The sequence below is a fragment of the Burkholderia sp. Bp9099 genome (assembly GCF_003857805.1).
GTDB lineage: Bacteria > Pseudomonadota > Gammaproteobacteria > Burkholderiales > Burkholderiaceae > Burkholderia.
In genome coordinates this window covers 1-57,671 of sequence record NZ_QTPU01000041.1, presented here as the reverse complement: position 1 = coordinate 57,671, position 57,671 = coordinate 1, and the positions used below count along the sequence as shown (strand labels likewise).

At 65.3% G+C, this 57,671-nt stretch carries 47 protein-coding genes, 2 tRNA genes and 2 pseudogenes (1 of these 51 running past the window's edge); 33 read left to right on the top strand and 18 right to left on the bottom strand.

Annotated elements, in window-relative coordinates:
- Window positions 1–288 carry the end of a CoA transferase subunit B gene (locus tag DIE17_RS33105; protein WP_124488883.1) on the top strand. The gene continues 354 nt to the left of window position 1, outside the view, so the window shows 288 of its 642 coding nt (coding positions 355–642); its start codon lies beyond the left edge, outside the window; it ends in the stop codon at window positions 286–288.
- A 96-nt stretch (window positions 289–384) separates the two neighbouring features.
- Here DIE17_RS33105 and DIE17_RS33100 read toward each other — a convergent pair whose 3' ends face one another.
- The 3 genes from DIE17_RS33100 to DIE17_RS33090 are packed head-to-tail and all read right to left on the bottom strand — an operon-like array spanning window position 385 to window position 2,724.
- Window positions 385–1,098 (bottom strand): SDR family oxidoreductase, encoded by a 714-nt coding sequence (locus DIE17_RS33100; RefSeq protein ID WP_124522521.1) that lies wholly within the window; start codon window positions 1,096–1,098, stop codon window positions 385–387.
- Window positions 1,099–1,144: 46 nt separating this feature from the next.
- Entirely contained in the window at window positions 1,145–2,158 is a 1,014-nt protein-coding gene (locus DIE17_RS33095; RefSeq protein ID WP_124522523.1) for a polysaccharide deacetylase family protein, read from the bottom strand.
- An 11-nt stretch (window positions 2,159–2,169) separates the two neighbouring features.
- The gene (locus DIE17_RS33090; protein WP_124522525.1) at window positions 2,170–2,724 is read right to left on the bottom strand and encodes an ester cyclase; all 555 of its coding nucleotides are present in this window, start codon (window positions 2,722–2,724) and stop codon (window positions 2,170–2,172) included.
- A gap of 138 nt (window positions 2,725–2,862) precedes the next feature.
- Here DIE17_RS33090 and DIE17_RS33085 point away from each other — a divergent pair, with 138 nt between their 5' ends.
- From DIE17_RS33085 to DIE17_RS33020, 13 genes are all read left to right on the top strand, one after another.
- Window positions 2,863–3,768: a LysR family transcriptional regulator gene (locus tag DIE17_RS33085; protein ID WP_124488887.1), complete on the top strand. Its 906-nt coding sequence runs from the start codon at window positions 2,863–2,865 to the stop codon at window positions 3,766–3,768.
- 132 nt (window positions 3,769–3,900) lie between these two features.
- Window positions 3,901–4,797, top strand: a complete 897-nt coding sequence (locus DIE17_RS33080; RefSeq protein ID WP_124488888.1) for an alpha/beta fold hydrolase — start codon at window positions 3,901–3,903, stop codon at window positions 4,795–4,797.
- 81 nt (window positions 4,798–4,878) lie between these two features.
- The gene (locus DIE17_RS33075; RefSeq protein WP_006758848.1) at window positions 4,879–5,232 is read left to right on the top strand and encodes a RidA family protein; all 354 of its coding nucleotides are present in this window, start codon (window positions 4,879–4,881) and stop codon (window positions 5,230–5,232) included.
- 39 nt (window positions 5,233–5,271) lie between these two features.
- Window positions 5,272–7,506 carry a RelA/SpoT family protein gene (locus DIE17_RS33070; RefSeq protein WP_044846048.1) on the top strand — a complete coding sequence of 745 codons (2,235 nt, stop codon included), beginning with the start codon at window positions 5,272–5,274 and terminating at the stop codon, window positions 7,504–7,506.
- A 96-nt stretch (window positions 7,507–7,602) separates the two neighbouring features.
- Window positions 7,603–7,679: transfer RNA gene (locus tag DIE17_RS33065), tRNA-Val, on the top strand.
- Between the two features lie 272 nt (window positions 7,680–7,951).
- Complete coding sequence (thrS, locus tag DIE17_RS33055) at window positions 7,952–9,859, top strand: threonine--tRNA ligase (protein WP_124522527.1); 1,908 nt, start codon at window positions 7,952–7,954, stop codon at window positions 9,857–9,859.
- A 49-nt stretch (window positions 9,860–9,908) separates the two neighbouring features.
- Window positions 9,909–10,433, top strand: a complete 525-nt coding sequence (gene infC, locus DIE17_RS33050) for a translation initiation factor IF-3 (protein ID WP_071734130.1) — start codon at window positions 9,909–9,911, stop codon at window positions 10,431–10,433.
- A gap of 190 nt (window positions 10,434–10,623) precedes the next feature.
- On the top strand, window positions 10,624–10,821 hold the full coding sequence (rpmI, locus tag DIE17_RS33045) for a 50S ribosomal protein L35 (protein ID WP_004191477.1): 198 nt from the start codon (window positions 10,624–10,626) through the stop codon (window positions 10,819–10,821).
- 30 nt (window positions 10,822–10,851) lie between these two features.
- Window positions 10,852–11,211, top strand: coding sequence for a 50S ribosomal protein L20 (gene rplT / locus DIE17_RS33040; RefSeq protein WP_004192938.1), 360 nt, complete (start codon window positions 10,852–10,854; stop codon window positions 11,209–11,211).
- Window positions 11,212–11,360: 149 nt separating this feature from the next.
- Window positions 11,361–12,374: a phenylalanine--tRNA ligase subunit alpha gene (gene pheS, locus DIE17_RS33035; protein ID WP_006753318.1), complete on the top strand. Its 1,014-nt coding sequence runs from the start codon at window positions 11,361–11,363 to the stop codon at window positions 12,372–12,374.
- 96 nt (window positions 12,375–12,470) lie between these two features.
- The gene (gene pheT / locus DIE17_RS33030) at window positions 12,471–14,900 is read left to right on the top strand and encodes a phenylalanine--tRNA ligase subunit beta (protein ID WP_124921678.1); all 2,430 of its coding nucleotides are present in this window, start codon (window positions 12,471–12,473) and stop codon (window positions 14,898–14,900) included.
- A 72-nt stretch (window positions 14,901–14,972) separates the two neighbouring features.
- Window positions 14,973–15,359, top strand: a complete 387-nt coding sequence (locus tag DIE17_RS33025) for an integration host factor subunit alpha (RefSeq protein WP_006486093.1) — start codon at window positions 14,973–14,975, stop codon at window positions 15,357–15,359.
- A 61-nt stretch (window positions 15,360–15,420) separates the two neighbouring features.
- Complete coding sequence (locus tag DIE17_RS33020; protein ID WP_124488891.1) at window positions 15,421–15,834, top strand: MerR family transcriptional regulator; 414 nt, start codon at window positions 15,421–15,423, stop codon at window positions 15,832–15,834.
- Between the two features lie 82 nt (window positions 15,835–15,916).
- Here DIE17_RS33020 and DIE17_RS33015 read toward each other — a convergent pair whose 3' ends face one another.
- A complete protein-coding gene (locus DIE17_RS33015) occupies window positions 15,917–18,127 on the bottom strand; it encodes a hypothetical protein (protein ID WP_124522529.1) in 2,211 nt (736 codons plus the stop codon).
- Window positions 18,128–18,482: 355 nt separating this feature from the next.
- Window positions 18,483–19,244, bottom strand: a complete 762-nt coding sequence (locus tag DIE17_RS33010) for a tyrosine-protein phosphatase (RefSeq protein ID WP_260427341.1) — start codon at window positions 19,242–19,244, stop codon at window positions 18,483–18,485.
- A 446-nt stretch (window positions 19,245–19,690) separates the two neighbouring features.
- Between DIE17_RS33010 and DIE17_RS33005 the strand changes: the two genes are divergently transcribed.
- The 3 genes from DIE17_RS33005 (at window position 19,691) to bamC (ending at window position 22,003) form a co-directional block, all read left to right on the top strand.
- The gene (locus tag DIE17_RS33005) at window positions 19,691–20,404 is read left to right on the top strand and encodes a methyltransferase domain-containing protein (RefSeq protein ID WP_124488894.1); all 714 of its coding nucleotides are present in this window, start codon (window positions 19,691–19,693) and stop codon (window positions 20,402–20,404) included.
- A gap of 173 nt (window positions 20,405–20,577) precedes the next feature.
- Window positions 20,578–20,654, top strand: a tRNA-Pro gene (locus tag DIE17_RS33000).
- A gap of 140 nt (window positions 20,655–20,794) precedes the next feature.
- Window positions 20,795–22,003 (top strand): outer membrane protein assembly factor BamC, encoded by a 1,209-nt coding sequence (bamC, locus tag DIE17_RS32995; protein ID WP_124522548.1) that lies wholly within the window; start codon window positions 20,795–20,797, stop codon window positions 22,001–22,003.
- 712 nt (window positions 22,004–22,715) lie between these two features.
- On the opposite strand, the gene DIE17_RS32990 is transcribed toward bamC, so the two are convergent.
- The 3 genes from DIE17_RS32990 to DIE17_RS32980 form a co-directional block, all read right to left on the bottom strand.
- Window positions 22,716–22,973, bottom strand: a complete 258-nt coding sequence (locus tag DIE17_RS32990; protein ID WP_006486090.1) for a hypothetical protein — start codon at window positions 22,971–22,973, stop codon at window positions 22,716–22,718.
- Between the two features lie 136 nt (window positions 22,974–23,109).
- A complete protein-coding gene (locus DIE17_RS32985; RefSeq protein WP_059608570.1) occupies window positions 23,110–23,388 on the bottom strand; it encodes a hypothetical protein in 279 nt (92 codons plus the stop codon).
- 223 nt (window positions 23,389–23,611) lie between these two features.
- Window positions 23,612–24,328 carry a YdcF family protein gene (locus DIE17_RS32980; RefSeq protein WP_124522596.1) on the bottom strand — a complete coding sequence of 239 codons (717 nt, stop codon included), beginning with the start codon at window positions 24,326–24,328 and terminating at the stop codon, window positions 23,612–23,614.
- A 157-nt stretch (window positions 24,329–24,485) separates the two neighbouring features.
- Between DIE17_RS32980 and DIE17_RS32975 the strand changes: the two genes are divergently transcribed.
- On the top strand, window positions 24,486–24,803 hold the full coding sequence (locus DIE17_RS32975) for a hypothetical protein (protein ID WP_044846039.1): 318 nt from the start codon (window positions 24,486–24,488) through the stop codon (window positions 24,801–24,803).
- Between the two features lie 181 nt (window positions 24,804–24,984).
- Here DIE17_RS32975 and DIE17_RS32970 read toward each other — a convergent pair whose 3' ends face one another.
- Together DIE17_RS32970 and DIE17_RS32965 are read right to left on the bottom strand one after the other, a co-directional pair.
- On the bottom strand, window positions 24,985–25,236 hold the full coding sequence (locus tag DIE17_RS32970; RefSeq protein ID WP_124488897.1) for a hypothetical protein: 252 nt from the start codon (window positions 25,234–25,236) through the stop codon (window positions 24,985–24,987).
- Window positions 25,237–25,438: 202 nt separating this feature from the next.
- Window positions 25,439–25,834: pseudogene (locus DIE17_RS32965) on the bottom strand (transposase); the annotation flags it as partial.
- A 431-nt stretch (window positions 25,835–26,265) separates the two neighbouring features.
- Between DIE17_RS32965 and DIE17_RS32960 the strand changes: the two are divergent.
- The 9 genes from DIE17_RS32960 to truB all read left to right on the top strand — a co-directional run bounded on the left by DIE17_RS32960 (window position 26,266) and on the right by truB (window position 38,325).
- Window positions 26,266–27,168 carry a LysR family transcriptional regulator gene (locus DIE17_RS32960; RefSeq protein WP_124488898.1) on the top strand — a complete coding sequence of 301 codons (903 nt, stop codon included), beginning with the start codon at window positions 26,266–26,268 and terminating at the stop codon, window positions 27,166–27,168.
- 66 nt (window positions 27,169–27,234) lie between these two features.
- Window positions 27,235–28,437, top strand: a complete 1,203-nt coding sequence (locus tag DIE17_RS32955) for a pyridoxal phosphate-dependent aminotransferase (protein WP_124522552.1) — start codon at window positions 27,235–27,237, stop codon at window positions 28,435–28,437.
- A gap of 272 nt (window positions 28,438–28,709) precedes the next feature.
- Entirely contained in the window at window positions 28,710–29,732 is a 1,023-nt protein-coding gene (scpB, locus tag DIE17_RS32950) for an SMC-Scp complex subunit ScpB (protein WP_124488900.1), read from the top strand.
- A gap of 60 nt (window positions 29,733–29,792) precedes the next feature.
- A complete protein-coding gene (rluB, locus tag DIE17_RS32945) occupies window positions 29,793–31,502 on the top strand; it encodes a 23S rRNA pseudouridine(2605) synthase RluB (protein WP_124522554.1) in 1,710 nt (569 codons plus the stop codon).
- A 418-nt stretch (window positions 31,503–31,920) separates the two neighbouring features.
- A complete protein-coding gene (gene rimP, locus DIE17_RS32940; protein WP_014897219.1) occupies window positions 31,921–32,379 on the top strand; it encodes a ribosome maturation factor RimP in 459 nt (152 codons plus the stop codon).
- Window positions 32,379–33,854: a transcription termination factor NusA gene (gene nusA, locus DIE17_RS32935; RefSeq protein ID WP_044846033.1), complete on the top strand. Its 1,476-nt coding sequence runs from the start codon at window positions 32,379–32,381 to the stop codon at window positions 33,852–33,854. Before rimP ends, nusA begins: the two co-directional genes overlap by 1 nt.
- A gap of 91 nt (window positions 33,855–33,945) precedes the next feature.
- Window positions 33,946–36,867: a translation initiation factor IF-2 gene (gene infB / locus DIE17_RS32930; RefSeq protein ID WP_124522556.1), complete on the top strand. Its 2,922-nt coding sequence runs from the start codon at window positions 33,946–33,948 to the stop codon at window positions 36,865–36,867.
- A gap of 113 nt (window positions 36,868–36,980) precedes the next feature.
- Complete coding sequence (gene rbfA, locus DIE17_RS32925; protein WP_006495346.1) at window positions 36,981–37,379, top strand: 30S ribosome-binding factor RbfA; 399 nt, start codon at window positions 36,981–36,983, stop codon at window positions 37,377–37,379.
- Window positions 37,380–37,392: 13 nt separating this feature from the next.
- On the top strand, window positions 37,393–38,325 hold the full coding sequence (gene truB, locus DIE17_RS32920; protein WP_124522558.1) for a tRNA pseudouridine(55) synthase TruB: 933 nt from the start codon (window positions 37,393–37,395) through the stop codon (window positions 38,323–38,325).
- A gap of 92 nt (window positions 38,326–38,417) precedes the next feature.
- Here the strand turns inward: truB and DIE17_RS32915 are convergent, their stop codons facing one another.
- The 4 genes from DIE17_RS32915 to DIE17_RS32900 all read right to left on the bottom strand — a co-directional run bounded on the left by DIE17_RS32915 (window position 38,418) and on the right by DIE17_RS32900 (window position 43,350).
- Window positions 38,418–39,977 carry a DHA2 family efflux MFS transporter permease subunit gene (locus tag DIE17_RS32915; RefSeq protein ID WP_124488903.1) on the bottom strand — a complete coding sequence of 520 codons (1,560 nt, stop codon included), beginning with the start codon at window positions 39,975–39,977 and terminating at the stop codon, window positions 38,418–38,420.
- A 27-nt stretch (window positions 39,978–40,004) separates the two neighbouring features.
- Window positions 40,005–41,222: an efflux RND transporter periplasmic adaptor subunit gene (locus DIE17_RS32910; RefSeq protein WP_044846029.1), complete on the bottom strand. Its 1,218-nt coding sequence runs from the start codon at window positions 41,220–41,222 to the stop codon at window positions 40,005–40,007.
- A gap of 52 nt (window positions 41,223–41,274) precedes the next feature.
- Complete coding sequence (locus DIE17_RS32905) at window positions 41,275–42,771, bottom strand: efflux transporter outer membrane subunit (protein ID WP_124522560.1); 1,497 nt, start codon at window positions 42,769–42,771, stop codon at window positions 41,275–41,277.
- Between the two features lie 87 nt (window positions 42,772–42,858).
- Complete coding sequence (locus tag DIE17_RS32900; protein WP_014897211.1) at window positions 42,859–43,350, bottom strand: MarR family winged helix-turn-helix transcriptional regulator; 492 nt, start codon at window positions 43,348–43,350, stop codon at window positions 42,859–42,861.
- Window positions 43,351–43,684: 334 nt separating this feature from the next.
- On the opposite strand from DIE17_RS32900, the gene typA reads away from it, so the two are divergent.
- The 6 genes from typA to DIE17_RS32870 all read left to right on the top strand — a co-directional run bounded on the left by typA (window position 43,685) and on the right by DIE17_RS32870 (window position 53,369).
- Complete coding sequence (gene typA, locus DIE17_RS32895) at window positions 43,685–45,511, top strand: translational GTPase TypA (RefSeq protein WP_044846027.1); 1,827 nt, start codon at window positions 43,685–43,687, stop codon at window positions 45,509–45,511.
- 316 nt (window positions 45,512–45,827) lie between these two features.
- A complete protein-coding gene (locus tag DIE17_RS32890) occupies window positions 45,828–48,692 on the top strand; it encodes a 2-oxoglutarate dehydrogenase E1 component (protein WP_044846026.1) in 2,865 nt (954 codons plus the stop codon).
- Between the two features lie 136 nt (window positions 48,693–48,828).
- Complete coding sequence (gene odhB, locus DIE17_RS32885; RefSeq protein WP_044846025.1) at window positions 48,829–50,106, top strand: 2-oxoglutarate dehydrogenase complex dihydrolipoyllysine-residue succinyltransferase; 1,278 nt, start codon at window positions 48,829–48,831, stop codon at window positions 50,104–50,106.
- A gap of 81 nt (window positions 50,107–50,187) precedes the next feature.
- Window positions 50,188–51,618, top strand: coding sequence for a dihydrolipoyl dehydrogenase (gene lpdA, locus DIE17_RS32880; protein ID WP_044846024.1), 1,431 nt, complete (start codon window positions 50,188–50,190; stop codon window positions 51,616–51,618).
- Between the two features lie 98 nt (window positions 51,619–51,716).
- A complete protein-coding gene (zapE, locus tag DIE17_RS32875) occupies window positions 51,717–52,814 on the top strand; it encodes a cell division protein ZapE (protein WP_124488906.1) in 1,098 nt (365 codons plus the stop codon).
- Between the two features lie 144 nt (window positions 52,815–52,958).
- Entirely contained in the window at window positions 52,959–53,369 is a 411-nt protein-coding gene (locus DIE17_RS32870) for a transposase (protein ID WP_124572950.1), read from the top strand.
- A 103-nt stretch (window positions 53,370–53,472) separates the two neighbouring features.
- Here the strand turns inward: DIE17_RS32870 and DIE17_RS32865 are convergent, their stop codons facing one another.
- The 4 genes and pseudogenes from DIE17_RS32865 to DIE17_RS32850 all read right to left on the bottom strand — a co-directional run.
- A complete protein-coding gene (locus DIE17_RS32865) occupies window positions 53,473–53,934 on the bottom strand; it encodes a DUF2147 domain-containing protein (RefSeq protein WP_124488928.1) in 462 nt (153 codons plus the stop codon).
- A gap of 166 nt (window positions 53,935–54,100) precedes the next feature.
- The gene (locus DIE17_RS32860; RefSeq protein ID WP_044846020.1) at window positions 54,101–55,786 is read right to left on the bottom strand and encodes a ShlB/FhaC/HecB family hemolysin secretion/activation protein; all 1,686 of its coding nucleotides are present in this window, start codon (window positions 55,784–55,786) and stop codon (window positions 54,101–54,103) included.
- 144 nt (window positions 55,787–55,930) lie between these two features.
- Window positions 55,931–57,271: a collagen-like triple helix repeat-containing protein gene (locus DIE17_RS32855; RefSeq protein WP_124522564.1), complete on the bottom strand. Its 1,341-nt coding sequence runs from the start codon at window positions 57,269–57,271 to the stop codon at window positions 55,931–55,933.
- 40 nt (window positions 57,272–57,311) lie between these two features.
- Window positions 57,312–57,671: pseudogene (locus tag DIE17_RS32850) on the bottom strand (collagen-like triple helix repeat-containing lipoprotein); the annotation flags it as partial.

The window sequence follows — 57,671 nt, the reverse complement described above, 5'->3', positions numbered from 1 at the left end:
CCGGGCAAGATGATCAAGGGGATGGGCGGCGCGATGGACCTCGTCGCGGGCGTGAAGCGCGTCGTCGTGCTGATGGAGCATGTCGCGAAGGGCGACCAGCACAAGATCCTCGACGAATGCAACCTGCCGCTGACGGGTGTCGGCGTGGTCGACCTGATCATCACCGATCTCGGCGTGATCGAAGTGACGCCGGCCGGCCTGAAGGTGCTCGAACTCGCCGACGGCGTAAGCGCGGAAGAGATCCAGGCAAAGACGGGCGCGCCGCTCGACGTGAGCGCGGTCGCGTAAGCGCCGGCCTTTCGTCTCGACGCTCGACGCCCCGCGTTCCCCTGTGGAACGCGGGGCGTTTTGTCATGACCGCATACGTCACCCGAATCACGCTAATCACGCGATCGCGCCGCCGCCGTCGATCAGCACCGTCGAGCCGGTTGCATAAGGCGTTGCCGCCAGATACACGATCGCATTCGCGACGTCCTCCGGCTGGCCCACGCGGCGTGCCGGGAGGCGCTGCGCGGCGCCCGCGTACATCGCGTCGCGCGCATCGGGGGCGAGCTTGTCCCACAGCGGCGTCGCGATCAGGCCCGGTGATACGGTATTCACCCGCACGGGCGACAGCTCGAGCGCAAGGCCGCGGGCGAGCGCCTCGAGTGCCGCGTTGATGGCCCCCTGCAGTACCGACGACGCGTTCGGTCGCACGCTTAGGTAGCCCGACACGAACGTCAGCGAACCGCCGGGTGCGATATCGATCGAGCGTGCGACGCGGTATGCGCCCCAGAACTTGCTGTCCATCGCGGCCTGCGCGTCGGCAAGCGGCAGCGCGCGGATCGGGCCTGTCGCTGTCTTCGCGGCCGAAATCACGACGTGGTCGAACTGGCCGGCGCGCGCGCAGAACGCATCGACGGCCGCCGTATCCGTGATGTCGAGCGCTTCGGTGCGTACTTGCGCGCCCGGCGCGGCATCTGCATCGACCCTGTCCGGGTTGCGCGATGCGATCGTCACGACAGCGCCGAGTCGTGCGAATGCGGTCGCGGCGGCGGCACCGATGCCGGAGCTGCCGCCGACGACGAGTACCTTCTTTCCGTGGAGTGAATCGTTCATGGTGGTCCTTCCGAGGTGAGGAGGTGAGCAGGTGAGCGCAATCCGGTCAGATCGTTTCGGCTTCGCGCAACGTCGACGGGCTGCGCAGGGCAAAGCGGGCGATGTCGTCCTTGCGCATGAAGGCAACGCCCGGATGCGATCGAGCGTAGTGCAGGAACGCGTCCCAGGCGCGGACCATCTGCGGCGTGCCGCTGATCCGGTCGTGCGCGCTGATCGACATCAATCGTCGCCGCTGGCCGGCTTCCGCGTACAACTGGTCGAAATCGAGCTTGATCTGCTCGAGAAACATCGTCGGCGAGTAATTGCGGCCTTCGATCAGCAGGATGTCGTTGTTGCGCAACGTGTATGGAACGACCGCGAAATCGCGGCCGTCGACGGTTTCGATGAAGGGCTCGTCGCGGCTGACGTCGTCGATGTGATACACGTAGCCGAGTTCCTGCAGCAGCGGCAGCGTGTGCGGTCCGCGCCGCAGCCAGTTGCAGTTGTAGCCGATCGGGCGCCGTCCCGTCGCCGCTTCGACCATGTCGCGGGCTTCGGTGAGGAAGCGGCGCTCGTCGTCGCGGCTCATCGCGAATTGCGACCGCCAGGTCGGGCCGTGCGCGGCCGCTTCGTGGCCGCGCGACACGATCTCGCGTGCCAGTTCGGGATGCCGGCGCACGGCTTCCCCGATCATGTGCGACGTGACCTTCACGCCATGCCGGTCCCACAGGTCGAGAAGACGCGGGATCCCTTCACGGTAGCCATATGCGAACCACGTGGCCGACGCGAGGTCGACCGGGACCGACGGTGGAAACTCGACGGACGGGAACGGGCTGTCCGCGCCCTTGGGCGGTTGTCCGCCGGCCTCGAACTGCATCGAGATCGAGATGGCGAGCCGCGTGTTGTCCGGCCAGAACCCGCTGGCGTTCGTCCCGGCAGCATCCGATATCGGCGCGGCAGTTGCCGACCGGGAGGCGCCCGCGGCCATCGCGATGCCGGCGGCCGCCCCGGCGCCTGCTTGTGCAAGAAACTTGCGGCGCGCCGGACGCATCGCCGAAGAATCGTAGTCGCTGTCAGTCATCGTCCCCTCCGTCAGCCGACGAGCCCGAGCTGACGCATCAGCGTCAGGTTGTCCTCGATGTGCCAGTTTTCCGCTATCCGACCTTGGACGATGCGGTAGATGTCGGTCGCGATGAAGTCGATCGCCTGTCCGCTTCCGGTCGTTCCGTTGAACGTGCCGGTGAAATGGCCGCGAAAGTGCAGGTGCACGACGACACGGTCGCCCGCCACGATCATCTGTTCGATGTCGCAATGCAGGTCCGGGATGGCCGTGCGCATCGTCCTGGACGCCGCGAGTGGCCCCGCTACGCCTTGTTCACGGCCGGCCGGCAACGTCCGGTCGACGAAATCGGCCGCGAGTGCAGCGCGGGCGAGGGTCGCATCACCGGTATCCCAGAACGTGCCGTAGCGACGCGCGGCGAGGATCTGCGCGCGCGCCTGCGTAGCCGGCACGTCGGTCGCGACGGTCAGGCCGTGTGGGTCGAGAAGGTCGGCGGCGCGGGCCGCGACAGGCGACAGCGCGGCGACGCAGGCCGCCGCGGCGATGACGCGGGTGATCGGGCGCACGTTCGAAGGAAGGATCGACATGGTTTCGGATGTCCTGTGAATGGCGTCGCGGGACGACGCGGAACAGGTATGGTAGGTTTCCGTTCTGAACACAAATACGGTCTAAAAGCGAATGGATTATTCGAAAAAAAGAAAGGGCGAGGCGAAGCGGGTGCCGCGATGCTGATCGACGATCTCCCGGCGCTCGATACCTTCGCGAGAATCGTGTCGGCCGGTAGCCTGTCCGCGGCGGCGCGCGAGCTGGACTTGTCGCTGTCCGTCGTCAGCAAGCGGCTCGCGCATCTCGAGTCGCAGCTCGGCGTGCGTCTGCTGCACCGGACGACGCGACAGCAGACGCTGACCGACGACGGTGCGCAGTTCCATGCGCAGGTGCTGCGCATCCTGGCCGAGGTCGATCGCGCCGAAACGCTGATGAGCGATCGTCGCGGCACGGTCAGCGGCGTGCTGCGCCTGACGGCGCCCGGCGAACTCGGCCGGCTGCGGATCGCGCCGCTCGTCGCCGCGTTTCAACGGCAACATCCGGAGTTGACCGTGCACCTGATGCTGACCGACGCGATCGTGGATCTGCTCGCGCAGGACATCGACGTTGCCGTGCGGATCGGCAGCCTCGCCGATTCGACGATGATCGCGCGCGAGCTGGCGCCGAATCATCGCGTGCTGTGCGCGTCGTCGAGCTATCTCGCCGTGCACGGGCTGCCGGCCCATCCCGCCGAGCTTCGCATGCACCGATGCATCGTGATGGGCGACCAGCCGCGTGCGGAGTGGCGGTTCGACGGTGTACAGGGCGCGGTTGCGGTCGAAGTGACGGCCGCGCTGCTGACGAACGACGGCGGTGCGGCTCGTACGTTGGCGCTGGAGGGCGCGGGCATCGCGCTGAAGTCGATCTGGGATGTCGGTGCCGACCTCGACGCGGGCCGGCTCGTCCGCGTGCTGCCGGCATTCGCCGCACCCGCGGCGCCGCTTCATGCAGTCTATCCCGGCGGGCGTCACGTGCCGTTGCGCGTGCGGGCGTTCATCGACTTCCTGCGCGAGCAGTTGCGCGCCTCGTGGCGCCGCGGCGCGTGAGCCGGTGCGAACGATGCGCCGGATGACCGCAGGCGCGTGACGACCCGCCGTTAAGAAGCGGTTTACAATCGTTTGCATCGGGTGGTGCAAGCATTGCCCGCCGCACCGTCCACGTTCGACAGGATGCCAACGATGCCAACAACCTCAGCGAATCCTCCGGTTCCCCGTCAGCGACGGGTGCAGTGTGCGAGCGCCGCAGGCCTTCACCACGTCGCCTATACCGAATGGGGCGACCCCGCCAATCCGCGCGTGCTGCTCTGCGTGCACGGCCTGACCCGTTCGGGGCGCGACTTCGACCGGCTCGCCGCCGCGCTGTCCGATACGTATCGCGTCGTCTGCCCCGACGTCGTCGGGCGCGGGCGCTCCGACTGGCTCGCCGATCCGCGGCTTTATGCGATTCCGCAGTACGTGGCCGACATGGTGACGCTGATCGCGCGGCTCGACGTCGAGTCGGTCGACTGGTTCGGCACGTCGATGGGCGGGCTGATCGGCATGGCGCTCGCGGGGCTGCCCGGTTCGCCGCTGCGCCGGATGATCGTCAACGACGTCGGCCCGCGCATCGAACCCGATTCGCTGACGCGCATCGGCGAATACCTCGGCGTGCAGCCGCGCTTCGCGACGGAGCAGGAGGGCATCGACTATCTGACGTCGCTGTCGCTGCCGTTCGGCGCATTGAGCGGCGACGAGTGGCGCGAGATCAACGGGCCGTTGCTGCGCGAGTTGCCCGACGGCGGCTGGACGATGCGCTACGATCCGCGCATCGCGGAGCCGTTCAAGGCGACGACGCCCGAACTGGCCGCGCTCGGCGAGGCCGCGCTGTGGCGCGCGATCGAGACCACCGATGCGTCGCTGCTGGTCGTGCGCGGCGAGCGTTCCGACCTGCTGTCGCGCGACACGGCGGCCGAGATGGTGCGGCGCGGCCGGCACGTGACGCAAGCCGAGATCCAGGACGCGGGCCATGCGCCGGCGTTCATCAGTGCCGACCAGATTGCGCTCGCCCGCCGGTTTTTCGTCGAAGGCGGCGCATAAACGCGTCATAATATGCGGTTCGGCGGCACGCGGGCCGTGTCGTCGCCGATACTTCACCTACTCACACGACCGGAACATTCCATGGCAGTCATTCGTCACCACGTCGGGGCCCGTCTCTCCGAAACCGCGATCCACAACGGTACCGTGTATCTGGCCGGCCAGATTGCCGAAGACACCACCCAGGACATCAAGGGCCAGACGCGCGAAGTGCTCGGCCACATCGACCGCCTGCTCGCCGAAGCGAACAGCGACAAGGCGCATCTGCTGTCGGTGCAGATCTACATTTCGGATCTCGCGAACTTCGAAGGCATGAATGCGGAGTGGGACGCGTGGGTCGCGCCCGGCAATACGCCGCCGCGCGCGACCGTCGAGGCGAAGCTCGCGGATCCGGCGCTGCTCGTCGAGATCGTTGTCGTCGCCGCGCAGCGGAGCTGAGCGAAGCATCACGATGACCGCAATACGCCAGGCCGTGCAATGACCGAGTCCGTTTCCGCTTCTTCCGTCGCGGCGCCGTCGTTCGACGACGTGCTCGCGTTCGTGCGCGAGCGGGCCGGCGACGCGCGCCTGTCGACGGGCGAGTTGCTCGCCGATCATTCGGCGGGCACGGCGTCGATCATGCGCACGCTGAACGTCGACCCGCACGCGATGCAGGCGGCTGCGCTGTTCGTGCTGACGCCGCACCTGAACGACCCGGAGCGGGAGTTGACCGAACGCTTCGGCGAAGAGGTTGCGCGGCTCGTATCCGACGTGCGCAAGCTGCTGCGGCTCGGCACCGTGAGCCTGCGCGCCGCGCAGAACGCGATGCCCGACGCCGGGCGCGACGCCGCGGAAGAGCGGCGCACGCAGATCGAGGCGCTGCGCAAGATGCTGCTCGCGTTCGCGCAGGACATCCGCGTGGTGCTGATCCGGCTGGCGTCGCGGCTGCAGTCGCTGCGCTACTACGCGGCGGCGAAGATCGACCCGCCCCCCGACGTCGCGCGCGAGACGCTCGAGATCTATGCGCCGCTCGCGAACCGTCTCGGTATCTGGCAACTGAAGTGGGAGCTCGAGGACCTCGCGTTCCGCTTCGAGGATCCGGTCACCTACAAGCGCATCGCCAAGCTGCTCGACGAAAAGCGCATCGAACGCGAGGCGTACGTCGCGCAGGCGATCGAGCGGCTGCAGCACGAACTGGCGGAAGCGCACATCCCGGCCGACGTGAGCGGTCGGCCGAAGCACATCTACAGCATCTGGCGCAAGATGCGCGGCAAGGAGCTCGACTTCTCCGAGCTGTACGACGTGCGCGCATTCCGCGTGATCGTGCCGGACATCAAGGATTGCTACGCGGTGCTCGGCATCGTGCATCACCTGTGGCAGCCGGTGCCGAAGGAATTCGACGATTACATCTCGCGTCCCAAGCCGAACGGCTACAAGTCGCTGCATACGGTCGTGATCGGCGACGACGGTCGCGCGTTCGAAGTACAGATCCGCACGCAGGAAATGCACCGCTTCGCGGAGTACGGCGTCGCCGCGCACTGGCGCTACAAGGAAGCGGGCGCGCGCGGCTATGGCGGCCAGTTCTCGGCGAGCGACAAGTACGACGAGAAGATCGCGTGGCTGCGCCAGCTGCTCGCATGGAAGGACGACGTCGAGGACGGCACCGAAGTCTCGGGCGACAAGGCGTGGGCGCAACTGCGCGAGACATCGCTCGACGACGACCATATCTACGTGCTGACGCCGCAGGCGCGCGTGATCGCGCTGCCGCAGGGCGCGACGCCGGTCGATTTCGCGTATCACCTGCACAGCGAGCTTGGCCATCGCTGCCGCGGCGCGCGCGTCGACGGCGTGATGGTGCCGCTGAACACGTCGCTCGCCAACGGCCAGACGGTCGAGATCGTCGCGGTGAAGGAGGGCGGGCCGTCGCGCGACTGGCTGAACCTGCAGCTCGGCTACCTGAAGAGCCCGCGCGCGCGACAGAAGGTGCGTGCGTGGTTCAACTCGATCGAGCAGGAAGAGAACATCGCGCATGGTCGCGCGCTCGTCGAAAAGACGCTGCAGCGCGAGGGCAAGACGTCGGTCAACCTCGACAATTTGGCCGCGAAGCTCGGCTTCAAGTCGCCCGATGAGTTGTTCTCGGTCGTCGGCAAGGAGGAATTCAGCCTGCGCAACGTCGAGCACGCGCTGTCCGATGCGCCGCCGCCCGACCATGCGCCCGAGGCGCCCGCCGATTTCGAGAAGCGCAGCAGCGGGGCGAGCGTCGCGCACGGCGCGTCGACCGGCGTGCTGGTGGTCGGTGTCGATGCGTTGCTGACGCAGCTTGCGCGCTGCTGCCGTCCGGCGCCGCCCGACCCGATCAGTGGTTTCGTGACGCGCGGCAAGGGGATGTCGATCCACCGCAGCGACTGCCCGACGTTCCGGCGGATGGCCGAGCGGGCGCCGGAGCGCGTACTGCAGACGACCTGGTCGGCCGACGTGCTGGGCGGCCGTGGTGTGTCCGTCTATCCGGTCGACCTGATGATCGAGGCGAGCGACAGGCAAGGCCTGCTGCGCGATATCTCTGAAGTGTTCGCGCGCGAGAAGATGAACGTGGTGGGCGTGAAGACGCAGAGCCGCCGCAACGCGGCATTCATGCAGTTCACGGTCGAGGTGTCGAATTCCGCGCAGGTGCAGCGGGCGTGCACGCTGCTCGGCGAAGTGCCGGGCGTCGTGCGGGCGGGGCGCAAGGCTTGATGTCCCTGTAATGGGGTTGGAGCCCGATCATTTTGCTGCGGCCGCATAAAAACGCTTGCCAAGTCTGCGTTGGCTCCATATAATCTTAGCTTCTCTAGGCTCGTAGCTCAGCTGGTTAGAGCACCACCTTGACATGGTGGGGGTCGTTGGTTCGAGTCCAATCGAGCCTACCAACGAATTGAGAATGCCCGGTTTTTCGGGTGTTCGATGAAGTAAATAACTCAACGCGAACAAGGCGAATACGGTTATGACACCGCGAACGTTGACCGAAACCTTTTCGGAGCGACGCTAGTCGAGGAACGTTTTCGCCCTTTCAGTTTGAGTGAAGTATCGAATGCGGCCCCTCGAAAGCGGGGCCGCATTTTTTTTGTCGCGAAATTTTCGCGCGTGACTTTGATATCGCGTGCTTGGTTTGCCGCCCACTGTCGGCATCACGGAGATTGCTATGGTTTCGATACGCTTGCCTGACGGCTCAGTTCGACAATACGAGCATCCGGTGACAGTTGCCGAGGTTGCGGCCTCGATCGGTCCCGGCCTTGCGAAGGCTGCGCTTGGTGGCAAGCTCGATGGCGAGCTGGTCGATACGTCCACGGTCATCGATCGCGACGCATCGCTCGCGATCGTCACGGACAAGGATGCCGACGGTCTCGACATCATTCGTCACTCGACCGCGCACTTGCTCGCCTATGCGGTGAAGGATCTGTATCCGGATGCGCAGGTGACGATCGGTCCGGTGATCGACAACGGCTTCTATTACGACTTCTCGTACAACCGCCCGTTTACGCCTGAAGATCTGGAAAAGATCGAAAAGCGCATGCAGGAACTCGCGAAGAAGGACGAGCCGGTGACGCGCCGCGTCGTATCGCGCGACGAGGCGGCCGGCTATTTCCGCAGCCTCGGCGAGAAGTACAAGGCCGAGATCATCGAATCGATTCCGCAAAGTGACGAAATCAAGCTGTACTCGCACGGCGGCTTCACCGACCTCTGCCGCGGCCCGCACGTGCCGTCGACCGGCAAGCTGAAGGTCTTCAAGCTGATGAAGGTCGCGGGCGCGTACTGGCGCGGCGACTCGAAGAACGAGCAGCTGCAGCGCATCTACGGGACGGCCTGGACGAAGAAGGAAGACCAGGATCAATACCTGCACATGCTCGAGGAAGCGGAAAAGCGCGACCACCGCAAGCTCGGCAAGCAACTCGACCTGTTCCACATGCAGGAAGAGTCGCCGGGCATGGTGTTCTGGCATCCGAAGGGCTGGGCGCTGTGGCAGCAGGTCGAGCAGTACATGCGCCGCCGCGTGAACGAAGCCGGCTACCTCGAGATCAAGACGCCGATGATCATGGACCGCTCGCTGTGGGAAGCGTCGGGCCACTGGCAGAACTACCGCGAGAACATGTTCACGACGGAGTCGGAGAAGCGCGACTACGCGATCAAGCCGATGAACTGTCCGGGGCACGTCCAGGTGTTCAAGCACGGCCTGCGCTCGTACCGCGACCTGCCGCTGCGCTACGCGGAATTCGGTTCGTGCCATCGCAACGAGGCGTCGGGCGCGCTGCATGGCCTGATGCGCGTGCGCGGCTTCGTGCAGGACGATGCGCACATCTTCTGTACGGAAGACCAGTTCATTTCGGAATCGATCGCGTTCAACACGCTGGCCATGAGCGTGTACAAGGACTTCGGTTTCGATCACATCGACATCAAGCTGTCGCTGCGTCCCGAGCAGCGTGCGGGCACGGACGAGACGTGGGATCGCGCGGAGCAGGGCCTGCGCGACGCGCTGACGGCCTGCGGCCTCACGTGGGAAGAGTTGCCGGGTGAAGGCGCGTTCTACGGCCCGAAGATCGAGTACCACATCAAGGATGCACTCGGCCGTTCGTGGCAGTGCGGCACGCTGCAGCTCGACATGGTCCTGCCGGAGCGCCTCGGCGCCGAGTACGTTGCGGAAGACAACAGCCGCCGCCGGCCGGTGATGTTGCACCGCGCGATCGTCGGTTCGATGGAGCGTTTCCTCGGCATTTTGATCGAGCACCATGCTGGTGCAATGCCCGTCTGGCTCGCGCCGTTCCAGGCAATTGTGCTCAATATCGCCGAAAGTCAGGCCGAATATGCGCAGTCCCTGGCCCAATCGTTGCAAAAACAAGGGGTTAGAGTGGCGGCCGATTTGCGCAACGAGAAGATTAGCTATAAAATACGCGAGCACACGCTGGAAAAGGTGCCTTATCTCCTCGTCGTGGGCGATAAGGAGCGTGATGCGCAAACGGTAGCCGTGCGTGCCCGTGGCGGCGTCGATCTTGGCGTTATGCCGATCGAAGCCTTCGTTGAGCGTCTGCAGGAAGACCTGCGCTCGTTCAAGTAACCGCCCTGGCAGCGCGGCTCGTTTTTTTAATTTTTAGAGGAAACGTAACATCGCTACTGATAAGTCGTCGCACCGCATCAACGGTGAAATCACTGCGCCGGAAGTGCGTCTGGTCGGGATCGAGAACGAACCGCTCGGTATCGTAAAACTCGCTGATGCTTTCCGTAAATCGGAAGAACTGGATGTTGACCTGGTGGAAATCGCGCCGCAAGCGGTTCCGCCGGTTTGCCGTCTGATGGATTACGGCAAGTTCAAGTACCAGGAATCGAAGAAGCAGCACGAAGCGAAGCTGAAGCAAAAGGTCATCCAGGTGAAGGAAGTCAAATTCCGCCCGGGTACCGATGACGGTGACTACAACGTCAAGCTTCGCAATCTCGTGCGCTTCCTCGAAGAGGGCGACAAGACGAAGATCACGTTGCGTTTCCGCGGCCGCGAAATGGCTCACCAGGAGATCGGCATGCGGATGCTTGAGCGTCTGCGCACGGATCTCGAGGAAGTCGGCCAGGTCGAGCAGATGCCGAAGATGGAAGGGCGCCAGATGATCATGGTGCTCTCGCCGAAGAAAAAGAAGTAACGGGCCTGCGCGCCACGCGCGCAGGTTCGAAAGTGGTTCGGTGCGTGGCCCGGTCAGGGCGGCGCACCAACAATGACGGCGGCTGCGCAAGCGGTTCGCCGTACACAAGTGGACTGGGTTTCGAAGGGCGGGTCAAGGGCGCAAGCCAACCGCACACCCATCGCCATCAAATAAACTGGAGTTGTTCGTCATGCCTAAGATGAAGACCAAGAAGAGTGCTGCAAAGCGCTTCGTGGTGCGTCCGGGCGGTACCGTCAAGCGCGGTCAAGCCTTCAAGCGTCACATCCTGACCAAGAAAACCACGAAGAACAAGCGTCACCTGCGCGGCGCAACGGCAGTTCATGATTCCGATCTGAACTCCGTCCGCGCAATGCTGCCGTTCGCGTAACCCCTCAACTGATACTCCAAGGAGAGAAACATGCCTCGAGTCAAACGTGGGGTAACCGCACGGGCCCGCCACAAGAAGATCATCAACCTGGCCAAGGGTTATCGCGGCCGTCGCAATAACGTCTACCGCATCGCCAAGCAGGCGGTGATGCGCGCTGGTCAGTACGCGTACCGCGATCGCCGCAACAAGAAGCGTGTGTTCCGCGCACTGTGGATCACGCGTATCAACGCGGCAGTTCGCCAGCACGACATGACCTACAGCGTGTTCATCAACGGCCTGAAGAAGGCGTCGATCGAACTCGACCGTAAGGTTCTGGCCGACATGGCGGTGTTCGACAAGGCTGCTTTTGCTGCGATCGTCAAGCAGGTGAAAGCCGCCGTTGCAGCCTAATTGCGAAATTAGCACTGCGTGGTTAGTTGCAGCGACGTTCCGGTAGTCTCGGCCGCTGCAGCGAAAACGGGGCTCTTCCGAGCCCCTTTTTTGTTTGGTGGAGCAGTTTCGCTCGCCAAGACCGAATGACGTTGGAAATGATGGGATCTATGGATCTGGACCAGATTGTCGCCGACGCGCAGCAGTCCTTCGAACAGGCTGCCGACATCACCACGCTCGAAAACGAGAAAGCACGCTTTCTCGGCAAGTCGGGTGCGCTGACCGAGTTGCTCAAGGGCCTCGGCAAGCTCGATCCCGAAGCACGCAAGACCGAAGGCGCACGCATCAACGTCGCGAAGCAGCAGGTTGAAGCCGCGCTGACCGCACGCCGCCAGGCGCTCGCCGACGCGCTGTTGAACCAGCGCCTCGCCGCCGAGGCGATCGACGTGACGCTGCCGGGCCGCGGCGCCGGCGCAGGCAGCCTGCACCCCGTGATGCGCACGTGGGAGCGCGTCGAACAGATTTTCCGCTCGATCGGCTTCGACGTGGCCGACGGTCCCGAAATCGAGACCGACTGGTACAACTTCACGTCGCTGAACAGCCCGGAGAACCATCCGGCGCGTTCGATGCAGGACACCTTCTACGTCGAAGGCAAGGATGCCGACGGCCGCCAGCTGCTGCTGCGCACGCACACGAGCCCGATGCAGGTGCGTTACGCGCGCATGAACCGCCCGCCGATCAAGGTGATCGCGCCGGGCCGCACGTATCGCGTCGACAGCGATGCGACCCACTCGCCGATGTTCAATCAGGTCGAGGGGCTGTGGATCGACGAGAACATCAGCTTCGCCGACCTCAAGGGCGTCTATACCGACTTCCTGAAGAAATTCTTCGAGCGCGACGACATCCTCGTGCGCTTCCGCCCGTCGTATTTCCCGTTTACGGAACCGTCGGCCGAGATCGACATGATGTTCGAGCACGGCAAGAACGCCGGCAAATGGCTCGAGATCTCGGGCTCGGGGCAGGTGCATCCGACCGTGATCCGCAACATGGGCCTCGATCCCGAGCGCTACATCGGCTTTGCGTTCGGCAGCGGCCTCGAGCGCCTGACGATGCTGCGCTACGGCGTGCAGGATCTCCGGCTGTTCTTCGAGAACGACCTGCGTTTCCTGCGCCAGTTCGCATAACGCACGCGCCGCGCCGACATGTGCCCGCGCATGCCCCGCCGGACGTTTCCGATGGGGGCCGGGCGCCGATCTAACCTGTTTCGAACGTAGACATCCATGCAATTCCCTGAATCCTGGTTGAGAACCTTTGTCGACCCGCAGCTGACGACCGACGAACTGTCGCACGCGCTGACGATGGCGGGGCTCGAAGTCGAATCGCTGAGCAAGGCTGCGCCGCCGACATCGAAGATCGTCGTCGGCCGCGTGCTCGAAGTCGTCAAGCATCCGGATGCGGACAAGCTCAATGTCTGCCAGGTCGACGCCGGCACCGGCGCGACGCTGAATATCGTGTGCGGCGCACCGAACGTGGCGCCCGGCATCAAGGTGCCGGTCGCGCTGGTCGGCGCGGAACTGCCGCCGGCAGAAGAGGGCGGCAAGCCGTTCGCGATCAAGCTGTCGAAGCTGCGCGGCGTGGAGAGCCAGGGGATGCTGTGCTCGGCGCGCGAGCTGAAGCTGTCCGAGGACCACAGCGGCCTGCTGATCCTGCCGGAAGACACGCCGGTCGGCCAGGACATCCGCGATACGCTCAATCTCGACGACACGATCTTCGAAATCAAGCTGACGCCGAACAAGGCCGATTGCCTGTCGGTGTTCGGCATCGCGCGCGAGACGGGCGCGATCACCGGCGCGCCGCTGACGCCGGTCGATATCCGTCCGGTGCGCGTCGAGCTCGACGAAACGCTGCCCGTGCGCATCGCTGCGCCCGATCTGTGCGGCCGCTTCTCGGGTCGCGTGATCCGCGGCGTGAACGCGCATGCGAAGACGCCGCAATGGATGGTCGAGCGCCTCGAGCGTTCGGGCCAGCGCAGCGTGTCGGCGCTCGTCGACATCTCGAACTACGTGATGTTCGAGCTCGGCCGTCCGTCGCACGTGTTCGATCTGGACAAGATCCACGGCGGCATCGAAGTGCGCTGGGGCAAGCGCGGCGAGTCGCTGAAGCTGCTGAACGGCAACACGGTCGAGCTCGACGAAACGGTCGGCGTGATTGCGGACGACCGTCAGGTCGAAAGCCTCGCGGGCATCATGGGCGGCGACAGCACGGCCGTCACGCTCGATACGACCAACATCTACCTGGAAGCCGCGTTCTGGTGGCCGGACAGCATCCGTGGCCGCGCGCGCAAGTACAACTTCTCGACCGATGCGGCCCATCGGTTCGAGCGCGGCGTCGACTACGCGACGACCGTCGAACACGTCGAGCGCATCACGCAGCTGATTCTCGAGATCTGCGGCGGCAAGGCCGGCCCGGTCGACGACCAGGCAGTGAACCTGCCGCAGCGTGCGCCGGTGAAGATGCGCGTATCGCGCGCGAACCGCATCATCGGCGTGAAGATCGACGCCGACGAGATCGCGAACATCTTCACGCGCCTGCGCCTGCCGTTCGAGCGTGACGACGACGCGTTCCTGGTCACGCCGCCGTCGCACCGCTTCGACATCGAGATCGAGGAAGACCTGATCGAGGAAGTGGCGCGCATTTACGGTTTCGAGAAGATTCCCGCGCGTCCGCCGGTCGCGACGAGCGAGATGCGCGCGACCAACGAGACGCGGCGCTCGATCCACGATATCCGTCACGCGCTCGCGGCGCGCGACTATGCGGAAACGGTCAACTTCAGCTTCGTCGATGCGGAGTGGGAGCACGACTTCGCCGGCAACGACAATCCGATCCGCCTGCTGAACCCGATCGCGAGCCAGCTGTCGGTGATGCGCACGACGCTGTTCGGCAGCCTGATCTCCGTGCTGCGCCACAACCTGAACCGTCGCGCGGATCGCGTGCGCGTGTTCGAGACGGGGCGCGTGTTCCTCGCGGATTCGTCGGTGAAGGCCGGCGAGTTGACCGTCGAAGGCTACACGCAACCGAAGCGTGTCGGCGCGCTCGCGTACGGCCCGGCAGTCGACGAGCAGTGGGGCGTCGCGACCCGCGCGGTCGATTTCTTCGACGTGAAGGGTGACCTCGAGGCACTGCTCGCGCCGGCCGCCGCGCGCTTCGTGAAGGCCGAGCATCCGGCCCTCCATCCGGGCCGCAGCGCACGCATCGAAGTGGATGGCCGCGCGGTCGGCTGGATCGGCGAGCTGCATCCGCGCCTGATGCAGAAGTACGAGCTGCCGCACGCGCCGGTGATGTTCGAAATCGACGCGGATGCGCTGATCGCGCGTGCACTGCCGGCGCCGACCGACGTGTCGAAATTCCCGCCGGTACGGCGCGATATCGCCGTTGTCGTCGATCAGGCGGTCGAGGTTCAGGCACTTTTCGATGAAATGAAGAAGGCGCTGGCCGAAGACGCCTGCCGATTCGTTCAGAAGGTTGTACTCTTCGACGAATTTCGTGCAAAATCAAATACTTCCGGTGGTCTTGCCGCGCACGAGAAGAGCCTTGCCTTCCGCGTGACGCTGCAGGATGCGGCTGGCACGCTACAGGACGAGGTCGTCGATCAGGCGATCCAGACGCTGGTCGAGCGGATGGCTCGTGCGGGTGCCCGCCTGCGCGGCTAAGGAGAGGAGCCGCCCGTTCGCGGGTGGCGCTTCCCCATCGTGAGTTTTGGTTTAACGCGCTGTATGGCAGATATGAACGACATGACCTCGAGTGAATTCGAAGCCCTCCTGACGGCGCAACGCAGCGCCATGAACCGCGACGCTTCGGCGCCGGCGTCCACCGAGACGCCGACGCTGACGAAAGCGGAGCTGGCGGAGCTGCTGTTCGACAGCGTCGGGCTGAACAAGCGTGAAGCGAAGGACATGGTCGAGGCGTTTTTCGAAGTGATCCGCGACGCGCTCGAAAACGGCGAAAGCGTCAAGCTGTCGGGGTTCGGCAACTTCCAGCTGCGCGACAAGCCGCAGCGTCCGGGCCGCAACCCGAAGACGGGCGAGGCGATTCCGATCGCGGCCCGCCGGGTGGTAACCTTCCACGCGAGCCAGAAGCTGAAGGCGCTGGTCGAAAACGGCGCGGAGTAACGCCCGCGCGCCGAAGTCTCCGCGCGGCCGCCGCGCATTCTTTACCGACGGTTAACCGACGATGACCACTACGGTTGAGAAAGTCGTCTTGCCTCCGATTCCCGCGAAGCGCTATTTCACGATCGGTGAAGTCAGCGAACTGTGCGGGGTCAAGCCGCACGTGCTGCGTTATTGGGAACAGGAATTCACGCAGTTGCGGCCGGTGAAGCGGCGTGGCAATCGCCGATACTATCAGCACCACGAAGTGCTGCTGATCCGGCGGATTCGCGAGTTGCTGTACGAACAGGGATTCACGATCAACGGGGCGCGCAACCGGCTCGATTCGCCGGGCGGCGAGCGCGCTGCCGCGGCGCCGGCCGAGCCCGATGTGCCGGCCGGCGACGTGCGAGTATCGGGCAAGCCGGGTGCAACGGTCGACGTGATCGCGTTGCGGCAGGCGCTCCTCGATGTGATCGACGGACTCAAACACGACTGAGCGCAACGCTCGAATCAACAGGAAACCCGGTCGGCGATGCGCCGCCGGGTTTTTTCATGCACGCGGGCTCGTGCTCGGCGGGTCAGCGCGATGCGAGCGGGTTCGGCTTGCCCATGTCGACGACCAGCGTGCCGTCCGGCAGCATCCGCACCGAGCCCTGCGCGACCTGGCTGCGGTAGCCGTACAGGTCGAAACGCATCGGGCCGGCCTCGGCCGAGTTCCGGATCAGCGCGCGCACGTTCAGTTCGAGCACGTTGAACATCTTCATGTCGCCGCCTTCCATCCACATGTAGCTCGGCGCGTCGATCTGCGGCCGCTTCGTCGCGGGCGCGTCGGCGGCACGCCGGAACGTGAGGCGCAGCCCGTCGCGTTCGACCGTCGCCTGGCCGAGTTTGCCGTTCAGCACCGGCGGCGGAAACACGGTGTACTGGTCGAGCACGAGCGTGTCGCCGCGCAGCTCCGCGCCGCGGCGCTGCAGCGGCGTCAGCGACGCGAGCTCGATGCCGAGCGAGCGCAGCAGCTTCGCCTGCGGGATGCCGAGCACCGATACCTGCGCCGGCTTGAACGCGAGGTGCCGGTCGTCGAGCACTGACAGCGTGCCCTTCATGTCGGTCGGCAGCCACACGCCGGGCACGTGATTCCAGAGCTTGATGCCGCCCTGGACGCGCAGGTCCTGGCCATCTGCGCTCAACTGCAGGTCGTTCAGCGAGCGCGGCGAGTAGTCGAGCAGGTAGTTGTTGAAGAGCGCCGACATCGCCTTCCACGATTCGACGACCGTTCCGCCGAGAATGCGGATGTCGTACTGGTTCGGATCGTCGAGATCGACCGGTTCGCCCGGGCGTTTCGCGATCAGCTGCACGTCGAGATCCTCGACATGGAAGCCGATGTCGCCGGACAGGTTGAAGTCGACGTTGTGCAGGTGGATCGTCGGGTTGCGGTTCGACACGTGCCGTTCGTTGAACGGAGCGATCGACGAGCGCCGCATCGCGACTTTCTGCATGCCGGGTTGCGGTGCGCTGGCCGCGAGTGCAAACGCTTCCCAGTGCTGGCGCGAGTCGCGCAACGCGTTCTGCTGCGCGGCGAGGAAGCTGTCGTTCAGGCGAGCGGCTGCATTGCCGAGCGCGGCGCCGCTCGCGGGGCCCGCGTACGACGGCATCCGGATCGCCATCGCGCCGCTTTCGTCGAAATTGAAATAGCCGGCCGAAACCTGGTCGCGATAGTGGTACAGGTCGAACACGAAGTGCTGGTCGCGCTTCGTCGGATCGACCGGGCCGATCAGGATGTCGGCGTTCATCGGCATCGAGCGCATGAATTTCACGTCGCCGCCGCGGATGTACATCGCCTGTTGCGGCGCGTTCGCGGGGAGCGCGAAGCCGGCGTGCGAGCCGTCGTCGAGCGTCAGGTCGAGGCCGGCCGGTGTAACGCGCAGCGCGGTGATCCGGATCTTCAGCCGTGGCGGCGGCATCAGCTTGTCGACCGACATCACGAGGTCGTCGCCGGCGAGCCGCGCGATCGGTGTTTCCACCTTCAGCAGATCGGCCATCTTCACGTTGGCCGCGCGCATGACCGGCTGCGCGTTGATGCCCGACACGCGCACGCCGGTCGGGTGGAATACGAGCTGGCTGCCGTCGCGGATCGCGAGCGTGCCGGTCAGCGAGAACGGCACCCAGCCGTCGCGCTGCATCTCGCCTTGAAGATGGATCACGCTGTCGCCGGCCGATACGGCGAGCTTGCGCAGCGGCGCGTTGCGGTAACCGAAGATGTAAGTGTCGAAGAGCGCGGTCAGCTTTGCGTTGTCGAGCGTGACCGCGCCTTCGTGTACGTCGATCTCGAAGCTCGTCGGGTCGTCGAACACGATGGGGGCGCCGGCCTGCGTCGGCACGAGCGTCGCGGACAGTTGATGGATGAAGAAGCCGAGGTTGTTGACGATGCGGAAATCGACGTCGCGCAGGAACGTCATCGCGCCGTTCTGGCCCGAGTCGCGCAGCGTGAACGGGCGCGGCTGCGTGAGGTTGATCGACGCGAGCGACGGCACCGTGCGGGCGATCTGCTGTTCGTGAGCGAGGCGTTCGGCTTTGGCGCGCTCGATCTTCGTCGATGCGACCGACGCGTTGCCGTCGCGCTGCGCGGCCGGTTCCGCGCAGCCGGTGCAGAGCAGCGCGAGCGCAAGCGCACCGCAGCCGAATGCGCGAGCGGTGCCGTGTGAAACCGGGGCGGCCGCGCGTCGCAGGCCGGCCATCCAGTCGAAACTTGCCAAGGGCGTGCGATGGCCGCGCCGGACCGAATTCCGCATCGTCTGTCTCCATGTCTTGTCGTGACCGGCGAGGGCGCGCGATCGATGCGCGGCGCAGTCGTCGATGCCGTGCAGTGTGGCATAGCGCGCTAGAGCGGCGTTACCAAACAGCGGGCGTGCGGGCAACACCGGTCGGCGCACGACAGGGCAAAGGATTCGCGGCGTCGGGGCGGCAATATCAAACGGTCGTTTGGTTTTGCGGTCGAGGGGCGGGCGGCGCGCATTGCGCCGGATCGGCAAACCCGGCGGCGTGGGTTGACGCCGGGTTTCGTGCCGGATGAAGGCCGTGTCCGGTCCGGGCGCGGCGGCAGTGCGATGACAGCCGCGCTGTCGCCAGCGCCGCCTGCGTGATCGGTCAGACCAGCATGCGCTGCCGGATCGCATTCTGCGTCGACGCGTCGAGCTGCAGGCCGTTCTCGATGTACGACGTCATCGAGCCATACGACGCGACGACCTGATCGAACGCCGCCTGCAGATAGGCGGCTTGCGCGCCTTGCAGCGCGGCCATCATGTCGGCCGCATCCTGCCCGCCGCGCTTCTGCGCCTGCGCGACATAGGCGGCGATTTCCGACGCGCTGTAGACGTTGGTCAGCAAATAGTCGGCGAGAATCGTCTGCGGGCGGACACCGAGGATCGTGTGCAGGATGGCCGTCGCCCAGCCGGTGCGATCCTTGCCGGCCGTGCAGTGGAAGACCAGATTGCCGCCGGACGACGCGAAGCCGGCAAACAACGCGTGGTAGCTCGTGCGTGCGGTTTCCGACGTCACGAACGCCCGATACATGCTCATCATGAAGGCCGTGGCCGTCGCGCCGCTGGTCGGCAGCGGGCCGAGATTGGCGGCGCCGAGCACGTTGAGGTTCTGCCAAATGGCGCCAGCCAACGGTACATCCGGCTGCGCTTGGATCTCGGAGGTCGTGCGCAGGTCGCACACCTGCGTGATGCCGAGCGTATCGACCGTTGCGACGTCGGCCGCGGAAAACGTGAGCGCGGACGACCGGTAGATCACGCCTTTTTTCATCGCTGCGCCGCTCGGGGTGGCATAGCCCGTTCCGTCCGGTCCTGCGGTATCGCGAAAATTCGCTACCGAGGCGAGCCTGGGCGTCGTGACGGGGGCGATCGCGATCGAATCGCCGCCGCACGCGGACAGAAACGACGCGCTTCCCAGCGCGATGCCGAACGTGCCGGCGCCCAGCCGGAGAAAGTGTCGTCGGGAAATTTCGTTTTTCTGATGCATTCACTGACCTTTGTCGGAGACTGTCACGGGAAGTTGCGACCGCCGTTGCGATCGAAGTCGCTGCCGGCCCGGCGCGCCGCGCGGCAACGCGCAGATCTGCGATCTCGATCGGCCTGCAGTCGGACGATGCGCCGGGCGCGTCGATCTCTCGCCGGGTAAGCGCACGGTAGCGATTCGCGGCGAAACGGCCATCGTCCTTTTCGACTAGGACGCGATGCGGGCGCGGTGCAATTCGCGCAACTTGCGATGCGTGCGACGGCTGCGGCGCGGTAAGATCGGCGTCAGTAGCTTGATGATCGAAGCATGGTGGCCGACACGGGGGAGGCGTCATGGATCTGAAGGAACTCGACGTATTGGGAGCGGACGTCGGCGATCACTGGTACTACGCGTCGAAGGCGAGCGCGATTCGCCGGTTCCTGGGCGCGGCGGATGCAAACCGGATACTCGATGTCGGCGCGGGCTCGGGTTTCTTTTCGAAACATTTGCTCGAGCGCACGCAGGCGACGGAAGCGTGGTGTGTCGACACGAGCTACGCCGACGATACCGACGGCGAGGCGGCAGGCAAGCCCGTCCATTTTCGCCGCGCCGTCAATCGGCTCGATGCCGATCTCGTGTTGCTGATGGACGTGCTCGAGCACGTCGACGACGATGTCGGGCTGCTTGCACAATATGTGGCCGGCGTGCCGAAGGGCAGCCGCTTCCTGATCACCGTTCCCGCGTTTCAGTTCCTCTGGAGCGCGCACGACGACTTTCTCGAACACAAGCGCAGGTATACGCTCGACGGCCTCGAAGACGTCGTGCGCCGTGCGGGGCTCGAGGTCGAGCGCGGCGCTTACTACTTCGGCTTCACGTTTCCGCTCGCGGCGGCATTGCGACTGAGCGAGCGAGCGCGTCGCCAGCCACGCGAACCCGCGTCGCAACTGCGTCGACACAATCCGGTAGTCAATGGTTTGCTCAAGCTGATCTGCCGCGCCGAGTTGCCGATGTTCCGGTTCAACCGGTTGGCGGGGCTCACGGTGATCTGTGTCGCGCGCAGCGCGTGAGCGTCAGGCGGATCGCGTGGACGGACGACGGACCGGCGGGGCGTCATGTGCGTCGCCGTTCGTGTCGGATCCGTCATGCCACGGTGCGCCACAAAAAATTTCGGCAGGGACATGCACAAAATGCATGCGACCCGTTCTAAACCGGCCAACTCTCTGTTATAATTTTTTTCTTTCGGGGCGTAGCGCAGCCTGGTAGCGTACCTGCATGGGGTGCAGGTGGTCGGAGGTTCAAATCCTCTCGCCCCGACCAGATAAGAACCCGCGTCAGTTCAGGCTGACGCGGGTTTTTTCTTGCCCGTCGCTTTTTTGCACATCCCGGCGCGGCCCCGGTAAAATGCAAGGTTGATCCACGGAAAGCGCCGTGATTTAGCGGAAGAGGATTCCCCGAACATGACTGATCTTCGTCTTACCATGCGGTTCGCTGCAGTGCTCGCCACTGGCGCGCTCGTCGCCGGTTGCGGTACGTCGTCGCCCACGAAAGTGGACTACAAGAGCGATTCGAAATCGAAGGAAGCGTCGCTCGCAGTGCCGCCCAACATGCTCGACGAGACGGCCGATCAGCGTTCGCTGCCGCCGCAGGGCGGCGCGACTTCCCTGTCCGCGCTTCAGCAGGTCCAGCACACGGCGCCCGCGACGGATACCGTCGCGCCCGCCGTGGCCGGCATGCATATCCAGCGCGACGGCACCGAGAGCTGGCTCGTGATCGACGGCAAGAAGCCCGGCGACATCTGGCCGCAAGTGCGCCGCTTCTGGCAGGAGCAGGGCTTCCTGCTCGTCGTCGACCAGCGCGACAAGGGCGTGATGGAAACCGACTGGAACGAGACCCATCCGCAGATCAACGACGGCCTGATCCGCAGTGTGATCTCGAAAGCGATGGGCAATTCGTACGTGACGGCCGAGCGCAACAAGTACCGCACGCGCCTCGATTCGGCGCCGAACGGCGGCACCTATGTGTTCGTCAGCCAGAAGGGCATGCGCGAGGCGATCACCGGCGCGAACAACGATTCGAGCAAGTGGGAAGCGAAGCCGAACGATCCGGCGCTCGAGACGGAATACCTGAAGCGGCTGATGGCGGTGCTTGCGCAGAACGAGCAGCGTGCGAAGAACGGCGAGCCGCCGGTCGCGAACATCAACGACAACACGGTGCAGAAGGACAAGAAGGCCGATACCGACGCATCGAAGGCGGCTGCCGCGGCGATTGCTGCGCAGAACGTCGCGCGTACGTCGTCGCAAGCGAACGACGTCGACACGAGTGCAGTGCCGTCCGAAGTCACGCTCGGCGAGCCGTACGACCGGTCGTGGCTGCACGTCGGCCTCGCACTCGATCGCGCGAACTTCACGGTCGACGATCGCGATCGCACGAAGGGTCTGTATTTCGTGCGTTATGTCGATCCGAAGGATCTGAGCGCGGCCGAGCAGGGCTTCTGGAGCCAACTGTTCCACGGCAAGAAGGAAAAGCAGGCGAAGCAGTATCGCGTCAACGTGAAGGCGCTGACGGCCGACCAGACGCGTGTGGCAGTCGTCGACGATTCGGGTGCGATCGATTCGTCGTCGCCGGCCCGGCAGATCATGGGGCTGCTCGTGAATCAGCTGCGCTGATCGCGACGATCCCGCTCGTCGAACAAGCCCGCCGCCCGGCGGGCTTTTTTTATGGTCGCGCGCCGTGACGTCGGCGTGTGCGGGACGTTCGGCTGCTCCGCCTTGTGACGTTACGTAACATCCGCGCGTTACGGCGGCGGAACGGGTGTTACATCGTCATGGTCCCGGAAAATATCCTTATGGATCAATGACGTGCTTTCGAAAATGCACCTGGCACGCAAACTGCTTTATTAGTTCGAATCGTTAGGACAGGGAGGGTGGTGCCAGAGACCGGGCAGGCGTCGCGAACGCCCGACCAACGGTTTCGACGTCCCCAGATGCCGGCGCTGCGAGCGCGGGCACAACCGATGATGATCCGCGCCGCGCGCGGGTCTCGATGGCCCCGTCGCCTATCCTCGTAGGGCGACGGTTTCGCCCGCGCTTCGTATGAAGCGCGGGCAATTTTTTTTGGTGGGGCCGCAATGCGAGGGCGCCGATCCGGCCTGTGCGGGATTCGGTGATTCGCAATCAATTGGAGTGGGGGCGGCGCGGTTCGCATCCGGCGAGCGCCGGTAGGGCGAGGTCGCGTTGGCGGTGTGTGAGCGTTCCACTCACACGCCGCTCAATCGCGAAACGGACGCGGACCGGCTCGATCGGCCCGGGGTTCGCGTGCAGTCGCAGCGCGTGCGAGCAGGGCGGTGCGGCCGGACGCGTTGCCGGCCGCCGCGACGCGTCAGTGCGACGCGCTGGGTACGTCAAGGATCAGGATGATCGTCCAGTCGGCATCGCCGTCGTGGTGATACTGGCGTTCGGCGACGATGAACGGTTGCTGCTTGCCTTGCGGGCCGAGGAAAAGCACGTCGCCCTCCATCGGCAGGCACTCGATCGGCGGCAGCGCGAGAAAGGCGTCGTCCGAGCCGCGCGGCATCAGTTGCTTGATCTTGCGAGTGGCTGCTTCGGTCCACTCGATGTCGAGTTGAATGTTGCTCATGCTGTCCTCCGCACCGGGGTGCGCACGGGTGGAAAATTTCGGTGCGCGACTTTAGCACAGCGCGCAGGCGCCGCAACCAAAAAAGCCGAACCCGGTTGCCCGGATTCGGCTTTTCGCTTGTGCGGTGCCGCCGAACTTACTGGCTGGCAGCGTCTGCCGGAGCGGCCTTGGCGGCCTTCTTGCCAGCCTTCTTCGCTGCCTTGTGGTGAGCAGCCTTCTTGCCGTGGTGCTCTTCCTGCGCCGCCGGCTGTGCAGCCTCGGCTGCTTGCTGCTGTTGCAGTGCCTGTGCGCGCTGCTCGATCTCGGCGATCTTCGCCGGGTCGGTGATGGTCTGGATTTGCGTGCTCTCTTGCGCATACGCTGCGCCAGTCAGCGCCGACATCGCGACCAGAATAGCCAGGGACGTCTTCTTCATTGCTTTACCTCCGCTAAGTGGTGATGAACCCGAATGTTGCCGTTTTGTCTGGCGACTGCAATCGAGTGCGTGTCGAGTGTAACAAAAGTGACGGATCAATGTGCACCGGATCGAGGCACAGCGCAAGGCCCCGTTGAAGTCGCGCAACACTTCGTGCATTCCGTCATGCGCATGCCATCCCGGGGCGGCACCGTCGCATTCGCCGCCGGTGCAAGCGTCGCCATCAAAACCAGCCGAGCCATCGGTAGACGTGGAATTGTGCGATGCCGATCAGTTCGTGCAATGCCTGATTCGCGTCTTCCAGGTTGTGCCAGCGGGGCAGCCAGCCCGTTTGCGCGCGCCGGCGGTTCGCATAAACGGGTTGCGGATCGATGTCGAAGCGGCGGAAATCGAGCAATGCGCGGCGCATCTGATAGGACGACGTGACGAGAATGCGCGTGTCGTCATGTTGTGAGCGTAGTATAGATGTAGTGAATTTCGCATTTTCGTAGGTGGTACGGCTGTTCGGCTCGAGGACGAGGTCGCTGGAAGCGACACCCGCCGCGACCAGCAGGCGCCCGTAGACGGCCGCCTCGGTTTCGCCGTGACGTTGCGGGTCGCCGCCCGACATCACCACGGTGCAGCGGGTGGCCTGCTGCCGGCACGTGCGGTAGAGCGCCGCGGTCGCGCGGATGCGTGCTTCCCCGTCGGGAGGCGGTCGCAGGCCGGTGTCGCTGCGCCGCGTGCCGGCGCCGATGATGATCAGCGTGGTCCGGCCATGCATGTCGGGGCGCTCGACCGGCGTCACGCCCGCCTCGGTCCACGCGATGAGCGGCGCGGCGAGCCAGCCTGTCGCGAGCAGCCAGAATAGCGCGACGCTCGCGATCGCGATGAGTCGCCGCCGCTTGCGGCAGAGCATGAAACCGATGAAGAGAAGTACAAATGAATCGAACAGAATCAATTTGATTGGGGTATGGTGTCTTTTTATGGACGGCTGACGATCCGGCCCTGACGCGACGCCGAACGTCGGCCCCCAGAATCGGTGGCGGTATCGGCGGGCGGAGCTCCCGCCCGGCGCGCCGCTTCGCATTGTCGCTGCACTTTAAGAAAGAATCGAGATGACCACGTATTCCAACGAAGCGGTGCTCGACGCATTGAGACGAGTGCAGTACCGCCAGGTACCGTGGGCGCGCCGCCCGGGCGTGTTCGAGTATCTCCGGTCGCTGGGGCTGATGGACACGGTCAGGCAGAAGACCGTTGCTCCCGCACCGGGTTTCCATGCGCCGGTCGACATCGCGGTGCTGACCGACAACGGTCGTGCCGAATGCGCGCGCCTCGAGCGTGACGAGAAACTGCTTTCCTGGACCGATCGCCGTATGGACGACTACGCATTGAGCGAAGCGAGCGCCGTGGCGATTCTCGAAAGCCGCCTGTAGCGGCGCACTCCCGTTCTCGCGCGCCGGCCACCGACGACGCAAAAAAAAGCCCGTATCGCGAGGATACGGGCGTACCGGATACTTTTGCTGTTGCCACGCTGTGCTCATGGCAACGAATGTGACTCGTCGCATGTCGGGCAGTTCCCGAATCCGGTAATTTTCTTTGACGAAATCCCGCGGACTACGGATGACGCGGCAGGTCGGTCGGCTGCGAGCCAGTGCGCGCGCGCGCGTTGCTGGCGATGTCGCCGCGCAAATCGCCACGCGGCACGGTCTGCCGATTGGGCGGCGCGGCGGGCGGTTGCTGGCGAAGGGTGTTCCGATGATCCTGCTGGTGGTGAGGCGGCTTCGCGCGATCGTCCGCGCGAGCGGGGGCGGTCAGCGCCAGCGAAATGACAATGCCGCATGCGACGAGCAGTGACATTGGTTTCATGGCGGGGCTCCCTTCAAGCCACCGGCGCGGCCTGTTGATATTTCGCTAAGGTAAGCGTGGGAGTGCAGGCTTGCTGTAAATAATCGTAAATAGATGTATCGCCGCACGACAGGCGCAATCGACGACGACGCGAGCGCCGCGCAAAAGCGCGTGGCACTGAAAGAAACCGGGCGGCCGAAGCCGCCCGATCGAGCATGCGTTACGCCATCTTCACGGGGGCGCGCCAGGATTCCGGGTTGGTCCAGAAGGCGCCGCGCAGCCGGTCGCGGCTCGGCGGTGCTGGCGGCTTCGTCGCGCTCGCCCCGATGCGCCCGCGCAGCGAGATCTGGCGGCCGCTCGTGCCGAGTCGCTTGACGATTTCGGCGAGCGTGCCGTCTGCCTGCCATTCGTCGAAGCGACGGCGGCAGGTCGGCGGCGACGGATAGCGGCCCGGCAGCTTCGACCAGCCTTCACCCGTCGACAGTACCCACAGCACGGCGTTTACCACCGAACGGGCCTCCACGCGGGGACGGCCGCGCCGTTCACTGCGTGCGGGTTCCGAGCAAAACAGACCTTCGACCAGCGCCCACTCGTTATCTCTCAAATCGTCGAACAGCATCATGTCCTCACCTCAGCGAAGCTAACTCCGGTGCGCTGCCCTGCGCCGCGCACTCTTCAAGCACTCGAGCGTCGAGTGCCGGGTGGGGGCTTCCGGTTGGCCGGCAGCGGCGTTTCTGCCCTCTGTCCCGACTCGACCTGCGCCCTGTACGTCAGATAAAGCACGATGTGTGCCATGTCTGAGGCGATTCCCGTGAGAGCCGCTTGGCAGCGGGCTGACGGCTAAGTCAGCTAGGGGCGTATAAGACGCCAAAATAACCCGCCAGCAAATCAGGACAATCACCAATCTTGTGCAAGTCGCCCGTGCTACGTGCGTTTGCGTCGATATTGCACCGCAGCGAAACATGTGCTGCCGGTGCCGGATTCGCACATCGAAGACGATGGCGCGCATTAAAATCGCGCATCGGTATCGACGATTGATGAGGAGAGGGGATGAACGTTACGCTGCGCCAGCTTCGCGTATTCATCGAGGTTGCGCGGCTCCGGAGCTTCAGTCGCGCGGGCGACGAGATCGGGCTCACGCAGTCCGCGGTCAGCCGTTGCGTGCGCGAACTCGAGACCGAGCTCGGACTGAAGCTGATCGACCGGACGACGCGCGACGTGCAGTTGACCGACGTCGGGACGAACCTGATCGCGAGCGTGTCCCGCCTGATCGCCGATCTCGACGACACGCTGCGCGAGATTCGCGAGATCGGCGAGCAGCGGCGGGGGCGCGTGATCGTCGCAGCGAGCCCGACGATCGCGTGCCGGCTGATGCCGCGCGTCGTCGCGTCGTGCGAGCGCCAGTTCCCGTTCGTCACGCTCGGCCTGCGTGACGACGTGCAGAGCGACGTCCTGCGCAAGGTGAAGTCGAGCGAAGTCGATTTCGGCGTCGTCATCGGGCCGCTCGCCGTTGCCGATCTCGTATGCGAACCGTTGATGACCGACTCGTTCTGCCTGGTCGCGCGCGCCGATCATCCGCTCGCGGCGCGGGCCGAGGTGCCGTGGACGGCGCTCGACGGCGAGCGTCTCGTGCTGCTCGACCATGCGTCCGGAAGCCGGCCGCTGATCGACGCCGCGCTGGCCGCCCATCGGGTCAATGCGACGGTCATGCAGGAGCTCGGGCATTCGGCGACGGTGTTCGGGCTCGTTGAGGCCGGCGTCGGGGTGAGCGTGCAGCCGTGGCTGTCGCTGCCGCTGCCGGCCGGATCGACACTGGTCGCGCGGCCGCTGACGCCGCGTACCGAGCGCACCGTCGAGCTGGTGCGCCGCCGCGACCGCTCGCTGTCGCCGGCCGCGCAGGCGATCTGGGAACTCGTGCGCCAGATGCCGGCGCGGGCGGAGGATCTCGACTGAAAGGGTGCGGATCGGGCGCGCACGCCGGTACACTACGCGGATCGTGTTCCTCGGTGGCGGTTCTCGATGACGCATTCCGCAGATGTCGGCCCGGCGACGGGCGAGCCGGCGGCGCGCAGCGCAGTTCAGGCGCTGCGTCCGTCGCTGATCCGGGAAGTGGCGAACGCCGGCTTCGGCGTACCCGACGTGCTGCCGTTCTGGTTCGGCGAATCCGATCGCGTGACGCCCGAATTCATTCGCGACGCGGCTGCCGCGGCACTGCGCGACGGTGCGACCTTCTACACGCACAACCTCGGCACCGTGTCGCTGCGCAACGCGATTGCGACCTATGTCGGTGCGCGTCACGGTGCGACGGCGGCCGATACGATCGCCGTGACGAGTTCGGGCGTGAGCGCGCTGATGCTGGCCGCGCAATTGCTGGTCGGCCCGGGCGACCGCGTCGTCGCCGTCACGCCGCTCTGGCCGAACCTCGTCGAGATCCCGAAGATCCTCGGTGCACAGGTCGAGTGCGTGTCGCTCCGCCATGGCGATGCGGGCTGGCGGCTCGACGTCGACCGGCTGATCGCGGCGCTGACGCCCGGCACGCGGATGCTGTTCGTCAACTCGCCGAACAATCCGACCGGCTGGGTGATGTCCCGCGACGACCAGCAGGTCGTGCTCGCGCATTGCCGGCGCCACGGCATCTGGGTGGTCGCCGACGAGGTATACGAGCGGCTCGTGTTCGGCACGGACGGCGCGCCGTCGTTCCTGGACATCGCATCGCGCGACGAGCGGGTGATCGTCGTGAATTCGTTCTCGAAGGCCTGGGCGATGACGGGCTGGCGGCTCGGATGGCTGGTCGCGCCGGCGTCGGTGATGGGCGATCTGTCGAAGCTGGTCGAGTACAACACATCGTGCGCGCCGGGTTTCATCCAGGCCGCGGGAGAAGTCGCGCTGCGTGACGGCGAGCCGTTCGTGCAGTCGTTCGTCGCGGCGCTGCGCGGTGCGCGTGACCACCTGGTCGCCGCGCTGCGCACGTTGCCGGGCGTCGACGTGCCGCCTCCGCCGGGTGCGATGTACCTGTTCCTGCGGTTGCCGGGCGCGGACGACAGTCTTGCGTTCTGCAAGTCGCTGGTGCGCGAGGCGGGGCTCGGGCTGGCGCCCGGCCGCGCGTTCGGCCCGGAGGGGGAAGGGTTCGTGCGCTGGTGCTACGCGTGCGATCCGGTGCGGCTCGAGGCAGGCGTCGAGCGCTTGCGGGCGTTCCTCGCGCGCGGCGCAGGCCTGCGTTGAAGCGGGGGCGGAGCGGGTGCGGCATGCGGGCGGCGGGCCTTTCGGCTCATCTTTACGCACCGGGCAATTTTGCGTAAGATGGCGCTCAGTCACGCGGTTCCGTCGTTGAACCGTGCTGTTCCGTCCGGTTTGGGCCTGGCTTGAAGTTGGTTCGCCGCCCCCGGTTCGTGCTCCCATCAATATGACCGATCAGAATCGGGCGAGCGCGTCTTCCGTTCCTTTCGTCTGTTTGTTGATCCGGTTCGTTTGACCACAGGGTCTGGCCTAGCTGCATGAATACCCAAGAGGCGAAGATCGTCCTCGAGACTGCTTTGATCTGCGCGCAGGAACCGCTGAAGCTCGGCGATTTGCGCAAGCTCTTTGCCGACGGCGTGTCGGCTGACACGGTCCGCACGTTGCTCGAAGATCTGAAACAGGATTGGTCCGGCCGCGGTGTCGAACTGGTGGCGCTGGCAACCGGATGGCGCTTCCAGAGCAAGCCGGCGATGCGCCATTACCTGGACCGACTGCATCCCGAGAAGCCGCCGAAATATTCGCGTGCGGTGCTCGAGACGCTCGCGATCATTGCGTATCGGCAACCCGTCACGCGTGGCGACATCGAAGAGATTCGCGGCGTCACGGTCAATACGCAGGTGGTCAAGCAGCTCGAGGATCGCGGCTGGATCGAGGTGATCGGGCATCGCGACGTGCCGGGCCGCCCGGCGCTGTACGCGACGACCAAGCAGTTCCTCGACGATCTCGGCCTGAAGGCGCTCGACGACCTGCCGGCGCTCGAGGAGCCGGCGGCGAACATCGAAGCCGCGCTGCTCGCGCAGCAGGCGATGGACTTCGACGGCGATGCGCCGGCGGCGGACGCGGTGCCGGAAGCCGGCGAGGCGGCGGCGGACGAGTCGCACGTTCGGCCGGACGAATTGCCGGGCGACGCCGCAACGGAAGGCGCGCCGACGCAGGAAATGCCGAACCGCGATACGCTGGAAGCGGATCGCGTTCAGAGCGAACAGGGCGGCGCCGAAGCAGCGCCGGCCGGCGAGCAGCCCGAGCCGCTGCACGCGGTGTGGAACGAGGAAGATCGCAAGCCGGCTGCCGACGCGGTTGCCGGAGACGGAGCGGAAGCGGCCGGCGACATGCCGGGCGAGGCTGGCCAGGCCGACGCCTCACGCTCCCGTCCCGCGGACGGCGAGTTGCTGGACGATACGTCCGACAGCCTCGCCGACGCCGTACGCAGTGCCAGCGCGCCCATCGGCGCCGACGCGCTGCCGGACGACGAAGCAGAACCCGAACAGCGCCGCGCCTGATCGCGGCCGACTTCTTGCCGCGCCCGAGTCGGGCGCGAGACCTGACATTTTGAGGTTGTTTTGACTGATATCCACGATATTGAATCGTCCGCGCCTGCCGTGCAGGCCGCGCGTGCCGACGATGCGCCGGAGCAGGACGCTCCGGCCGCGGGTGGTGACGAGCGTCCCCGCCGCGGCCTGCGGCGCGGCCCGCGCAGCCTGATCGCGCGTCGCCGCGCGGCAGCCAAGTCGAAGGGCGATGGCGAGTCGCAGGGCGGCGAGGGCGCGGAAGCGCAGCCGGCCGACGCGGCGGAAGCGCAGCCCGCACGCGCGCCGCGCAAGGAAGGTGCGGCCAAGGGTGGCCGCAAGCCGGCCGGCAAGCGCGAAGGCGCAGCCAAGGGCGCCCAGGGCGGGCAAGGCGGCCAGGGGCGACGCGGCGGTTCGGCGAAGGCCGAGGGCGGCGCGGCGAAGGCCGAAGGCGACGCAGCGTCGCAGGACGATCTGTTCGCCTATGTGACGTCGCCGGCATTCGACGCGGACAATTCGGCGGGCGGCAGCGGCGTACGTGCGCCGATGCTGCGTCGCGGCCGCAGCCAGCCGGCGAACAAGCGCGTGCTGTCGCCGGACGACGACGCGCCGAAGCTCCACAAGGTGCTCGCGGAAGCCGGTATGGGTTCGCGCCGCGAAATGGAAGAGCTGATCGTCGCCGGCCGCGTGTCGGTGAACGGTGAGCCCGCGCATATCGGCCAGCGCATCATGCCGACCGATCAGGTTCGCATCAACGGCAAGCCGGTCAAGCGCAAGCTGCCGAACAAGCCGCCGCGCGTGCTGCTGTACCACAAGCCGACCGGCGAGATCGTCAGCCACGCGGACCCGGAAGGTCGTCCGTCGGTGTTCGACCGCCTGCCGCCGATGAAGACGGCGAAATGGCTCGCGGTGGGCCGTCTCGACTTCAACACCGAAGGCCTGCTGATGCTGACGACGTCGGGCGATCTCGCGAACCGCTTCATGCATCCGCGCTACAGCGTCGAACGCGAGTACGCGGTGCGCGTCGTCGGCGAACTGTCCGAAGGGATGCGGCAGAAACTGCTGCATGGCGTCGAGCTCGATGACGGCCCGGCGAACTTCCTGCGCATCCGCGACGGCGGCGGCGAAGGCACGAACCACTGGTATCACGTTGCGCTGGCCGAAGGCCGCAACCGCGAAGTGCGCCGGATGTTCGAGGCGGCCGGCCTGATGGTGAGCCGCCTGATCCGTACGCGTCACGGTCCGATCCCGCTGCCGCGCGGCCTGAAGCGCGGCCGCTGGGAAGAGCTCGACGAGGCGCAGGTGCGCAAGCTGATGGCGACCGTCGGCCTGAAGGCGCCGTCCGAGGAAAAGGGCAAGCGCGGTGGTGCAGGGCAGGCCGAGCGCCGCCAGCCGGATCCGATGCAGACGTCGATGGGCTTCATCGGCCGCGAGCCGGTGCTGACGACGCATGGTCAGCTCGACCAGCCGCGTCGCGGTGGCGGCCGGCGCGGCGCTCCGGGCCTGCCCGGCCTGAGCGGTTACGGCAGCTTGCCGGTTTCGCCGTCAGGCTATGGCAACCGCTCGGGTGGCGGTCGCGATGTCGATGGCAATCGCGCGTCGTATGGCGCGGGCCCCAAGCGTGAAGGCGCTGGCGGCAAGCGCGGCGGCGGCAAGGGCGGCAACCGCAATCCCAACGGCAATCGCGCCGAAGGCGCCGGCAACGGCGGTGGCGGTGCGCGCGGCGGTCAGCGTCCGCAGCGCAATCGCTCGCGGGGCCGCTGAGCGTTTGTGGCGTCCGGCGGCATGAAGCCGCCGGTGTGCCGGCGATATCGGCATGAGTCCGATTGGGTCGGCACCTCGCCCCGCGTGGTTTGCTTTTGACTGTATATATATCGCGCTGCCGGACTATGCCGCCTGGTCGGACAGTCCGGTTTCGCATTTTTGGTCGGTAAAGGCGGGCTGGACGCTGCTTTTACCGGCTGGCTTGGCGTTTGCGCCAAAAATCGCTATAATCGCGGAGTCGCTGGGCGTACGGATTCAATGTGCGGCTCAGGTGCGACCACCAGTAAGAAGATGGGCGTTCCGCCCATTTTTTTTTGCTGAAACGGTTAGGCATCTCGGGTAGCGCTTCCTGCGCCGGCTAAGGCGCGCGCCCGCGGGTGAATCGCGAGCGGCGGGCGCGAACACCTGAGAGGACACTGTGCAACTGACGGAACTGATAGAAACCACGGTCACCGGGCTCGGCTACGAGCTGGTGGATCTCGAGCGCACCGGGCGCGGCATGCTTTGCATCTACATCGATCAGCCTGCCGGCATCTCGCTCGAAGATTGCGAAAAGGTCACGCGTCAGCTCCAGCACGTCTTGACGGTCGAAAACATCGATTACGAACGGCTCGAAGTCTCGTCCCCGGGGCTCGACCGCCCGTTGAAGAAGCTGGCCGACTTCGAGCGCTTCGCCGGCAGCGAAGTTTCCGTGACCTTGAAAAAGCCGCTGGACGGGCGCAAGACGTACCGGGGCATTCTGCACGCGCCGAATGGCGAAACGATCGGTTTGGAATTTGAGAGGAAGAAGGGCGAGGCAGCCATGCTGGATTTCACGCTGGCCGATATCGACAAAGCCCGCCTGATTCCGCAAGTTGACTTTAGGAGCCGCAAATAATGAGTCGCGAAGTGTTGATGCTGGTGGATGCGCTGGCGCGCGAGAAAAACGTCGACAAGGATGTGGTGCTGGGCGCCCTCGAGGCCGCGCTCGCTTCCGCTTCCAAGAAGCTGTTCGACGAAGGCGCCGAAATCCGCGTCCATATCGATCGCGAAAGCGGCGAGCACGAAACCTTCCGTCGCTGGCTCGTCGTGCCCGACGAGGCAGGCTTGCAGGAGCCGGATCGCGAGATCCTGCTGTTCGAAGCACGTGAGCAGAAGCCCGACGTCGAAGTCGGCGAATTCATCGAGGAGCCGGTGCCGTCGATCGAGTTCGGCCGTATCGGCGCGCAGGCCGCGAAGCAGGTGATCCTGCAGAAGGTGCGCGATGCCGAACGCGAGCAGATTCTGAACGACTACCTCGAGCGCGGCGAAAAGATCATGACCGGCACGGTGAAGCGCCTCGACAAGGGCAACTTCATCGTCGAATCGGGCCGTGTCGAAGCGCTGCTGCGCCGCGACCAGCTGATCCCGAAGGAAAACCTGCGCGTGGGCGACCGCGTGCGTGCCTACATCGCGAAGGTCGACCGCACCGCGCGCGGCCCGCAGATCGAACTCTCGCGCACGGCGCCCGAGTTCCTGATGAAGCTGTTCGAGATGGAAGTGCCGGAAATCGAGCAGGGCCTGCTCGAGATCAAGGCAGCCGCTCGCGATCCGGGCGTGCGCGCGAAGATCGGCGTGATCGCCTACGACAAGCGGATCGATCCGATCGGCACCTGCGTCGGCATCCGCGGTTCCCGCGTGCAGGCCGTGCGCAACGAGCTCGGTGGCGAAAACATCGACATCGTGCTATGGTCCGAGGATCCCGCCCAGTTCGTGATCGGCGCGCTCGCGCCGGCAGCCGTCCAGTCGATCGTCGTCGATGAAGAAAAGCACTCGATGGACGTCGTCGTCGACGAGAACGAGCTGGCTGTCGCGATCGGCCGCAGCGGTCAGAACGTTCGCCTTGCCAGCGAACTGACCGGCTGGCAGATCAACATCATGACGCCGGACGAATCCGCCCTGAAGCAGGGTGAAGAGCGCGACCGACTGCGTTCGCTGTTCATGGCGCGTCTCGACGTCGACGAAGAAGTTGCCGACATCCTGATCGACGAAGGCTTCACGAGCCTCGAAGAGATCGCGTACGTGCCGCTCAACGAAATGCTCGAAATCGAGGCGTTCGACGAGGACACCGTGCACGAACTGCGCAACCGCGCACGCGACGCACTGTTGACGATGGCGATCGCGAACGAAGAAAAGGTTGAAAATGCAGCGCTGGATTTGAAGGGCCTCGACGGCATCACGCCGGAGTTGCTCGCGAAGCTGGCCGAACACGGCATGCAGACGCGCGACGATGTCGCCGAGCTGGCCGTGGATGAACTGGTCGATATGACCGGGATGGAAGAGGATGCCGCTAAGGCGTTGATCATGAAAGCACGTGAACACTGGTTCCAGTGAGAAATGACCATGGCGCACTGATTTGATGGCGGCCGTATGGCCTGACCCGATGCTAACCGCAAGGAATCGGTCCTTGCACTAAGAGGAATGAATGGCGAGTAACAACGTAGCCCAATTTGCCGCGGAACTGAAAATGCCTGCTGGTGTGCTGCTCGAACAGCTGCAGGCAGCGGGCGTCCAGAAAGCGAGTGAAGACGATGCGCTGTCCGAAGCGGACAAGGCGCGTCTGCTCGATCATTTGCGCAAGTCACACGGCGCAACCGACGGCGACAAGCGCAAGATCACGCTGACCCGCAAGCATACGTCGGAGATCAAGCAATCTGACGCGACGGGCAAGGCTCGCACCATTCAGGTCGAGGTCCGCAAGAAGCGTACGTTCGTCAAGCGCGACGACGTGGCCGAGGGTGCGGAACAGGGTCAGGCGCAGGTCGCCGAAGCGGACGACGATGCGGAACTGAAGCGTCGCGAGGAGGAAGCGCGCCGCGAGGCCGAGCTGCTCGAGAAGCAGGCGCAGGAACTGCGCGAGCGTCAGGAGCGCCTCGAGCGCGAGGAAGCCGAGCGCCGTGCCCGTGAGGAAGCGGCCGAAGCCGAGCGCCGCCGTGCCGAGGAAGAAGCGGCGGCGAAGCGTGCCGCGGCCGAAGCCGCAGCGGCACAGCAGGCGGCTGCCCAGCAGGCCGCCGAGGCTCAGCAGGAAGCAGCCGGTGCGCAGTCCGCGCAGGATGAAGCACGCGCGGCCGCCGAACGTGCGGCCCAGCGCGAAGCGGCGAAGAAGGCCGAGGATGCTGCCCGCGAGGCGGCGGACAAGGCGCGCGCCGAGCAGGAAGAGATCAGCAAGCGTCGCGCGGCGGCAGAAGCCGAAGCACGCGCGATCCGCGAAATGATGAACACGCCGCGCAAGGCCGTGGTCAAGGCAGTCGAGCCGCCGAAGCCGGTGGAACCGCCGAAGCCGGCCGAAGCGAAGGGCACGCTGCACAAGCCGGCAAAGCCGGCGGGCGCAGGCGCGCAGGGACGTCCGGCCGTGAAGAAGCCGGCCGGTGCAGCGCCGGCGGCCACGACGGCACCGGCAGGCGCGGGCGACCGCAACAAGAAGCCGGGCGGCGGCAAGGGCGGCTGGCAGGACGACGCAGCGAAGCGCCGCGGCATCAAGACGCGCGGCGATTCGAGCGGCGGCGTCGACCGCGGCTGGCGCGGCGGCCCGAAGGGTCGCGGCCGTCACCAGGACAGCGCATCGACGTTCCAGGCACCGACCGAACCGATCGTGCGTGAAGTGCACGTGCCGGAAACCATCTCGGTTGCCGATCTCGCGCACAAGATGTCGATCAAGGCCTCCGAAGTCATCAAGGTGATGATGAAGATGGGCCAGATGGTCACGATCAACCAGGTGCTGGACCAGGAAACGGCGATGATCGTCGTCGAGGAACTGGGCCACCGCGCGGTTGCCGCGAAGCTGGACGATCCGGAAGCACTGCTGGTCGAAGGCGAGACCGGTACCGATGCGGAACAGCTGCCGCGCCCGCCGGTCGTCACCGTGATGGGTCACGTCGACCACGGCAAGACCTCGCTGCTCGACCACATCCGCCGCGCGAAGGTTGCAGCGGGCGAAGCGGGCGGCATTACGCAGCACATCGGCGCATACCACGTCGAAACGCCGCGCGGCGTCATCACGTTCCTCGATACGCCGGGTCACGAAGCGTTCACGGCAATGCGTGCACGCGGCGCGAAGGCGACCGACATCGTGGTGCTGGTGGTGGCTGCCGACGACGGCGTGATGCCGCAGACGAAGGAAGCCATCGCGCACGCGAAGGCGGGTGGCGTGCCGATCGTCGTGGCGATCAACAAGATCGACAAGCCGGAAGCGAACCCGGACCGCGTCAAGCAGGAGCTGGTCGCGGAAGGCGTCGTGCCGGAAGAATACGGTGGCGATTCGCCGTTCGTGCCGGTGTCGGCCAAGACGGGCGCCGGTATCGACGACCTGCTCGAGAACGTGCTGCTGCAGGCCGAAGTGCTGGAACTGAAGGCACCGGTCGAGGCGCCGGCGAAGGGCATCGTGATCGAAGCGAAGCTGGACAAGGGCAAGGGCCCGGTCGCGACGATCCTGGTGCAGTCGGGTACGCTGAATCGCGGCGACATCGTGCTCGCAGGCACGGCTTACGGCCGCGTGCGTGCGATGCTCGACGAGAACGGCAAGCCGACGAAGGAAGCCGGCCCGTCGATCCCGGTCGAAATCCAGGGTCTGTCGGAAGTGCCGGGTGCAGGCGAGGAAGTGATCGTGCTGCCGGACGAGCGCAAGGCGCGCGAAATCGCGCTGTTCCGTCAGGGCAAGTTCCGCGACGTCAAGCTGGCGAAGCAGCAGGCCGCGAAGCTGGAAAGCATGCTCGAGCAGATGGGCGAAGGCGAAGTGCAGAACCTGCCGCTCATCATCAAGGCAGACGTGCAGGGCTCGCAGGAAGCGCTCGTGCAGTCGCTGCTCAAGCTGTCGACCGACGAAGTGCGCGTGCAGATCGTGCACAGCGCGGTGGGCGGCATCAGCGAGAACGACGTCAACCTGGCAACGGCATCGAAGGCGGTCATCATCGGCTTCAACACGCGTGCGGATGCACAGGCGCGGAAGCTGGCCGAAGCGAACGGTATCGACATCCGCTACTACAACATCATCTACGACGCAGTGGATGAGGTGAAGGCCGCGATGTCGGGCATGCTGGCGCCGGAGAAGCGCGAAGTCGTGACCGGCATGGTCGAGGTGCGCCAGGTGTTCAAGGTGCCGAAGGTCGGTACGGTTGCCGGCTGTATGGTCACCGACGGTATCGTCAAGCGCTCGTCGTCGGTTCGCGTGCTGCGCAACAACGTCGTGATCTTCACGGGCGAACTCGAATCGCTGAAGCGCTTCAAGGACGACGTGAAGGAAGTCAAGCAAGGCTTCGAGTGCGGTATGTCGGTGAAGAACTTCAACGACATCATCGAAGGCGACCAGTTCGAAGTCTTCGAAGTGACCGAAGTCGCACGGACGCTGTAATCGTCGCGTATCGGCTCATGGGGCGGGGCAGGCTTGGGCCTGTCCCGCCCATTTTCATGGTGGCGTGCCAACGGCGCGCCGCTTTATCCTGATAAACGGATCACGGATCGATCATGTCCAGGAAACGTACTTCCCCCAATCGCAACGTTCAGATCGCCGACCAGATTCAGCGCGATCTGTCCGAACTCATCATGCGCGAGGTCAAAGACCCGCGCATCGGTATCGTGACCATCCAGAGCGTCGAGCTTACGCCGGACTACGCGCATGCCAAGGTCTATTTCACGGCGCTGACCGGCGATCCGGACAAGACGCAGGAAGCGCTGAACCACGCGTCGGGCCACCTGCACAACCTGCTGTTCAAGCGCCTGCACATCCATACGGTGCCGACGCTGCACTTCCATTACGACCAGACGATCGAGAAGGCGGTGGAAATGTCGCGCCTGATCAAGGAAGCCAACTCGACGCGCGCGAAGGACGACGACGAAGCCGACGCGCCCGCGAAGGACGATTGAGCGCGCACGCCCCATGACGACTGCAGCTCCCCAGCGTCCACGCGTGCCGCGGCGCGCGCTGGATGGCGTCCTTCTGCTCGACAAGCCGGTCGGCCTGTCGAGCAACGACGCCCTGATTCGCGCGAAGCGCCTGCTTCTCGCGAAGAAAGCCGGCCATACCGGCACGCTCGATCCGCTGGCCTCGGGCCTGTTGCCGCTGTGCTTCGGCGAAGCGACGAAGTTCTCGCAGGACTTGCTGGAAGCGGACAAGACCTACGAAGCGACGATGCGTCTCGGCGTGCGCACGACCACCGGCGACACGGAAGGCGACGTGCTCGACACGCGCGCCGTCGAATGCGACCGTGCGGCGGTCGAAGCGGCGCTCGCGCGCTTTACCGGCGAGATCGTGCAGGTGCCCCCGATGTATTCGGCGCTCAAGCGCGATGGCAAGCCGCTGTACGAATACGCGCGTGCGGGCCAGACCGTCGAGCGGGAAGGCCGCAACGTGACGATCCATGCGCTCGATCTGCTGGCCTGTGAATTGCCGGACGTGACGTTCCGCGTGACCTGCAGCAAGGGCACGTATGTGCGCACGCTGGCCGAAGACATCGGCGAAGCGCTCGGCTGCGGTGCGCATCTGACGATGCTGCGTCGCACGGGTGTCGGCGCGCTGACGCTCGAACATGCGGTGACGCTCGACGCGCTGTCCGACGCTGCCGAAGCGGCGCGCGACGCCTGGCTTCAGCCGGTCGACGCGTTGCTGTCGACGTTTCCGCTGGTGCGCCTCGACGAAACGAGTGCGAAGCGATTCCTGCACGGCCAGCGCTTGCCGCTGTCGGCGCTCGATTCGATCGATGCGGCCGAGGGCGAGCGTGTGCGCGTGTACGACGCGCAGCGACTGCTCGGCGTGGCGCGCAAGGCCAACGGCGTGCTCGCGCCCGAACGCCTCGTCGTGACGGCTGCGTAACGCGCGACGCGCAAGCGCCGTCGTCGGAACGAAAAAAACCCGGTCGAAATCGACCGGGTTTTTTGTTGGGCGCGCTCGTTCGAGCGCGGTGCTCAGTGTGCAGCCGACGCCGCCGCACCCGCATCGCCGCCGCCCGCGCGCTCCGGCTTCGTGATCCAGATCAGTCCGATCAGCAGCACGAAGATCGCCGCCGAGATGTAGAACAGGTCGTTCACGCCGAGTTGCGCGGCCTGCTGCGTGGCCATGTTGTTGATGAGGCCGTGCGCCTGGTCCTGCGTCAGCCCGAGGCTGCGCATCTGTGTGACGGCCTGGTTGAACGTCGGGTTGTACGGGTTCGCCTGCTCGGCCAACTGCGCGTGATGGAAGTTGTTGCGGTGGTCCCACGCGGTCTGGAAGATCGATGTGCCGATGCCGCCGCACATGATCCGCACGAAGTTCGACAGGCCGGACGCCGCGGGAATGCGGTTGCCGGGCAGGCCGGACAGCGTGATCGACACGAGCGGGATGAAGAAGCCCGCCATCGCGATACCCTGCACGAGCGTCGGCAGCGTCAGCGACCATTCGTCGACGCCCGTCGTGTATCGCGAACGCATCCAGAAGCACAGCGCAAACGTCAGGAACGACGCCGTCGAGATGAAGCGCGGATCGGTACGCGGCAGATACTTCCCGGTGAGTGGCGACAACAGGATCGCGAACAACCCGACCGGCGCCATCACGAGGCCGGCGTCGGTCGCGGTGTAGCCGATTTGCGTCTGCAGCCACAGCGGCAACAGCACGAGATTGCCGAAGTACAGGCCGTACCCGATCGACAGTGCGACTGTGCCGCCGGTGAAGTTCCGCATGCGGAACAGCGACAGGTCGACGACCGGGTGCTCGGCGGTCAGCTCCCAGATCACGAAGAACGCGAACGCAATGACAGCGGTCAGCGCGAGCACGATAATGGTCGTCGACGCGAACCAGTCGAGATCCTTGCCCTTGTCGAGCATGATCTGCAGCGAGCCGACCCAGATGACCAGCAGCGCGAGGCCCACGCCGTCGATCGGCGCGCGGCGCACGGCCGACTCCCGATTGCGATAGATCGCCCACGTCGCGGCGGCGGCGGCGATGCCGACCGGGATGTTGACGTAGAAGATCCACGGCCACGAATAGTTGTCCGAGATCCAGCCGCCGAGAATCGGGCCTGCGACGGGCGCGATCAGCGTCGTCATCGCCCATAGTGCGAGCGCCATCGGTGCCTTCGCGCGCGGATAGCTCGACAGCAGGAGCGCTTGCGACAGCGGAATCATCGGGCCTGCGACCGCGCCTTGCAGCACGCGCGAGCCGAGCAGGAACGGCAGGTTCGGCGACAGCCCGCACATCCACGACGAGATGACGAACAGGATGATCGACGCGAGGAACAGGCGGACCTGACCGAAGCGGTCGGTCAGCCAGCCCGTCAGCGGCACGGAGATCGCGTTCGCGACGGCGAACGACGTGATGACCCACGTACCCTGGTCGGACGACACGCCGAGGTCGCCCGAGATGGTCGGGATCGCGACGTTCGCGATGGACGTGTCGAGCACGTTCATGAACACCGCGAGCGATACCGCGATCGTCCCGAGCACGAGTTGCCCGCCCTGCAGCGGCGGGTGGGAGACAGGAGCCTGTGCCATGTCGATAGTTTTCCGGAGTCGGAACCGTTACATCATCTTGGCGGCGGCGTTCGACTTCGCCGCGGCCGGTGCGGGCGCGTTGCCGCCGGCGTTCTCGGCGATGATGCGCGCGATCTCGGCGTCGGCTTCGTCGCCGTACTTCGCGAACACGTTCGTTTCGTAGACCGTGTTCTGCGCGTTGGCGAGCTGGTCGCCGCGCTCGTCCTTGATGTCGACGTCGACCTGCATCGACAGGCCGATGCGCAGCGGATGCTTCTCGAGTTCCTTCGGATCGATCTCGATACGCACCGGCAGGCGCTGCACGACCTTGATCCAGTTGCCCGTCGCGTTCTGCGCCGGCAGCAGCGAGAACGCCGAACCCGTGCCGGCCGAGAAGCCGACGACCTTGCCGTGGTAGACGGCCGACGAGCCGTAGATGTCGGCGGTCAATTCGACCGGCTGGCCGATGCGCATGTGCTTGAGCTGGACTTCCTTGAAGTTCGCGTCGACCCACACCGCGTTCAGCGGCACGACCGACATCAGCGGGTTGCCCGGCGACACGCGCTGGCCGACCTGAACCGAGCGCTTCGCGACATAGCCGGTGACCGGTGCGGGCAACACGTTGCGCGCGTTCGCGAGGTACGCGTCGCGAACCTTCGCTGCCGCGGCCATCACGTTCGGGTGCGACGCGATCGTCGTGTTCGCGGTCAGTGCGCGGTTCGATGCGAGCTGCTGTTGCGCGGCGTCGACCGACGCCTGCGCGGCGCGCACCGCGTCGCGTGCATGGGAGATTTCTTCCTGCGACACGGCGCCCGTCTGTGCGACGGCCATCCGGCGGCGCAGGTCGTCCTGCGCCTTCGACAGGTCGGACTGGCGCAGCGCGACTTGCGCGCGGTACTGGTCGTCGTTGACGAACAGGCCGCGCACCTGGCGCACCGTCTGCGCTAGGTTGGCCTCGGCCTGCTGCAGCGCGACCTGCGAGTCGGCCGGGTCGAGCACGACCAGCGGATCGCCGGCCTTGACCGTCTGCGTATCGTCGGCCTTCACGGCGATCACGGTACCCGTGACCTGCGGCGTGATCTGCACGACGTTGCCGTTCACGTATGCGTCGTCCGTCTCTTCATGGAAGCGCGCGACGAGGAAGTAGTACAGACCGTACGCGATGGCCGCGATCACGATGACCGCGATCAGCAGCGTCATCATCCGTTTGCGCTTCCCGTTGTTCTGCGGCTGTGCGCTGGCGGCGTTTTGTTGAGGGTCGCTCATGGCGATTTTCTCCGTCCGTTATTTCGAGTGTCTGCGTAGTGGTGGCGCCGGATCAGTTGGCGGCCTGTCTTGTCTGCTTGTCGGCGTCGGGCGCGGCGAGCCGCGTGCCGGTCGCGTCGAACCCGCCGCCGAGCGCCTTGATCAACGCGAGCTGCATGTCGCGCCGGCGCATCTTCAGGTTGGTCACCGTCTGTTCCGATGCGAGGCGGTTGGTGTCCGCGGTCAGCACCTGGAGCTGCGGCGACAGGCCCGCCTTGTAGCGGATCACGGCGAGGTCGTACGCCCGCGTCGACGCATCGAGCGCACGCTGCGCGTCATCCATCTGGCGATCGACCGCACGGATCGACGCGACCTGCGTCGCGACGTCGTTCAGCGCGCTGATCAGCGTCTGGTTGTAGTTCGCGACCGACAGGTCGAAGTCCGCGTAGCGGCCCTTGAGCTGCGCGCGCAACGCACCGGCATCGAAGATCGGCAGGTGGATGGCCGGCCCGAACTGCGCCTGGCGGCTCGCGAAATTCAGGAATTTGCCCCAGCCGAACGCATCGAAGCCGAAGCCGGCCGCGAGGTTCACGTCGGGGAAGAATTCGGCCTTCGCTTCCTTCACGTCGTGCATCGCGGCCTCGACCTGCCAGCGCGCGGCGACGATGTCGGGACGGCGCGACACGAGGTCGGCCGGCAGGTTGCCGGGCAGTGCGACTTCGCCGGTCGGGTTCATCACCGGCGCGGCGATCTGCAGCCCGCGATCCGGCCCCTTGCCGAGCAGTGCGGCGAGCTGGTAGCGCACGGTCGTGATCTGGCCGTCGAGGTCGGACAGCGATGCCTGGGTCGTCGCGATGTTGCCGCGCGCAGTCTGGCGTTCCACGTTGGTGTCGAGACCGGCCGACACGCGGCCGTCGGTGATCCTGCCGACCGTCTGGCGGTTGGCGATCTCGCGCTGCGCGATGTCGCGCAGCGCATACAGCTGGGCGAGCGAGTTGTAGGTGCGGGCCACCGACGACGCGAGCGTGATGCGCGCCTGTTGCATGTCGGCCTCGGCGGCCTTTTCCTGCGACACGGCGGTGTGCAGGCGCTCGCGGTTCTTGCCCCACAGGTCGAGATCCCACGACGCGCTCGCGAGCGCGTTGTTCTCGCTGTACCACTGGCCGCCGTACGGGGGCGGGAACAGCGCGTTCGACGAATACAGCTCGCGTGTCCACGAGTAGCTGGCTTCGGCTTTCGGCATCAGGTTCGAGCGCGACGACTCGATGTACGACGACGCCTTCGCGATGCGCGCCTGTGCCTGCGCGATCGACGGGTTGCCCTGGAGCGCCTCGTCGATCAGCTTCGGCAACTGCGGATCGCCGAACTGGTTGGCCCAGTCAAGCGCCGGCCACTGGCCGCCCTGGGCCGGCAGGCTCTGGGCGGTTTCGAATTGCGATGCGGGTGCGATCTGCTTGTCGCTCTTGATGCCGATGTAGTTTGCGCAGCCCGCCAGCGCCAGCGCGGCAACCGCGGCGGCGACGGCGGCGCGGCACGACCCGGCGCACACGGACAACGGGGAGGATTTCATCGCGCTGTTCCCTGACTCGGAATGAATGATGGACACTGCAAGGATTTCCTTACATTAATCTGTCAAAAGTAATTGTTATGGCAACTATTACGTGATGCTGCCGCCCGCGGTTTCGCAGTAGTTGCTGAGAATGCGGCGCAGCATGCTCTTCAGGAACCCGACTTCTTCCGGCGTAAATCCGTCCAGCAGCTCGTCGAGCACGCTGCGGAACACCGGCGGCAAACGCTCGGCAAGCGCGCGGCCTTCATCGGTCAGCTCAAGGCGTACGACCCGCCGATCCTCGATGCTGCGCACGCGGGACAGCAGGCCGCGTTTCTCGACGCGATCGAGCAGGCGCGTGACCGCGCTCGCGTCGATCCCGTATTCCCGAGCGAGTTCGGCGGCCGTCGAGCACTTTCCGACGGCGATCATGAACAGCATGCTCGCCTGCGTGCCCGTAATGCCGAGCTCTTCCTGCGTGCGCTGCGTGACGAGGTTGGTCATCACCGACTTCACACGCGACATCAGATAACCGACGCTGTCGTTCATCTGATACGAGGACAGCGGTGAAACGGGCGGTTGGGAAGGAGAATCCGACATAAAACCCTGAAGCTGCAATAGTTGACTAGGCAGCAGTATAGGCGCTATTTGCTTGCCGCGGCAAATATTAATCGAACGGGCGGGCGGGCGCTGCGCGGCCCGAAATTCCCTTGCGGGCGTCAGGGTCTTCGTTCGTGGGCGGTGTGTCGGCAGGCGAAATCGCCCTCTGCGAGGCGAGGGCGGGGCGCATCATCTTTCGCGTTGCAACACACGGTCCGGCTCTCGACATTCTCACGTGCTATAATTTGAGGCTTTCCAAGCTGCAACGCGCGCGCACGTGTCCCGGTGACTGACGAGCGTGCGCGTTTGCGCGTTCAACGATTTCCAGGTTTCTATGACCCGCGCCCTTCGCAATATCGCCATCATCGCTCACGTCGACCACGGCAAGACCACGCTCGTCGACCAACTGCTCCGCCAGTCCGGCACCTTCCGCGAGAACCAGCAGATTGCCGAGCGAGTGATGGACTCGAACGACATCGAAAAAGAGCGCGGGATCACGATTCTCGCGAAGAACTGCGCGGTCGAATACGAAGGCACGCACATCAACATCGTCGACACGCCGGGGCACGCGGACTTCGGTGGCGAGGTGGAGCGTGTGCTGTCGATGGTCGACTCGGTGCTGCTGCTCGTCGACGCGGTCGAGGGCCCGATGCCGCAAACGCGCTTCGTCACGAAGAAGGCGCTGGCGCTCGGCCTGAAGCCGATCGTGGTCGTCAACAAGATCGACCGTCCGGGCGCGCGGATCGACTGGGTCATAAACCAGACCTTCGACCTGTTCGACAAGCTCGGCGCGACCGAAGAGCAGCTCGACTTCCCGATCGTCTACGCATCGGGCCTGAACGGCTATGCGTCGCTCGATCCGGCGACCCGCGAAGGCGACATGCGCCCGCTGTTCGAGGCGATCCTCGCGCACGTGCCGGTTCGCCCGGCCGATCCGGAAGCGCCGCTGCAGCTCCAGATCACGTCGCTCGACTACTCGACGTACGTCGGCCGGATCGGCGTCGGCCGCATCACGCGCGGCCGCATCAAGCCGGGCCAGCCGGTCGTGATGCGCTTCGGTCCGGAAGGCGACGTGCTGAACCGCAAGATCAACCAGGTGCTGTCGTTCAAGGGCCTCGAGCGCGTGCAGGTCGAGTCGGCTGAAGCCGGCGACATCGTGCTGATCAACGGTATTGAAGACGTCGGCATCGGCGCGACGATCTGCGCGGTCGACACGCCGGAAGCGCTGCCGATGATCACGGTCGACGAACCGACGCTGACGATGAACTTCCTCGTCAACTCGTCGCCGCTGGCAGGCCGCGAAGGCAAGTTCGTGACGAGCCGCCAGATCCGCGACCGCCTGATGAAGGAACTGAACCACAACGTCGCGCTGCGCGTGAAGGACACGGGCGACGAAACGGTGTTCGAAGTGTCGGGCCGCGGCGAACTGCACCTGACGATTCTCGTCGAGAACATGCGCCGTGAAGGGTATGAGCTGGCCGTGTCGCGTCCGCGCGTCGTGATGCAGGAAATCGACGGTGTGCGCCACGAGCCGTACGAGCTGCTGACGGTCGACGTCGAAGACGAACACCAGGGCGGCGTGATGGAAGAGCTCGGTCGCCGCAAGGGCGAAATGCTCGACATGGCATCGGACGGCCGTGGCCGCACGCGCCTGGAATACAAGATCTCGGCACGTGGCCTGATCGGCTTCCAGAGCGAATTCCTGACGCTCACGCGCGGCACGGGCCTGATGAGCCACATCTTCGACTCGTACGCACCGGTCAAGGACGGCTCGGTCTTCGAGCGCCGCAACGGCGTGCTGATCTCGCAGGATGACGGCGCCGCGGTCGCCTACGCACTGTGGAAGCTGCAGGATCGCGGCCGCATGTTCGTGAAGCCGGGCGACGCGCTGTATGAGGGCATGATCATCGGCATCCACAGCCGCGACAACGACCTCGTCGTGAACCCGATCAAGGGCAAGCAGCTGACCAACGTGCGCGCGTCGGGCACCGACGAAGCCGTGCGCCTCGTGCCACCGGTCCAGATGTCGCTCGAATACGCGGTCGAATTCATCGACGACGACGAACTCGTGGAAGTGACGCCGCAGTCGATCCGCCTGCGCAAGCGCTTCCTGAAGGAGCACGAGCGTCGCCGCGCGAGCCGCGAAGGCGCGGTCGACTAAGTTCGATCGTTCCCTTGCGTGATGAAAAAGGCTGTCTTCGGGCGGCCTTTTTTGCATCTGCGCGATGCGCAATCGGGCGGGCTGCAAAACACTGTTCCCGCGGGTCGTGGCAATCCGGCAAAACCCCGTCGCGCGGTGCTTTCGGGCACATTTCGTCGTGAACTTCGGTAACGGTTCTGTGATATGCTGCGCGCACGCAAGTTTTAGGTCCTTCCAAGCAAGACTTGATTCGCAATCCGCTAAACGGTCAGGCCGTGTCGCGGAAGGTTGAGTAACCCGCTATTTCTCGAGAAGCTCGAAGAAAGGTGAGCGTAAAATGTCAGATGTAATGAAGCAGTTTCAGCTGAACTCCTATCTGTTCGGCGGCAATGCTTCGTACGTTGAAGAACTGTACGATGCATACCTCAACAATCCGGCATCGGTGCCGGAGAACTGGCGAGAGTATTTCGACGCGCTGCAGAACGTGCCTGCAACCGACGGCTCGAATGCCAATGACGTCGCTCATTTTCCGATCGTCGAATCGTTCGCCGAGCGCGCGAAGGCCAATGCCTTCATCCCGCGCGAAAGCACCAGCAATCTGGCGACCGCGCGCAAGCAGGTCCACGTCCAGTCCCTCATCAGCGCATATCGCTTCCTCGGCTCGCAATGGGCCAATCTGGATCCGCTGAAGCGTCGCGAACGTCCCGCCATTCCCGAACTCGAACCCGCGTTCTACGACTTCTCCGAAGGCGACCTCGACCAGACGTACAGCGCAAGCAACCTGTATTTCGGCTTCGACCAGGCTTCGCTGCGCGACATCGTCAAGGGCCTGCGTGACACGTATTGCGGCACGATCGGCGCCGAATACATGTACATCAGCGATCCGGAGCAGAAGCGCTGGTGGCAGGAGCGCCTGGAATCGACCCGCGCGACGCCGTCCTTCTCGATCGACAAGAAGAAGCACATCCTGAATCGCCTGACGGCAGCGGAAGGCCTCGAGCGCTATCTGCACACCAAGTACGTCGGCCAGAAGCGCTTCTCGCTCGAAGGCGGCGAAAGCTTCATCGCGGCGATGGACGAAGTCGTCCAGCACGCGGGCAAGCGCGGCGTGCAGGAAATCATCATCGGCATGGCCCACCGCGGCCGTCTGAACGTGCTGGTCAACACGCTGGGCAAGATGCCGGCCGACCTGTTCGCCGAATTCGAAGGCAAGCACGTCGACGACCTGCCGGCCGGTGACGTGAAGTACCACAAGGGCTTCTCGTCGGACGTGTCGACCGAAGGCGGTCCGGTCCACCTGTCGCTCGCGTTCAACCCGTCGCACCTCGAAATCGTGAACCCGGTGGTCGAAGGTTCCGCGAAGGCGCGGATGGACCGTCGCGGCGACGAAGACGGCCTGCAAGTGCTGCCGGTGCAGATCCACGGCGACGCGGCCTTCGCCGGCCAGGGCGTCGTGATGGAAACGCTGAACCTCGCGCAGACGCGCGGTTACGGCACGCACGGCACGCTGCACATCGTCATCAACAACCAGATCGGCTTCACGACGTCGGACCCGCGTGATGCGCGCTCGACGCTGTACTGTACCGACGTGGTCAAGATGATCGAAGCGCCGGTGCTGCACGTGAACGGTGACGATCCGGAAGCCGTCGTGCTCGCGATCCAGATCGCGATCGACTACCGGATGCAGTTCCACAAGGATGTCGTGATCGACATCGTCTGCTTCCGCAAGCTGGGTCACAACGAGCAGGACACGCCGGCGGTCACGCAGCCGCTGATGTACAAGAAGATCGCGCAGCACCCGGGCACCCGTGCGCTGTATGCCGAGAAGCTCGTGCAGCAGGGCGTGATCACCGCGGAAGACGCCGACAACTACGTGAAGGCGTACCGCAAGGCGATGGACGACGGCCACCACACCGTCGATCCGGTCCTGTCGAACTACAAGAGCAAGTACGCGGTCGACTGGGTTCCGTTCCTGAACCGCAAGTGGACGGACGCAGCCGACACGGCCGTGCCGCTCGCCGAACTGAAGCGCCTGGGCGAACGCATCACGACGGTCCCGGAAAACTTCAAGGTTCACCCGCTCGTCGAGCGCGTGATCAACGACCGCCGCAACATGGCGCGCGGCGACCAGCCGCTTGACTGGGGCATGGGCGAACACCTCGCGTTCGCGTCGCTCGTCGCATCGGGCTACTCGGTGCGCCTGACGGGCCAGGACTCGGGCCGCGGCACGTTCACGCACCGTCACGCGGTGCTGCACGACCAGAACCGCGAGCGCTGGAACGACGGCACGTACGTGCCGCTGCAGAACATCGCCGACGGTCAGGCGAAGTTCACGGTGATCGACTCGGTGCTGTCCGAAGAAGCTGTGCTGGGCTTCGAATACGGTTACTCGACCGCCGAGCCGAACACGCTCGTGCTGTGGGAAGCGCAGTTCGGCGACTTCGTCAACGGCGCGCAGGTCGTGATCGACCAGTTCATCTCGTCGGGCGAAGTGAAGTGGGGCCGCGTGTCGGGTCTCACGATGCTGCTGCCGCACGGCTACGAAGGCCAGGGTCCGGAACACTCGTCGACGCGTATCGAGCGTTTCCTGCAACTGTGTGCCGATCACAACATGCAGGTCGTCCAGCCGACGACGCCGGCGCAGATTTTCCACCTGCTGCGTCGCCAGATGATCCGCCTGTTCCGCAAGCCGCTGATCGTCGCCACGCCGAAGTCGCTGCTGCGCCACAAGGAAGCGGTGTCGGACCTGTCGGAACTCGCGAAGGGTTCGTTCCAGCCGGTGCTGGGCGAAACCGACGGCGGCATCGACGCGAAGAAGGTCAAGCGCGTGCTGGCTTGCTCGGGCCGCGTGTACTACGACCTCGTCGCGCATCGCCGCGAAGCGAAGGCGAACGACGTCGCGATCATCCGTATCGAGCAGCTGTATCCGTTCGCGCACAAGCAGTTCGAAGCCGAAATGAAGAAGTACGAGAACGCGACTGAAGTGGTCTGGGTGCAGGACGAGCCGCAGAACCAGGGTCCCTGGTTCTACGTCGAGCACCACCTGAAGGAAGGCATGAAGGAAGGGCAGAAGCTGGCATACAGCGGCCGTCCGGCTTCGGCCTCGCCGGCGGTTGGCTACTACGCGAAGCACTACGAGCAGCAGAAGGCCCTCATCGAAGGTGCATTCGGCCGCCTGAAGAGCGCATCGATCGCGAAATAACCGACGTCAAGCGAAACGGGAAGGCGCACTGCGCTTTCCCGTCTCTTTTGGCCTGCCGGGCGCGTCGCGCGCCGCACCGGCCGAAGGAATCGCACGAACCTCGTCATACCCCAGATTAAGCATCCAGGAAAATCACATGGCTATCGTAGAAGTCAAAGTCCCCCAGCTTTCGGAGTCGGTTTCGGAAGCCACCATGCTGCAGTGGAAGAAGAAGCCGGGCGAAGCAGTCGCGCAGGACGAAATCCTGATCGAACTCGAGACCGACAAGGTCGTGCTCGAAGTGCCGGCACCGGCCGCGGGCGTGCTCGCGCAAGTGCTGCAGAACGACGGTGACACCGTGGTCGCCGACCAGATCATCGCGACGATCGACACCGAAGCGAAGGCAGGTGCTGCCGAAGCAGCGGCAGGCGCCGCCGAAGTGAAGCCGGCGGCAGCCCCTGCTGCAGCCGCACCGGCAGCACAGCCGGCCGTCGCGACCGCGTCGAGTTCGGCCGCCGCATCGCCGGCCGCAGCGAAGCTGCTGGCCGAGAAGGGCCTGTCGGCAGGCGACGTCGCAGGTTCGGGCCGTGACGGCCGTGTCACGAAGGGCGACGCGCTGGCCGCAGGCAGCGCACCGAAGGCTGCTCCGGCCGCCGCACCGGCGAAGGCCGCTGCTGCGAAGCCGGCGCTGCCGGAAGTGAAGGTGCCGGCATCGGCAGCGACGTGGCTGAACGATCGTCCGGAACAGCGCGTGCCGATGTCGCGCCTGCGTGCGCGTATCGCCGAGCGTCTGCTCGAGTCGCAGCAGACCAACGCGATCCTGACGACGTTCAACGAAGTGAACATGGCTCCGGTCATGGAACTGCGCAACAAGTACAAGGACAAGTTCGAGAAGGAACATGGCGTGAAGCTCGGCTTCATGTCGTTCTTCGTGAAGGCGGCCGTGCACGCGCTGAAGAAGTTCCCGCTGGTGAACGCGTCGATCGACGGTAACGACATCGTCTACCACGGCTACTTCGACATCGGTATCGCGGTCGGTTCGCCGCGCGGCCTGGTCGTGCCGATCCTGCGCAACGCCGATCAGCTGAGCCTCGCCGAGATCGAGAAGAAGATCGCCGAATTCGGCCAGAAGGCGAAGGACGGCAAGCTGTCGATCGAGGAAATGACGGGCGGTACGTTCTCGATCTCGAACGGCGGCGTGTTCGGGTCGATGCTGTCGACCCCGATCATCAACCCGCCGCAATCGGCCATCCTCGGCGTGCACGCGACGAAGGAACGCCCGGTTGTCGAAAACGGCCAGATCGTGATCCGTCCGATCAACTACCTGGCCCTGTCGTACGACCACCGCATCATCGACGGCCGCGAAGCAGTCCTGTCGCTCGTCGCGATGAAGGATGCGCTGGAAGATCCGGCACGCCTGCTGCTCGACCTGTAAGCCGAGTCTCACTGCATTGACCCGCCCCGCACGCTCGCGCACTTGCGCGAGCGTGCGGGCGTACAAGTAGAAAGGATTGTCATGTCCAAGGAATTTGACGTCGTCGTGATCGGCGCCGGCCCCGGCGGCTACATCGCCGCGATTCGCGCCGCGCAGCTCGGCAAGACCGTTGCCTGTATCGAGAAATGGAAGAACCCGGCCGGCGCGCTGAAGCTCGGCGGTACCTGCCTGAACGTCGGCTGCATCCCGTCGAAGGCACTGCTCGCCTCGTCGGAAGAGTTCGAGAACACGTCGCATCACTTGGCCGACCACGGCATCACGGTCGACGGCGTGAAGATCGACGTCGCGAAGATGCTCGGCCGCAAGGATGCGATCGTCGAGAAGATGACGAGCGGGATCGAGTTCCTGTTCAAGAAGAACAAGATCACCTGGCTGAAGGGCCATGGCAAGTTCACCGGCAAGACCGATGCCGGCGTGCAGATCGAAGTGAGCGGCGAGGGTGAAACCGAAGTCGTCACCGCGAAGAACGTGATCATCGCGACGGGCTCGAAGGCGCGTCACCTGCCGGGTATCCCGGTCGACAACAAGATCGTGTCGGACAACGAAGGTGCGCTGACGTTCGACTCGGTGCCGAAGAAGCTCGCCGTGATCGGCGCAGGCGTGATCGGCCTCGAGCTCGGCTCGGTGTGGCGTCGCCTGGGTGCCGAAGTGACGGTGCTCGAAGCGCTGCCGGCATTCCTCGGTGCAGCCGACGAAGCGCTCGCGAAGGAAGCGGCCAAGCTGTTCAAGAAGCAGGGCCTCGACATCCATCTCGGCGTGAAGATCGGCGAAGTGAAGACGACCGCCGACGGCGTGTCGATCGCTTACACGGACAAGGACGGCAACGCGCAGACGCTCGACGCCGACCGCCTGATCGTGTCGGTCGGCCGTGTGCCGAACACCGACAACCTCGGCCTCGAGGCAATCGGCCTGAAGGCGAACGAGCGTGGCTTCATCGACGTGGACGACCACTGCCGTACCGCGGTGCCGAACGTCTACGCGATCGGCGACGTGGTGCGCGGCCCGATGCTCGCGCACAAGGCGGAAGACGAAGGCGTGCTGGTCGCGGAAGTGATCGACGGCCAGAAGCCGCACATCGACTACAACTGCATTCCGTGGGTGATCTACACGTACCCGGAAATCGCATGGGTCGGCAAGACGGAACAGCAGCTGAAGGCCGAAGGCCGCGAGATCAAGTCGGGCAAGTTCCCGTTCTCGATCAACGGCCGCGCGCTCGGCATGAACGCGCCGGACGGTTTCGTGAAGATGATCGCGGACGCGAAGACCGACGAACTGCTCGGCGTGCACGTGATCGCCGCGAACGCGTCGGACCTGATTGCGGAAGCCGTGGTGGCGATGGAGTTCAAGGCGGCGTCGGAAGACATCGCCCGCATCTGCCATCCGCACCCGTCGATGTCGGAAGTGATGCGCGAAGCGGCGCTCGCCGTCGACAAGCGCTCGCTGAACAGCTGAGCGCGGTATAGCGCCGGCCGGCCATTGGCCGGTGCAGCCGTCTCATGACGAAGGCGGGCGGGGTTTCCCGCTCGCCTTCGTTCTTTCCGGTTTGCCCGATGAACGTCACCGAATACTACACGCGCGAACTGACCACGCGCGGCTATCAGTCCGATCCCGCCCAGCGCGCGGCCGTCGATCGCCTGCAGCGCTGTTTCGACGAGTGGGTCGAGTACAAGGCGCGTCGCTCGAACGCGTTCAAGAAGCTCATCAATCATCCGGACCTCCCGCGCGGCGTCTACATGTGGGGCGGCGTCGGCCGCGGCAAGAGCTTCCTGATGGACAGCTTCTATGCGGTGGTGCCCGTGCAGCGCAAGACGCGCCTGCATTTCCACGAATTCATGCGTGAAGTCCACCGCGAACTCGAGGAGCTGAAAGGGCAGGCCGATCCGCTCGACGAACTCGCGCGGCGCATCGCGAAGCGCTACCGGCTGATCTGTTTCGACGAATTCCACGTGTCGGACATCGCGGACGCGATGATCCTGTACCGGCTGCTCGATCGCCTCTTCAACAACGGCGTGCAGTTCGTGATGACATCCAACTACGATCCCGACGATCTGTATCCCGATGGCCTGCATCGCGACCGCATGCTGCCGGCGATCGCGCTGATCAAGCAAAAGCTCGACGTGTTGAACGTCGACGCGGGCGTCGACTATCGTCAGCGCACGCTGGCGCAGGTGCAGATGTACCACACGCCGCTCGGCGCGGACGCCGATCGCGAACTGCGTCATGCGTTCGCGAAGCTCGCCGCGGTGCCGGACGAAAGCCCGCTCCTGCATATCGAGAAGCGCGAGTTGAAGGCGCTGCGCAAGGCCGACGGGGTCGTCTGGTTCGACTTCGCGACGCTGTGCGGCGGCCCGCGTTCACAGAACGACTATCTCGAGCTTGCCAGCCGCTTCCATGCGATCGTGCTGTCGGAAGTGCCGCAGATGTCGCCGCGGATGGCGTCCGAGGCGCGACGCTTCACCTGGCTCATCGACGTGCTGTACGACCACAAGGTCAAGCTGCTGATGTCCGCGGCGGTGCCGGCGGAGCAGTTGTACGTCGAAGGGCCGATGGCGAACGAGTTCACGCGCACGGTGTCGCGGATCGTCGAGATGCAGTCGAAGGAATACCTCGAAACGCCGCGTCGCATCGTCGATACTTCGCTGACCTGATCGCGGTTGCCGGCGAGCGGCGGGCTTCAAAGGTCAATTCCGGTCAAATTCCCGCAATCTCCGGGTATTTTCGGACTTGTCTTATGTTCACGGTCGAGGTCAGCCGATATCGTTGTGTCATGGTTCCCAAGGCTGGAGATATCCATGACACCGTACCGCGATCTGACCGACCATGAGTGGCGCTGCGTCGCGCCGTTTTTTCCCGAAATGCAGCCGCGCACCGAGTTGCGCGGCCGACCACTGGCCAATACACGCGCCGTCCTAAACGGCGTGCTGTGGGTCATTTATAGCGGCGCGACCTGGTCCGCGATGCCGCGTCGTTACCCCTCGTACCAAACCTGCCACCGCCGTTTCAAGGTCTGGCACGAGACCGGCACGCTGCGGCAGGTGATGCATGCGTTATATGGCGACGCAGGCGCGAATCTGTGCGACCAGCTGGCCACGCGGATGCGCAAGCACGCGCAATCGAAGGCGGCAGCTGTGCGCAGTGCCGTGGCGCCGGTCTATCGCGCACCGCGCAGCTACACGGCGGATGCGCTGAAGCGCGCAGCGTGATGTCGATCGGTTTCATGCACGTCGGCGTCAAAACAAAATCGGCCTGACGACGTCGTCGCAGGCCGATTTTTTTATCGCGTCGAGCGTGTCGACGCGCGTTGCGTCATTGTGCGCGAACCCAGGTCTGCGACCGGCCGAGCAGCGATACGCCGATATAGCCGCGCACGACGAGCTTCTGGCCGCCGTCTTCGAGCGACATCTTGCACTTGTAGACCTTGCCGTTCTCCGGGTCGAGAATGTTGCCGCCGTCCCAGTGATCGCCGTCCTTCTTCATCGCCTTGATGATCGTCATGCCCTTGATGAGCTGATCTTTGCGCTCGTCCGTGCATGCGGTGCAGCGGCGATCGGGCGTGTCATTGGCGCCGAGGCCCTTGACGACTTTGCCCGACAGCGAGCCTTCGCCGTCGTCGGCGATCTGTACGAGCGCCTTCGGCTGATGCGTGTTGTCGTCGATCGTCTGCCACATGCCGACGGGGCTGTCGGCCTGGGCGAAGGTTGGGGCGGCGCAAGCGAGCAGGGCGCTTGCGACGGCCAGCGCGCGCAACGGGCGGGTCAGTTGAATCATCGTCTTCCTCCTTGTTTCATGTCGTGTTCGATGTGCCCGCACGACCGTCTGCATGGGGCGGTGGCATGTTGCGAGCTTTGCCAGAATACGTGAAACCGCACGCCGCGTTTGATAGAGGGGGTTCTAATCCAAACGGCCCGCGAGACGCAGGCTGTTTGGTGACCGATCAGTTGAGCTGATACGAGAACGCGGCATTCACGCGCGGGCTGCGCGATGCGCTTTCAACCGGTGCATCGCCGACCGGCTTCGCGATGTTCAGGTCGAGACTGTAGTAGCGGCTGTCGGTAAACCGCACGCCGATACCGACCGACGACAGGCGGCTCGGCGACGGCGTGCCGGTATGCAGATACACGCGCGCCATGTCGTACGCGATGTACGGCGTGATCGATTTCATGTACGTCCAGCCCGGCGTGAACCCACGGTTGACCTCCAGCGACATTCCCCAGCCCGAATCGCCCGACGTTTCGCCGGGCTGGTAGCCGAGGGCATAGCGTGTCGAACCGAACGAGATCTGCTCCGACGTCGGCAGCGAGTCGGGGCTGTACTGGCCGGTCAGCGAGACCGACGTGCCGATCTTGAACGGCCATTCGTTGGTCTGCGTGAAGGTCGCGCCGGTGCGCACGAACGTCAGCGAGATCGGGCTGTCCACCGACGTCGTGTTCGAGCCGATCGTGATGTCCTGCGATTTCGACGCGCCGAGAATGTTGAAGCCCTTCGCGACGTTCACGCTCAGCTTCTGTACCTGCTTGGCCGATACGCTCGTATAGTCGAGCTGCATCTGCAGCACGCGGACCTGCGAGCGTGTATCGATGCTGTTGCCGCTGATCTTGTTCTGGTAGCGGTCTTCGTTGTGCGACGCATAGCCCGACACGGTGCCGAGCAGGCTGCGCTGGTTGTTCAGCAGCAACGGATAGGATGCCGAAAGACCGAGCTTCTCGTTCTTGACGGTGCGCTCGACGGTCGACGGCAGGCCCGGGTTGTCGGTCGGCTTGCCGCGATACGTGCTGGCGTCGAGGCGCGTGACCAGGCCGCTGCTGCCGACCGGCACGGCACCGCTGAATGCGACGTAGGTCTGCTTGTCGCGTCCGGGTGGCACCAGCGCGGAAATGCTCAATTGCTCGCCGAACGACGTGAGGCCGTTCTCCGTTGCGGTGATGAGCCCCTGCACGCCCGGGTGATTGAAATCGATGCCGGTGCTGATGTTGAATGCCTTGCGGTCGACGGCCAGTTCGAGCGTCGTTGCGCCGTCGGTCGTCTGCGGCGGCGGCACATTGGCCTTCACCGACACGCCGGGCAGGAGACCGAACGTGTTCACGTAGCGTTCGAACGTCGCGCGGCGCAGCGGGCGATCGGCCGTGATGTGCGCGGCGATCGCGCGGATCTTCGATTCCATCGCGCCGGGCTTGCCGGTCACCTTGACGTCCGACACATAGCCTTCGACGACCGTGACGCGCACGACGCCGTTCTCGAACGTCTGCGCGGGAATGAACGCGAACGACAGCGCATAGCCGCGATCCTGGTACAGCTTGGTCACGCCGTTGGCGGTTTCGATCAGCTCGCCGATCGTGATGTCCTTGCCGACGAGGGGCGTGAAGCGACGTGAGATCTCGTCGAACGGTACCGACTTCACGCCTTCGACCTGGAACGTCGTCGGCGTCAGGTGCCGCGACAGCAGTTCCTGCAGTTGCGGTGCCTGCGGCGCGACCTGCACGGTGACGCTCGGGCCTTTCTGTGGTGCGTTGATCTGGGGGAGGGAATCGAGCGGGTTACCTGCCGCGCGCGTTTGTGCATGCGCCGTGCCTGCTGCCGCGATAGCGAGCAGCATCATCCATCTGTCGAGTCTGGATTTCATTGTTCTTCCTCGTAGGCCTTGCTTTTCATCTTCTTTCTAATGCGGGCGCGCGACACCAGGGTGTCGCGCGCCGCGTGCCGCATTGCCGGTTGTATTGGTACGGCCGCGCCTCCTGCTCCGGCTGCAAAGGCGCGATCGTCCTCCTTACTTGCCGACGCTACCCAGCGTGCCCAGCAGCCCCGTGACCGGTGCCAGCAGACCCGTCGAACTGCCCGACGATGCCGCACCCGTCACGCTGCCGACCAGCGACGTGACTGGTGCGAGCGGGCTCGACGAACCCCCGGTTCCCGCTGCACCGCCGACTGTTCCGGTGACAGTATTCAGCAAACCGGTGACTGGCGCGAGAGGGTTTGCCCCGCCTGCACCACCCGTTGCGCCGCCCAGCGTGCCCGTGACCGTCGACACGAGGCCCGTGACGGGCGCGAGCGGATTGCTGCCCGAGCTGCCCGTTGCGCCGCCGACCGCACCCGTGAGCGAACCGAGCGGCGTCGAGCCGAGGCCGGACAGCAGGCCGCCGAGCGGGTTCGTCGAGCCGGAACCCGACGACGTGCCGTTCTGGACCGTAGCCGTCGAGCCGCCGACGAGGCTGGTGAGCAGGCCGGGGATCGGTGCCGCGCCGTTCGGACCGTTCGGGTTCACGAGGCCGCCCGCGTTGGTCACGGTGTTGCCGACCGCGGTGACGAGCTGGCCGACGTCGCCGACGAGCGGCTGGTTAGACGTGCTTGCGACCTTCGTGCCCGCCGAGCTGATTGCACCGCCGACCTGACCGAGCAGGCCCGACACGGGCTGCCCGAGGCCGGTGGTCGTGCCGACCTGTTGCGTGACCTGGCCTGCGGTGATCACCAGCGGCGTGATCGCCGAGCTGAGCGGTTGCGTAACCTGCTGCACGGCACCCGACGACAGCGTCGAACCGATCGTCGTGCCGGCTGCCGACAGGCCGTTGGCAACCGTGTCGAGCACGGTTCCGACCGGCGTCGTGACAGGGGCGAGCGGCGCGAGCGGACCCGTGCCGAGCGCCTTGACCGTCGAACTCAGTCCGGACACGGTGTTGCTCGTCGCGCCCACGACGTTCCCGAGGCCGGCGACCGTCGTGCCGACGGGATCCTTGATCGAGCCGGTCTGTCCCAGCCCGTTGCTCAACGCATCGGCAGCCGCGTTGATGATCGTGCCGGTGCTCGAGACGGTGCTGCCGACACCCTTCGTCACGCCGTCGCCGAGGCCGGGCACGCTGATGTTGCCGACCGTGCTGCCGAGGTCGGTTGCCGTCTGGCCTATCGTGCTGACAGCGCCCTTGGTGCCGGTGGACGAGCCGCTGGTGCCGCTCGTACCACTGGTGCCGCTGCTGCTGCCGGCATTGCTGCTCGTCGGCGGCGTGCTGACGCTGTTGCCGCCGCAGGCGGCCAGCAGGCACGCTGCGGCGAAAGCGGTGAGGGGCGCGCGCCATTGGCGCAGGGCGGCCGTCGTGATGGAACGTTGCTGGGACATGATGGACTCCTCGCTGTCTTGTCGATGAATGGATGTTCGATTACTTGCCGTGCGTGCCGCCGAGCAGGCCGCCGAGCAGCGACGTGACAGGCGCGAGCGGGTTCGAGCCCGAGCCCGAATTCGTGACGGCGCCCGTGGTGCCGCTCAGTGCCGGGGCACCGACCGTGCTGGTGACCGCGGACACGGCGCCCGTCACGGGAGCGAGCGGGTTGCTGCCGCCCGCGCCGCCCGTTGCGCCGCCGAGCGCGCCGGTAACCGTGGAGACGAGGCCGGTGACCGGAGCGAGCGGACCGCCGCTCGTGCCACCCGTTGCGCCGCCGAGCGCGCCGGTGACGGTGGAGACGAGGCCGGTGACCGGAGCGAGCGGACCGCCGCTCGTGCCACCCGTTGCGCCGCCGAG

Bases quoted from the DNA above. Each gene is read 5' to 3' on its own strand.
- DIE17_RS32975 (WP_044846039.1), top strand. From the start codon at position 24,486: ATGACCACGTATTCCAACGAAGCGGTGCTCGACGCATTGAGACGAGTG.
- lpdA (WP_044846024.1), top strand. From the start codon at position 50,188: ATGTCCAAGGAATTTGACGTCGTCGTGATCGGCGCCGGCCCCGGCGGC.
- zapE (WP_124488906.1), top strand. From the start codon at position 51,717: ATGAACGTCACCGAATACTACACGCGCGAACTGACCACGCGCGGCTAT.
- DIE17_RS32990 (WP_006486090.1), bottom strand. From the start codon at position 22,973: ATGAGCAACATTCAACTCGACATCGAGTGGACCGAAGCAGCCACTCGC.
- DIE17_RS33090 (WP_124522525.1), bottom strand. From the start codon at position 2,724: ATGTCGATCCTTCCTTCGAACGTGCGCCCGATCACCCGCGTCATCGCC.
- DIE17_RS32915 (WP_124488903.1), bottom strand. From the start codon at position 39,977: ATGGCACAGGCTCCTGTCTCCCACCCGCCGCTGCAGGGCGGGCAACTC.
- scpB (WP_124488900.1), top strand. From the start codon at position 28,710: ATGAATACCCAAGAGGCGAAGATCGTCCTCGAGACTGCTTTGATCTGC.
- truB (WP_124522558.1), top strand. From the start codon at position 37,393: ATGACGACTGCAGCTCCCCAGCGTCCACGCGTGCCGCGGCGCGCGCTG.
- rbfA (WP_006495346.1), top strand. From the start codon at position 36,981: ATGTCCAGGAAACGTACTTCCCCCAATCGCAACGTTCAGATCGCCGAC.
- DIE17_RS32900 (WP_014897211.1), bottom strand. From the start codon at position 43,350: ATGTCGGATTCTCCTTCCCAACCGCCCGTTTCACCGCTGTCCTCGTAT.
- nusA (WP_044846033.1), top strand. From the start codon at position 32,379: ATGAGTCGCGAAGTGTTGATGCTGGTGGATGCGCTGGCGCGCGAGAAA.
- DIE17_RS33020 (WP_124488891.1), top strand. From the start codon at position 15,421: ATGACCACTACGGTTGAGAAAGTCGTCTTGCCTCCGATTCCCGCGAAG.
- DIE17_RS33095 (WP_124522523.1), bottom strand. From the start codon at position 2,158: ATGACTGACAGCGACTACGATTCTTCGGCGATGCGTCCGGCGCGCCGC.
- thrS (WP_124522527.1), top strand. From the start codon at position 7,952: ATGGTTTCGATACGCTTGCCTGACGGCTCAGTTCGACAATACGAGCAT.
- DIE17_RS33100 (WP_124522521.1), bottom strand. From the start codon at position 1,098: ATGAACGATTCACTCCACGGAAAGAAGGTACTCGTCGTCGGCGGCAGC.
- DIE17_RS32960 (WP_124488898.1), top strand. From the start codon at position 26,266: ATGAACGTTACGCTGCGCCAGCTTCGCGTATTCATCGAGGTTGCGCGG.
- DIE17_RS33005 (WP_124488894.1), top strand. From the start codon at position 19,691: ATGGATCTGAAGGAACTCGACGTATTGGGAGCGGACGTCGGCGATCAC.
- DIE17_RS32955 (WP_124522552.1), top strand. From the start codon at position 27,235: ATGACGCATTCCGCAGATGTCGGCCCGGCGACGGGCGAGCCGGCGGCG.
- rplT (WP_004192938.1), top strand. From the start codon at position 10,852: ATGCCTCGAGTCAAACGTGGGGTAACCGCACGGGCCCGCCACAAGAAG.
- DIE17_RS32890 (WP_044846026.1), top strand. From the start codon at position 45,828: ATGTCAGATGTAATGAAGCAGTTTCAGCTGAACTCCTATCTGTTCGGC.
- DIE17_RS32865 (WP_124488928.1), bottom strand. From the start codon at position 53,934: ATGATTCAACTGACCCGCCCGTTGCGCGCGCTGGCCGTCGCAAGCGCC.
- odhB (WP_044846025.1), top strand. From the start codon at position 48,829: ATGGCTATCGTAGAAGTCAAAGTCCCCCAGCTTTCGGAGTCGGTTTCG.
- infB (WP_124522556.1), top strand. From the start codon at position 33,946: ATGGCGAGTAACAACGTAGCCCAATTTGCCGCGGAACTGAAAATGCCT.
- bamC (WP_124522548.1), top strand. From the start codon at position 20,795: ATGACTGATCTTCGTCTTACCATGCGGTTCGCTGCAGTGCTCGCCACT.
- DIE17_RS33070 (WP_044846048.1), top strand. From the start codon at position 5,272: ATGACCGAGTCCGTTTCCGCTTCTTCCGTCGCGGCGCCGTCGTTCGAC.
- DIE17_RS33015 (WP_124522529.1), bottom strand. From the start codon at position 18,127: ATGCGGAATTCGGTCCGGCGCGGCCATCGCACGCCCTTGGCAAGTTTC.
- DIE17_RS32905 (WP_124522560.1), bottom strand. From the start codon at position 42,771: ATGAAATCCTCCCCGTTGTCCGTGTGCGCCGGGTCGTGCCGCGCCGCC.
- DIE17_RS32910 (WP_044846029.1), bottom strand. From the start codon at position 41,222: ATGAGCGACCCTCAACAAAACGCCGCCAGCGCACAGCCGCAGAACAAC.
- DIE17_RS33075 (WP_006758848.1), top strand. From the start codon at position 4,879: ATGGCAGTCATTCGTCACCACGTCGGGGCCCGTCTCTCCGAAACCGCG.
- DIE17_RS33025 (WP_006486093.1), top strand. From the start codon at position 14,973: ATGAACGACATGACCTCGAGTGAATTCGAAGCCCTCCTGACGGCGCAA.
- DIE17_RS32970 (WP_124488897.1), bottom strand. From the start codon at position 25,236: ATGAAACCAATGTCACTGCTCGTCGCATGCGGCATTGTCATTTCGCTG.
- pheT (WP_124921678.1), top strand. From the start codon at position 12,471: ATGCAATTCCCTGAATCCTGGTTGAGAACCTTTGTCGACCCGCAGCTG.
- DIE17_RS32985 (WP_059608570.1), bottom strand. From the start codon at position 23,388: ATGAAGAAGACGTCCCTGGCTATTCTGGTCGCGATGTCGGCGCTGACT.
- DIE17_RS33080 (WP_124488888.1), top strand. From the start codon at position 3,901: ATGCCAACAACCTCAGCGAATCCTCCGGTTCCCCGTCAGCGACGGGTG.
- DIE17_RS32860 (WP_044846020.1), bottom strand. From the start codon at position 55,786: ATGAAATCCAGACTCGACAGATGGATGATGCTGCTCGCTATCGCGGCA.
- DIE17_RS32855 (WP_124522564.1), bottom strand. From the start codon at position 57,271: ATGTCCCAGCAACGTTCCATCACGACGGCCGCCCTGCGCCAATGGCGC.
- rpmI (WP_004191477.1), top strand. From the start codon at position 10,624: ATGCCTAAGATGAAGACCAAGAAGAGTGCTGCAAAGCGCTTCGTGGTG.
- DIE17_RS32870 (WP_124572950.1), top strand. From the start codon at position 52,959: ATGACACCGTACCGCGATCTGACCGACCATGAGTGGCGCTGCGTCGCG.
- typA (WP_044846027.1), top strand. From the start codon at position 43,685: ATGACCCGCGCCCTTCGCAATATCGCCATCATCGCTCACGTCGACCAC.
- pheS (WP_006753318.1), top strand. From the start codon at position 11,361: ATGGATCTGGACCAGATTGTCGCCGACGCGCAGCAGTCCTTCGAACAG.
- DIE17_RS33085 (WP_124488887.1), top strand. From the start codon at position 2,863: ATGCTGATCGACGATCTCCCGGCGCTCGATACCTTCGCGAGAATCGTG.